At 66.8% G+C, this 55,641-nt stretch carries 54 protein-coding genes; 39 read left to right on the forward strand and 15 right to left on the reverse strand.

Features of this window, described 5'->3' with window-relative positions; translation table 11 throughout:
* Window positions 1-287: 287 nt before the first annotated feature.
* Window positions 288-608, reverse strand: a complete 321-nt coding sequence (locus AUL30_RS19680) for a hypothetical protein (protein ID WP_210173819.1) — start codon at window positions 606-608, stop codon at window positions 288-290.
* 406 nt (window positions 609-1,014) lie between these two features.
* On the opposite strand from AUL30_RS19680, the gene AUL30_RS07280 reads away from it, so the two are divergent.
* The 9 genes from AUL30_RS07280 to AUL30_RS07320 all read left to right on the forward strand — a co-directional run bounded on the left by AUL30_RS07280 (window position 1,015) and on the right by AUL30_RS07320 (window position 10,628).
* Window positions 1,015-2,082, forward strand: a complete 1,068-nt coding sequence (locus AUL30_RS07280; RefSeq protein WP_407638272.1) for an ABC transporter substrate-binding protein — start codon at window positions 1,015-1,017, stop codon at window positions 2,080-2,082.
* A 103-nt stretch (window positions 2,083-2,185) separates the two neighbouring features.
* Window positions 2,186-3,094 (forward strand): ABC transporter permease, encoded by a 909-nt coding sequence (locus AUL30_RS07285; protein WP_062227225.1) that lies wholly within the window; start codon window positions 2,186-2,188, stop codon window positions 3,092-3,094.
* Entirely contained in the window at window positions 3,091-3,933 is an 843-nt protein-coding gene (locus AUL30_RS07290) for an ABC transporter permease (RefSeq protein ID WP_062227226.1), read from the forward strand. The genes AUL30_RS07285 and AUL30_RS07290 overlap by 4 nt, the downstream gene beginning before the upstream one ends.
* Window positions 3,930-4,988 (forward strand): ABC transporter ATP-binding protein, encoded by a 1,059-nt coding sequence (locus AUL30_RS07295; protein ID WP_062227227.1) that lies wholly within the window; start codon window positions 3,930-3,932, stop codon window positions 4,986-4,988. Before AUL30_RS07290 ends, AUL30_RS07295 begins: the two co-directional genes overlap by 4 nt.
* 60 nt (window positions 4,989-5,048) lie before the next feature.
* Window positions 5,049-6,479, forward strand: coding sequence for an alkaline phosphatase D family protein (locus AUL30_RS07300; protein WP_062227228.1), 1,431 nt, complete (start codon window positions 5,049-5,051; stop codon window positions 6,477-6,479).
* Between the two features lie 180 nt (window positions 6,480-6,659).
* Window positions 6,660-7,688, forward strand: coding sequence for a sulfate ABC transporter substrate-binding protein (locus AUL30_RS07305; protein ID WP_083507746.1), 1,029 nt, complete (start codon window positions 6,660-6,662; stop codon window positions 7,686-7,688).
* 156 nt (window positions 7,689-7,844) lie between these two features.
* Window positions 7,845-8,720 carry a sulfate ABC transporter permease subunit CysT gene (cysT, locus tag AUL30_RS07310; RefSeq protein WP_062227229.1) on the forward strand — a complete coding sequence of 292 codons (876 nt, stop codon included), beginning with the start codon at window positions 7,845-7,847 and terminating at the stop codon, window positions 8,718-8,720.
* Entirely contained in the window at window positions 8,704-9,576 is an 873-nt protein-coding gene (gene cysW / locus AUL30_RS07315; protein ID WP_062227230.1) for a sulfate ABC transporter permease subunit CysW, read from the forward strand. Before cysT ends, cysW begins: the two co-directional genes overlap by 17 nt.
* Before the next feature lie 11 nt (window positions 9,577-9,587).
* Window positions 9,588-10,628 carry a sulfate/molybdate ABC transporter ATP-binding protein gene (locus AUL30_RS07320; RefSeq protein ID WP_062227231.1) on the forward strand — a complete coding sequence of 347 codons (1,041 nt, stop codon included), beginning with the start codon at window positions 9,588-9,590 and terminating at the stop codon, window positions 10,626-10,628.
* A 61-nt stretch (window positions 10,629-10,689) separates the two neighbouring features.
* Here AUL30_RS07320 and AUL30_RS07325 read toward each other — a convergent pair whose 3' ends face one another.
* Window positions 10,690-11,034: a RidA family protein gene (locus tag AUL30_RS07325; protein WP_062227232.1), complete on the reverse strand. Its 345-nt coding sequence runs from the start codon at window positions 11,032-11,034 to the stop codon at window positions 10,690-10,692.
* A gap of 223 nt (window positions 11,035-11,257) precedes the next feature.
* On the opposite strand from AUL30_RS07325, the gene glgX reads away from it, so the two are divergent.
* From glgX to AUL30_RS07355, 7 genes are all read left to right on the forward strand, one after another.
* Complete coding sequence (gene glgX / locus AUL30_RS07330) at window positions 11,258-13,513, forward strand: glycogen debranching protein GlgX (RefSeq protein ID WP_062227367.1); 2,256 nt, start codon at window positions 11,258-11,260, stop codon at window positions 13,511-13,513.
* Between the two features lie 134 nt (window positions 13,514-13,647).
* Window positions 13,648-13,809: a hypothetical protein gene (locus tag AUL30_RS19685; protein WP_157069980.1), complete on the forward strand. Its 162-nt coding sequence runs from the start codon at window positions 13,648-13,650 to the stop codon at window positions 13,807-13,809.
* A gap of 124 nt (window positions 13,810-13,933) precedes the next feature.
* Complete coding sequence (locus AUL30_RS07335) at window positions 13,934-14,233, forward strand: alkylphosphonate utilization protein (protein WP_062227233.1); 300 nt, start codon at window positions 13,934-13,936, stop codon at window positions 14,231-14,233.
* Between the two features lie 177 nt (window positions 14,234-14,410).
* A complete protein-coding gene (locus AUL30_RS07340; protein ID WP_244490736.1) occupies window positions 14,411-15,418 on the forward strand; it encodes a metal ABC transporter solute-binding protein, Zn/Mn family in 1,008 nt (335 codons plus the stop codon).
* A 29-nt stretch (window positions 15,419-15,447) separates the two neighbouring features.
* Window positions 15,448-16,197: a metal ABC transporter ATP-binding protein gene (locus AUL30_RS07345; RefSeq protein ID WP_210173820.1), complete on the forward strand. Its 750-nt coding sequence runs from the start codon at window positions 15,448-15,450 to the stop codon at window positions 16,195-16,197.
* 6 nt (window positions 16,198-16,203) lie between these two features.
* Complete coding sequence (locus tag AUL30_RS07350) at window positions 16,204-17,127, forward strand: metal ABC transporter permease (RefSeq protein ID WP_062227236.1); 924 nt, start codon at window positions 16,204-16,206, stop codon at window positions 17,125-17,127.
* Window positions 17,124-18,038: a metal ABC transporter permease gene (locus tag AUL30_RS07355; RefSeq protein ID WP_062227237.1), complete on the forward strand. Its 915-nt coding sequence runs from the start codon at window positions 17,124-17,126 to the stop codon at window positions 18,036-18,038. The genes AUL30_RS07350 and AUL30_RS07355 overlap by 4 nt, the downstream gene beginning before the upstream one ends.
* Before the next feature lie 4 nt (window positions 18,039-18,042).
* Here AUL30_RS07355 and AUL30_RS07360 read toward each other — a convergent pair whose 3' ends face one another.
* Window positions 18,043-18,591: a fused DSP-PTPase phosphatase/NAD kinase-like protein gene (locus tag AUL30_RS07360; RefSeq protein WP_062227238.1), complete on the reverse strand. Its 549-nt coding sequence runs from the start codon at window positions 18,589-18,591 to the stop codon at window positions 18,043-18,045.
* Window positions 18,592-18,647: 56 nt separating this feature from the next.
* Window positions 18,648-18,872: a DUF1289 domain-containing protein gene (locus AUL30_RS19240; RefSeq protein WP_083507747.1), complete on the reverse strand. Its 225-nt coding sequence runs from the start codon at window positions 18,870-18,872 to the stop codon at window positions 18,648-18,650.
* A 105-nt stretch (window positions 18,873-18,977) separates the two neighbouring features.
* Here AUL30_RS19240 and metH point away from each other — a divergent pair, with 105 nt between their 5' ends.
* From metH to AUL30_RS07385, 5 genes are all read left to right on the forward strand, one after another.
* Complete coding sequence (metH, locus tag AUL30_RS07365) at window positions 18,978-22,736, forward strand: methionine synthase (protein ID WP_062227239.1); 3,759 nt, start codon at window positions 18,978-18,980, stop codon at window positions 22,734-22,736.
* A gap of 61 nt (window positions 22,737-22,797) precedes the next feature.
* Window positions 22,798-23,730 (forward strand): sugar kinase, encoded by a 933-nt coding sequence (locus tag AUL30_RS07370; protein ID WP_062227240.1) that lies wholly within the window; start codon window positions 22,798-22,800, stop codon window positions 23,728-23,730.
* Window positions 23,731-23,818: 88 nt separating this feature from the next.
* Window positions 23,819-25,099 (forward strand): L-fuconate dehydratase, encoded by a 1,281-nt coding sequence (locus AUL30_RS07375; protein WP_062227241.1) that lies wholly within the window; start codon window positions 23,819-23,821, stop codon window positions 25,097-25,099.
* Between the two features lie 65 nt (window positions 25,100-25,164).
* Window positions 25,165-26,616, forward strand: coding sequence for an FAD-binding oxidoreductase (locus AUL30_RS07380; RefSeq protein ID WP_083507748.1), 1,452 nt, complete (start codon window positions 25,165-25,167; stop codon window positions 26,614-26,616).
* A 23-nt stretch (window positions 26,617-26,639) separates the two neighbouring features.
* Complete coding sequence (locus AUL30_RS07385; RefSeq protein ID WP_062227369.1) at window positions 26,640-27,665, forward strand: Ldh family oxidoreductase; 1,026 nt, start codon at window positions 26,640-26,642, stop codon at window positions 27,663-27,665.
* A 52-nt stretch (window positions 27,666-27,717) separates the two neighbouring features.
* Here AUL30_RS07385 and rpe read toward each other — a convergent pair whose 3' ends face one another.
* Both rpe and AUL30_RS07395 read right to left on the reverse strand, forming a co-directional pair.
* The gene (gene rpe, locus AUL30_RS07390; protein WP_062227242.1) at window positions 27,718-28,386 is read right to left on the reverse strand and encodes a ribulose-phosphate 3-epimerase; all 669 of its coding nucleotides are present in this window, start codon (window positions 28,384-28,386) and stop codon (window positions 27,718-27,720) included.
* A gap of 101 nt (window positions 28,387-28,487) precedes the next feature.
* The gene (locus AUL30_RS07395; RefSeq protein WP_157069982.1) at window positions 28,488-29,756 is read right to left on the reverse strand and encodes an allantoate amidohydrolase; all 1,269 of its coding nucleotides are present in this window, start codon (window positions 29,754-29,756) and stop codon (window positions 28,488-28,490) included.
* 238 nt (window positions 29,757-29,994) lie between these two features.
* On the opposite strand from AUL30_RS07395, the gene AUL30_RS07400 reads away from it, so the two are divergent.
* Complete coding sequence (locus tag AUL30_RS07400; RefSeq protein ID WP_083507749.1) at window positions 29,995-31,326, forward strand: Ppx/GppA phosphatase family protein; 1,332 nt, start codon at window positions 29,995-29,997, stop codon at window positions 31,324-31,326.
* Window positions 31,323-32,057, forward strand: coding sequence for an RlmE family RNA methyltransferase (locus AUL30_RS07405; protein ID WP_244490737.1), 735 nt, complete (start codon window positions 31,323-31,325; stop codon window positions 32,055-32,057). Before AUL30_RS07400 ends, AUL30_RS07405 begins: the two co-directional genes overlap by 4 nt.
* A 16-nt stretch (window positions 32,058-32,073) precedes the next feature.
* Here AUL30_RS07405 and AUL30_RS07410 read toward each other — a convergent pair whose 3' ends face one another.
* The gene (locus AUL30_RS07410; RefSeq protein ID WP_062227245.1) at window positions 32,074-32,499 is read right to left on the reverse strand and encodes a MerR family transcriptional regulator; all 426 of its coding nucleotides are present in this window, start codon (window positions 32,497-32,499) and stop codon (window positions 32,074-32,076) included.
* Between the two features lie 69 nt (window positions 32,500-32,568).
* On the opposite strand from AUL30_RS07410, the gene AUL30_RS07415 reads away from it, so the two are divergent.
* Complete coding sequence (locus tag AUL30_RS07415; RefSeq protein WP_202814484.1) at window positions 32,569-34,713, forward strand: heavy metal translocating P-type ATPase; 2,145 nt, start codon at window positions 32,569-32,571, stop codon at window positions 34,711-34,713.
* Window positions 34,714-34,717: 4 nt separating this feature from the next.
* Here AUL30_RS07415 and AUL30_RS07420 read toward each other — a convergent pair whose 3' ends face one another.
* Window positions 34,718-36,103, reverse strand: a complete 1,386-nt coding sequence (locus tag AUL30_RS07420; protein ID WP_062227246.1) for an MFS transporter — start codon at window positions 36,101-36,103, stop codon at window positions 34,718-34,720.
* Between the two features lie 150 nt (window positions 36,104-36,253).
* Here AUL30_RS07420 and AUL30_RS07425 point away from each other — a divergent pair, with 150 nt between their 5' ends.
* Window positions 36,254-37,324 (forward strand): MBL fold metallo-hydrolase, encoded by a 1,071-nt coding sequence (locus tag AUL30_RS07425; RefSeq protein ID WP_062227247.1) that lies wholly within the window; start codon window positions 36,254-36,256, stop codon window positions 37,322-37,324.
* Between the two features lie 141 nt (window positions 37,325-37,465).
* Window positions 37,466-38,968: an IMP dehydrogenase gene (guaB, locus tag AUL30_RS07430; protein ID WP_062227248.1), complete on the forward strand. Its 1,503-nt coding sequence runs from the start codon at window positions 37,466-37,468 to the stop codon at window positions 38,966-38,968.
* Window positions 38,969-39,194: 226 nt separating this feature from the next.
* On the opposite strand, the gene AUL30_RS07435 is transcribed toward guaB, so the two are convergent.
* Together AUL30_RS07435 and odc2 are read right to left on the reverse strand one after the other, a co-directional pair.
* A complete protein-coding gene (locus AUL30_RS07435; RefSeq protein ID WP_062227249.1) occupies window positions 39,195-39,764 on the reverse strand; it encodes a GNAT family N-acetyltransferase in 570 nt (189 codons plus the stop codon).
* 139 nt (window positions 39,765-39,903) lie between these two features.
* Complete coding sequence (gene odc2, locus AUL30_RS07440) at window positions 39,904-41,037, reverse strand: ornithine/lysine decarboxylase (protein ID WP_062227250.1); 1,134 nt, start codon at window positions 41,035-41,037, stop codon at window positions 39,904-39,906.
* A 551-nt stretch (window positions 41,038-41,588) separates the two neighbouring features.
* Here odc2 and AUL30_RS07445 point away from each other — a divergent pair.
* The 4 genes from AUL30_RS07445 (at window position 41,589) to AUL30_RS07460 (ending at window position 44,854) form a co-directional block, all read left to right on the forward strand.
* A complete protein-coding gene (locus tag AUL30_RS07445; protein WP_062227251.1) occupies window positions 41,589-42,509 on the forward strand; it encodes a LysR family transcriptional regulator in 921 nt (306 codons plus the stop codon).
* A gap of 42 nt (window positions 42,510-42,551) precedes the next feature.
* A complete protein-coding gene (locus tag AUL30_RS07450; protein WP_083507750.1) occupies window positions 42,552-43,055 on the forward strand; it encodes a L,D-transpeptidase in 504 nt (167 codons plus the stop codon).
* A 75-nt stretch (window positions 43,056-43,130) separates the two neighbouring features.
* The gene (locus tag AUL30_RS07455) at window positions 43,131-43,817 is read left to right on the forward strand and encodes a DUF1007 family protein (RefSeq protein ID WP_083507751.1); all 687 of its coding nucleotides are present in this window, start codon (window positions 43,131-43,133) and stop codon (window positions 43,815-43,817) included.
* Window positions 43,805-44,854 (forward strand): nickel/cobalt transporter, encoded by a 1,050-nt coding sequence (locus tag AUL30_RS07460; RefSeq protein ID WP_062227252.1) that lies wholly within the window; start codon window positions 43,805-43,807, stop codon window positions 44,852-44,854. The genes AUL30_RS07455 and AUL30_RS07460 overlap by 13 nt, the downstream gene beginning before the upstream one ends.
* On the opposite strand, the gene AUL30_RS07465 is transcribed toward AUL30_RS07460, so the two are convergent.
* A complete protein-coding gene (locus tag AUL30_RS07465) occupies window positions 44,828-45,607 on the reverse strand; it encodes a gamma-glutamyl-gamma-aminobutyrate hydrolase family protein (protein ID WP_062227253.1) in 780 nt (259 codons plus the stop codon). The two genes, AUL30_RS07460 and AUL30_RS07465, sit on opposite strands and share 27 nt — an antisense overlap.
* A gap of 123 nt (window positions 45,608-45,730) precedes the next feature.
* Here AUL30_RS07465 and AUL30_RS07470 point away from each other — a divergent pair, with 123 nt between their 5' ends.
* Both AUL30_RS07470 and AUL30_RS07475 read left to right on the forward strand, forming a co-directional pair.
* Window positions 45,731-46,261: a regulatory protein RecX gene (locus AUL30_RS07470; RefSeq protein ID WP_192843032.1), complete on the forward strand. Its 531-nt coding sequence runs from the start codon at window positions 45,731-45,733 to the stop codon at window positions 46,259-46,261.
* 86 nt (window positions 46,262-46,347) lie between these two features.
* The gene (locus AUL30_RS07475) at window positions 46,348-46,911 is read left to right on the forward strand and encodes a type 1 glutamine amidotransferase domain-containing protein (RefSeq protein WP_062227374.1); all 564 of its coding nucleotides are present in this window, start codon (window positions 46,348-46,350) and stop codon (window positions 46,909-46,911) included.
* 60 nt (window positions 46,912-46,971) lie between these two features.
* Here AUL30_RS07475 and fae read toward each other — a convergent pair whose 3' ends face one another.
* Entirely contained in the window at window positions 46,972-47,517 is a 546-nt protein-coding gene (gene fae / locus AUL30_RS07480; protein ID WP_062227375.1) for a formaldehyde-activating enzyme, read from the reverse strand.
* A 156-nt stretch (window positions 47,518-47,673) separates the two neighbouring features.
* Here fae and AUL30_RS07485 point away from each other — a divergent pair, with 156 nt between their 5' ends.
* From AUL30_RS07485 to AUL30_RS07515, 7 genes are all read left to right on the forward strand, one after another.
* Window positions 47,674-47,898: an aa3-type cytochrome c oxidase subunit IV gene (locus AUL30_RS07485; protein ID WP_062227255.1), complete on the forward strand. Its 225-nt coding sequence runs from the start codon at window positions 47,674-47,676 to the stop codon at window positions 47,896-47,898.
* Window positions 47,899-47,959: 61 nt separating this feature from the next.
* On the forward strand, window positions 47,960-49,105 hold the full coding sequence (locus AUL30_RS07490; RefSeq protein WP_062227256.1) for a Re/Si-specific NAD(P)(+) transhydrogenase subunit alpha: 1,146 nt from the start codon (window positions 47,960-47,962) through the stop codon (window positions 49,103-49,105).
* A complete protein-coding gene (locus AUL30_RS07495; RefSeq protein ID WP_062227376.1) occupies window positions 49,105-49,524 on the forward strand; it encodes a proton-translocating transhydrogenase family protein in 420 nt (139 codons plus the stop codon). The genes AUL30_RS07490 and AUL30_RS07495 overlap by 1 nt, the downstream gene beginning before the upstream one ends.
* 6 nt (window positions 49,525-49,530) lie before the next feature.
* Entirely contained in the window at window positions 49,531-50,931 is a 1,401-nt protein-coding gene (locus AUL30_RS07500) for an NAD(P)(+) transhydrogenase (Re/Si-specific) subunit beta (protein ID WP_062227257.1), read from the forward strand.
* An 83-nt stretch (window positions 50,932-51,014) separates the two neighbouring features.
* The gene (locus AUL30_RS07505; protein ID WP_062227258.1) at window positions 51,015-51,344 is read left to right on the forward strand and encodes a hypothetical protein; all 330 of its coding nucleotides are present in this window, start codon (window positions 51,015-51,017) and stop codon (window positions 51,342-51,344) included.
* Between the two features lie 45 nt (window positions 51,345-51,389).
* Entirely contained in the window at window positions 51,390-52,106 is a 717-nt protein-coding gene (locus AUL30_RS07510) for a helix-turn-helix transcriptional regulator (protein ID WP_062227259.1), read from the forward strand.
* Window positions 52,107-52,162: 56 nt separating this feature from the next.
* Window positions 52,163-52,537: a VOC family protein gene (locus AUL30_RS07515; RefSeq protein WP_062227260.1), complete on the forward strand. Its 375-nt coding sequence runs from the start codon at window positions 52,163-52,165 to the stop codon at window positions 52,535-52,537.
* A gap of 349 nt (window positions 52,538-52,886) precedes the next feature.
* On the opposite strand, the gene AUL30_RS07520 is transcribed toward AUL30_RS07515, so the two are convergent.
* The 3 genes from AUL30_RS07520 to rpsU form a co-directional block, all read right to left on the reverse strand.
* A complete protein-coding gene (locus AUL30_RS07520; RefSeq protein WP_062227261.1) occupies window positions 52,887-54,146 on the reverse strand; it encodes an AGE family epimerase/isomerase in 1,260 nt (419 codons plus the stop codon).
* 101 nt (window positions 54,147-54,247) lie between these two features.
* Entirely contained in the window at window positions 54,248-55,096 is an 849-nt protein-coding gene (locus tag AUL30_RS07525; protein WP_244490738.1) for a tetratricopeptide repeat protein, read from the reverse strand.
* A gap of 220 nt (window positions 55,097-55,316) precedes the next feature.
* On the reverse strand, window positions 55,317-55,550 hold the full coding sequence (gene rpsU, locus AUL30_RS07530) for a 30S ribosomal protein S21 (RefSeq protein WP_062227377.1): 234 nt from the start codon (window positions 55,548-55,550) through the stop codon (window positions 55,317-55,319).
* Between the last annotated feature and the right edge of the window lie 91 nt (window positions 55,551-55,641).

The following is a 55,641-nucleotide window of genomic DNA, read 5'->3' on the forward strand; positions in this document are numbered from 1 at the left end:
CCTGGTCGTCACCACCGTCGCCAGCCTGATCAAGAGCCGGCACAGCGCCGGCAAGGAATGACGGCGCGGCCACAGGCCGGCGTACAAACGGAAAAAGGGGGGCGCCGTCGACCGGCGCCCCCCTTTTGTTGAAGTCTGGGCTGGTTTTTCGAGTGGCGCTTCAGCCTTTGCGGCTACCATACTTACGGTCATAGCGACGGCTCGAAATCTCGGCAAACGCCAACGCTGCCGCGCCTATGCCTAAGCCGAACAACGAAATCCAAATCAGCGGGTCCATGTTGGGCATTTCAGCTCTCCGCCTTCAATAGACCTAGAATATAGAACGCGACCGCTTCCAATGCCACTACGATGCCTACTGCCATGACAATGACGTAGCGACCTGGCGGTTGCGCTGTCGGGTCAAGAAGGAGCCTTAAGGCTACCAATGCGAAGATCGCCAGCGCGATGCTGTTGCAAACTGAAGAAGCAAGCTTGATCCGTTCGTTTTGCTGGCGAGCTTTCGTCCTGCTCTGCCGGGTTATGGGCCCATCGCCCTCTGACGGTAGCTGTAATGGGGTTGCTTCTTCAGTCATCAGCGTTGGCGCTCGCGTTGGATTCGATGCGCTCATAGATCACTTGTTCTCAGGAAGCACTGCCGCAGCCGGCTTCAGAAGTCAGTTTCGGCAATCCGGCCAGTTGCAAATTTGATCCCGGCCCAAGCCGGTCCGCTCCAGAAGAACGGGTCAAGACGTCCAAACCACTGCGGGGTACGAGCATCGACGATGCGAAGACGATCGTCATTCATCCAAACCGGCCGTGCCAATCTTTTTCGCTTGCACAGAAATTGGGAACAAGCTTCTCTGACCCCTGAAGCGGCGCGGTTGAAAGGACATTCAACCGTCACGCGAGTGTCATGGGGGCAGCCTAAACACGCGGCGCGTTCAACGGTCGGCGCGGGCAGGGGCCTTGCGCAACGGGGCGAGGGGAAAACGGGTGAAGACGATTCTGAAACGTTCGATATCGATGGTCGCGCTCATGGCCATCTCGGCCGGTGCCGCGCAGGCGCAGGATGCTTCGATGGAGGCGCTCGTCGCCGCCGCCAAGCAGGAAGGGCAGCTCACCACGATCGCCCTGCCGCACGACTGGTGCAATTACGGCGAAGTGATTGCCGGCTTCAAGGACAAGTACGGCATCACCGTCAACGAGCTGAACCCGGATGCCGGTTCGGCGGACGAGATCGAGGCGGTCAAGGCCAATAAGGGCAATACCGGCCCGCAGGCGCCGGACGTCCTGGATGTGGGCCTGTCCTTCGGCCCAGCCGCGAAGAAAGAGGGCCTTCTGCAGCCGCATAAGGTCGCCACCTGGGACGAAATCCCCGCCGACACCAAGGATGCCGATGGCTACTGGTACGGCGACTATTACGGCGTCCTGTCGTTTGAGGTGAACAAGGACATCGTCGAGACCCCTCCGGCCGACTGGGAAGACCTCCTGAAGCCAGACTATGCCAATTCGGTCGCCCTGGCGGGTGATCCGCGCGTGTCGGCGCAGGCCATCCAGGCCGTCTATGCGGCCGGTCTGTCACGCAAGCCGGACGGCTCGCCGAGCGAGATCGCCGAGGCCGGGCTGCAGTTCTTCAAGGAGCTGAACGCCGCCGGCAATTTCGTGCCGGTCATCGGCAAGCCGGCCTCGCTGGCGCAGGGCACGACGCCCATCATGATCCGCTGGGACTATAACGCCCTGTCCGGGCGCGATACGCTGGCGGGCAATCCGGAAGTCGAGGTCATCGTGCCGCAGACCGGCGTCGTGGCCGGCGTCTACGTGCAGGCCATCAGCGCCTTCGCGCCGCACCCCAACGCTGCGAAGCTGTGGATGGAGTATCTCTATTCCGATGCCGGGCAGCTCGGCTGGCTGAAGGGCTATTGCCACCCGATCCGCTTCAACGCCATGGCCGAGGCCGGGAAGATTCCGCAGGAGATGCTGGACCGTCTGCCGCCGGCCGAGGCCTATTCCAAGGCGAAGTTCCCGAGCGTCGCCGAGCAGGACGAGGCCAAGGCCATCATCACGGCGCAGTGGGACCAGGTCGTGGGCGCCAACGTCCAGTAAGGCCGGATCGATCGAGGGGGCGGGCCGAGCGCCCGCCCCGTCATCCTGTCCCGCGCGGTCGTTTCGTCCTGCCTGTCGTTTGTCCTGAAGGAAAAGGGATCGGATGTCCTCGAGCCAACCAGCCGACCTTGCCCCGGCGTCCGGCATTGCTGCAGGCGCTGTGGCGCGCAGGCCTTCGCTGGCGCTCCTGGGCGTCATTCCCTTCTTTCTGTTCGCGCTTCTGTTCCTGATCGGCCCGACGCTCTACCTGGCGGTCGGCGCCTTCCAGGATCCGCAAGGCAACTTCACGCTGCAGAACATGATCGGGCTCCTGCAGCCGCAGATCATGGCGGCCTACTGGATTTCCATTCGCATCAGCCTGGCCTCCGCGGCCTTCGGCGCGCTGATCGGTTTTTTCCTGGCCTATGCCATCGTGCACGGCAATCTGCCGCGCTGGGTGCGTCCGACGGTGACGACCTTTTCCGGCGTCGCCTCGAACTTCGCCGGCATTCCACTGGCCTTCGCCTTTTTGGCGACGCTGGGGCGGATCGGCCTCGTCACCGTTTTTCTGAACGAGGCCTTCGGCGTCAACATCTACCGGTTGGGCTTCAACCTCCTGTCCTTTTGGGGCCTGACGATCACCTATCTCTACTTCCAGATCCCGTTGATGGTGCTCATCATCGCCCCGGCGCTGGACGGCTTGAAGAAAGAGTGGCGTGAGGCTGCATCGATTCTGGGTGCCTCGCGCTGGCAATATTGGCGCATGGTGGTGCTGCCGGTCCTGGCGCCGAGCCTGCTCGGCTGCTTCCTCCTGCTCTTTGCCAATGCCTTCGGGGCCATCGCCACGGCCTATGCGCTGACGGGCTCCTCGCTCAACATCGTGCCTATCCTGCTCTATGCGCAGATCCGCGGGGACGTCCTGTACAATCCCAATCTGGGCTATGCCCTAGCGGTCGGAATGATCCTCGTGACCGGCTGCTCGAACATCCTCTATATCTGGCTGCGCACGCGGGCCGAAAGGTGGCTCAAATGACGTTCCGCCGGATCGGACCCTGGATCGCCGTCCTGATCGGCGCGCTCTATTTCCTGCTGCCGCTGGTGGCGACCTTCCAGTTCTCCCTGTCCATGCTGCGCGGGCAATGGAGCTTCGAGGCCTACCGCGTCGTCTTTGCCGATCCGCGTTTCCGGGAGACATTCGGCTTCTCGGTCATCGCCGCGCTGTCCACCATCGCGCTCGGAGCACTTCTGGTCGTGCCGACCGCCTATTGGGTGCGGCTCAAGCTGCCGCGGCTGCGTCCGGTCGTGGAGTTCGTCACCCTCCTGCCGCTGGTGATCCCGCCCATCGTCATCGTATTCGGCTATCTGCGCCTCTACAACTCTTCCTCCTTTCTGCCCTTCACGGGCAGCATCTGGGGCACCAACATCCTGCTCATCTTCGGCTATGTGGTCCTGTCGCTTCCCTACATGTACCGCGCCGTCGATACGGGCATGGCCGCCATCGATATCCGAACGCTGACGGAAGCGGCCGAAAGCCTCGGCGCGCGGCGGGGGACGGTCCTGTGGCGGGTGATCCTGCCCAATGTGCGCCCGGCCGTCCTGTCCGGCGCCTTCCTGACCTTCGCCATCGTCATCGGCGAATTCGTCATCGCCAGCCTTCTGAACCGTCCGGCCTTCGGGCCCTATCTGCAACTTGTCGGCGCCAATCGTGCCTATGAGCCGGCGGCGCTCGCCATGATCGCCTTCGCCGTGACCTGGGCATCGATGGCCATGTTGAACGTCGTGGGCGGACGCCGCCAGGGCGGGATCGCGGGTGCTGCGCCCCGCGCCCCGCGCCGCCTGTTCCGCCGCCGCGAAAGGACCGAGCAACCATGAGCTTCCTGACCCTGTCGGGCGTCCGCAAGACCTATGGCGGGACGCCTGTCGTCCATGGCTTCGACCTGTCGGTCGAGCGCGGGGAGTTCATCTCCTTCCTCGGGCCTTCGGGCTGCGGCAAGACCACCACGCTGCGCATGGTGGCCGGGTTCGAAACGCCCGACAGCGGACAGATCCACATTGCCGGCGAGAATGTCGGCCCGCTGCCGCCCAATCGCCGGCAGATCGGCATGGTGTTCCAGTCCTATGCGCTGTTTCCGAACCTGACCATCGCGGAAAACGTCGCCTTCGGGCTGAAGGTGGCGGGCGAGCCGCGGGCCGAGATCGACGCGCGGGTGCGCGAGATGCTTGCCATGATCAAGCTGCCGCATGTCGCCGACCGCTACCCCTATCAGCTCTCCGGCGGGCAGCAGCAGCGCGTTGCGCTGGCACGCGCCATCGCCGTGCGCCCGCGTGTCCTTTTGTTGGACGAGCCGCTGTCGGCGCTGGATGCCAAGATCCGCGTTTCGCTGCGGGACGAGATCCGGGCCCTGCAGCAGGAGCTCGGCATCACCACGATCTATGTGACGCATGACCAGGAAGAGGCCCTGTCCATGTCTGACCGGATCGTCGTGATGAGCGAAGGGCGGATCGAGCAGGTCGGCACGCCGTTCGAAATCTACAACCGCCCATCCAGCCGCTTCGTCGCATCCTTCGTCGGCAATCTGAGCCTCCTGGACGCCGAGGCCGGGCCGGACGGCGCGCTGACGCTCGGCGCGCAGTCCATCCGCGTTCCGGACCTCGATGCGCCCGCAGGGTCCAGGGTCACGCTGGCCCTGCGGCCGGAAGCCCTGTCGCTGGCGCCGTCGCACCGCCGCACGAGCCGGCTCGACGGGAAGGTCGAGCAGGTCGCCTTCCTGGGCTCGGTCGTTCGGCTGCGCGTGGCGACGGCCGGGGGGACCGCGCTGATCGACATGTTCAACGACCCGACCGTGCCGCCGCCGGCGCAGGGAGCGCCTGTCGAAGTGTGGTTCGCGCCCGAGGATGGCCGGGTCATCCAGCAGCCGGCACCTTGAAGTTTGCGCGTGGCTACCGACATGGGCCAGACCCATGGTTGACGGTGGCAGGTGCAAGGCATGATCGTTGCAGGTCCGGTTCTCTTCGCGCGCGGCGCGGACGCGGCTGACGCCAGGGCAACTCTGCTCGTCGTGACCGCCGAAGGGGCAATGGCGCCGGAACTGGAATGCGGTGGTGTGCCGGTCACCTTCCGCCGTGCCGCCACGCTGGAAGGCCATGCGGTGCTGACGGCGGAGCTGGTCCTGCCTGTCGGGCCCGGCGCCGGCTACACACTGGACGGCACCTTCTATCCCGTGCGCACCGACATGACGGGCGATTTGCGGCTGGCCTTCGTGTCCTGCAACGGGCAGGAGCATGGCGATGGCGCGCGCGGCCATGACGGGCGCGACGTCATGTGGCGGCGCCTCAAGGCGGAGCATGAGGAGCGGCCCTTCGTCCTCATGCTGCATGGCGGCGATCAGCTCTATGCCGACGAGGCGGTGGAAAGCCATCCGGACGTGGCGCGCTGGGCCGCGCAGGAGCCCGGGCGGCGGCAGGATCTTCCCTTCACGCCGCAGATGGAGGCGGCCGTCAGCGCCTGGTTTTTCCAGCGCTACATGGACACGCTGACACAGCCGGCCGCGGCCCACCTCTTCGCGCGGGTGCCCTCGCTGATGATCTGGGACGATCACGACATCTTCGACGGCTGGGGCAGCCACCCGCAGGCGCTGCAGGAGAGTGCGATCGCGCAAGGGATCTTCCGCGTCGCGCGGCGCATGTTCGTGCTGTTCCAGCTCGGCGGCGCGGACGACGCGCTTCCGCAGACCTGCCTCGACCCGACAGGCAGGAGCCTCGCCCATGCCGCGCGGTTCCCCGGGCTGACGATCAGCCTGCCGGATCTGCGCAGCGAGCGCCAGCCGGACCGCGTCATGGGGCCGGAAGGCTGGGCCGCCTTCGAGCGTTCGCTGGCTTTGGCGCCGGAGGGCGAGGCGATGATCGTTGTCTCGAGCGTGCCGGCGCTCGGCCCGCGTCTCAGCCTCGTCGAGGCCGTGATGGACCGGATGCCCCGGGCCCAGAAATACGAGGACGACCTGCGCGACCAGTGGCAGAGCCGAGGCCACCGCGAGGAGTGGCGGCGCTTCCTGAGCGCGCTGGAGCGCGAAGCGGTGAGCGGGCACCGGCCGCTGGTCGTCATTTCGGGCGAGATCCATTTGGCAACCCGCGCCGAAATGCGCCTTGAGGACGGCACGACGCTGCATCAGCTCGTGGCCTCCGGCATCACCCATCCCAAGCCGCCAATGGCCTTTCCCTTGGCCTTGAGCTTGCTGTCGCGGCTCGGAGAATCACCCTTGCGCGGGCGGCCGATCCGCATCCTGCCGCTGCCGGGGCGGCGCATGCCCTATATTGCAGATCGTAATTACCTGGTCGTCACGCGCCGTGGTGGCGCATGGAGCGCCGAGTGGGAGCTGGAAGAGACGGGGCGAACGCCGCCTCTGCCGCTGTCGGCCTGAGCCGCGCCCCGTCCTGATTGAGGCTGGAATTCCACGTTCGGCACCTTGCGCAGGGCGGCTGTTTCGCGCTGGCCGGCCCGGCCGCAACGGCTGTTGCGTTCTATTGCCGGTCGATTGACAGTGCGCGAGGAGCAAGGATTATTCCCTACTAGATTGATAGATTTTCGAGGGGATGACCGCATGATCCGTATCGCTTCCCGCCTCCGCACCGTCGGCCTGCAGCTCGGCCTTGCCGCCGCGCTGCTGGTGCCGGCCGCCGCGCAGGGCGTGCTCCTGAACGTGTCCTACGATCCGACGCGCGAACTCTATCGCGATTACAACGCGGCCTTCCTGAAGCACTGGACGGCGGAGGGGAACGACACCGTCGCCATCCGCCAGTCGCATGGCGGCTCGGGCGCTCAGGCACGGACCGTGATCGACGGGCTCGACGCCGATGTCGTGACGCTGGCCCTGGAGGCCGATATCGACGCCATCGCCGCCGCCACCGGCAAGATCCCGGCCGACTGGCGCGGGCGCCTGCCGCACAATTCCGCGCCCTACACGTCGACGATCGTCTTCCTGGTCCGCAAGGGCAATCCGAAGGCGATCCAGGACTGGGGCGATCTCGTCAAGGACGATGTCCAGGTCATCACCCCCAATCCGAAGACCTCCGGCGGCGCCCGTTGGAATTACCTGGCCGCCTGGGCCTATGCCAACAAGACCTTCGGCAACGATGCGGCCAAGACGAAGGAGTTCGTGGGCGAACTCTACCGCCACGTGCCGGTGCTCGACACGGGCGCGCGCGGCTCCACCACGACCTTCGTCCAGCGCGGCATCGGCGACGTTCTGCTCGCCTGGGAAAACGAGGCCTTCCTGGCGCTCGAGGAACTCGGGCCGGATCAGTTCGAGATCGTCGTGCCCTCCGTCTCGATCCTGGCGGAGCCGCCGGTGACCGTGGTGGACGGCAATGTGGACGCCAAGGGCACACGCGCCGTGGCGACGGCCTATCTGGAATATCTCTACTCGCAGGAAGGCCAGACCATCGCGGCCAAGCATTTCTACCGCCCCGCCGAGCCTGAGAAGGTGACGGACAAGGCCGAACTCGAGCGCTTCCCCAAGCTGGAACTCGTGACGATCGACGACGCGCAGTTCGGCGGCTGGGCCAAGGCACAGCCCGAGCACTTCGGAGATGGCGGCACCTTCGACCAGATCTACAAGCCGGCCCAGTAAGCTGGCGCTCGAAGCCGGCCCGCCAAAGGCGGGCCGGGCACCGCGCCCCTTTTATCCGTACGCGTCTTGGGCCACACTTTGCACGATACGATTCAAACAGAACTCGGCCGGGGCATCCGCACGGATGCCGCCGGTCGAACAGTCACAAGGGCGCCCATGACGCGGCGAAAAGCCTTCAAGCAGCCGAGCGTCATTCCCGGTTTCGGCCTGGCCATGGGGTTCACGCTCGCCTATCTGGGGCTTGTCGTACTGGTGCCGCTGTCGGCGCTGGTGCTGCGCAGCGCCAGCATCGGCCCTTCCGAATTTTTCGCCCATGCGAGCGATCCGCGCGTCCTGGGCGCACTGCGCCTGTCCTTCGGGGCGTCGCTGGCCGCGGCGTGCCTGAATGCCGTGTTCGGCTTTCTCATCGCCTGGGTGCTGGTGCGCTACCGTTTCCCCGGCCGGCGGGCGGTCGATGCCGTGATCGATCTTCCCTTTGCGCTGCCCACCGCCGTGGCCGGCATCGCATTGACGGCGCTCTACGCGCCGAACGGCTGGGTCGGCCAGCTTTTCGCGCCCGGCTCGGTGCTGGGCGGGCTGTTCGGGGCGGGCGGGCTGCGCATCGCCTATACGCCGCTCGGCATCGTGGTGGCGCTGACCTTCGTCTCGCTTCCCTTCGTCGTGCGGACCGTGCAGCCGGTGCTGGAAGAGTTCGATGCCGAGCTCGAACAGGCGGCTGCCACATTGGGCGCCAACCGCCGCCAGATCGTGCGACGCGTCATCCTGCCCTCCGTCCTGCCGGCCCTCCTGACGGGCTTTGCGCTCGCGCTGGCGCGGTCGGTGGGGGAGTATGGCTCCGTCATCTTCATCGCCGGCAACATTCCCTATGTCTCGGAGATCGCGCCGCTGCTGATCGTGATCCGGCTGGAGGAGTTCGATTACAGCGGGGCCACGGTCGTCGCCGCGCTGATGCTGATGATCTCCTTCGCCATGCTGCTCGTCATCAACCTGATCCAGGCGTGGAGCCGCAGGAGGTATGGCCATGGTGCCTGAGACCGATCACCACCGTGGCGTGACGACCGAAAGCCCCGTGGTCAAATGGGTGCTGATCGGGACGGCACTCGCCTTCCTGGGCTTCTTCCTGTTCCTGCCGCTCGTGGCCGTCTTCGTGGAAGCGTTCCGCAACGGCGTTGCCATGTACTGGCAGGCCATCACCGAGCCGGATGCAGTGGCGGCCATGAAGCTGACCCTGCTCGTCGCCGCCATTTCCGTTCCGCTCAACCTCGTCTTCGGGGTGGCCGCGGCCTGGGCGATCGCCAAGTTCGAGTTTACCGGTAAGAGCCTCCTGATCACCTTCATTGATCTGCCCTTCTCGGTCTCTCCGGTGATTGCGGGCTTCGTCTTCATCCTCCTCTTCGGTGCGCAGGGCTACTTCCTGCCGCTGATCCAGCCGCTCGGGCTGCAGATCGTCTTCGCGCTGCCGGGCATCGTCCTGGCGACGGTCTTCGTGACGCTGCCCTTCGTGGCGCGCGAGCTCATCCCCTTGATGCAGGAACAGGGCATCGGTGACGAGGAAGCGGCGATCTCTCTCGGCGCAGGCGGGTGGCAGACCTTCTTCCGCGTGACACTGCCCAACATACGCTGGGCGCTGCTCTATGGCGTGCTCCTGTGCAATGCGCGCGCCATGGGTGAGTTCGGCGCCGTGTCCGTCATTTCCGGGCGCATTCGCGGCTTCACCAACACCATGCCGCTGCATGTCGAGATTCTCTACAACGAGTACGCCTTCTCGGCGGCCTTCGCCGTCGCCACGCTCCTGGCGCTCCTGGCGCTCGTGACGCTGGGCGTGAAGACGCTGCTTGAATGGCGCTATGCCGGCGACCTCGCCGCATCGGGCCGCAACGGACACTGAAGGGTCGCAGGATGGATATTCACCTCAAGCACATCCATAAGCAATTCAACGGTTTCCACGCGCTGAACGATATCAACCTCGATATCCGTTCGGGTGAGCTGATCGCGCTTCTGGGCCCGTCGGGCAGCGGCAAGACGACGCTTCTGCGCCTGATCGCCGGGCTCGAAATGCCGACGGAGGGGCGCATCCTGTTCGGCAGCGAGGATGCCTCCCACAAGAGCGTCCAGGAGCGCAATGTGGGCTTCGTCTTCCAGCATTACGCCCTGTTCAAGCACATGAGTGTGGCGGACAATATCGGCTTCGGGCTCAGCGTGCGCAAAGGGCGGGATCGGCCGGCCGGCGCAGAGATCCGCAAGCGGGCGCTGGAGCTCCTCGACCTCGTCCAGCTTTCGGGCCTGGCGGACCGGTATCCGCAGCAGCTTTCCGGCGGGCAGCGCCAGCGCGTGGCGCTGGCGCGGGCGCTCGCCATCGAGCCGCGCATGCTGCTCCTGGACGAGCCCTTCGGTGCGCTCGATGCGCGCGTGCGCAAGGATCTGCGCCGCTGGCTGCGGGAGCTGCACGACAAGACGGGCCATACGACGGTCTTCGTCACGCATGATCAGGAGGAAGCGGTGGAACTGGCCGATCGCGTCGTGGTGATGAGCCAGGGCCGCATCGAGCAGGTCGGTTCGGGCGACGATATCTACGACCGCCCGGCAAGCCCATTCGTCTTCACCTTCATCGGCCAGTCCAACATCCTGCCGGTGGATGTGCGGGACGGCAAGATCGCCTTTGCCGGCCATGTGCTCGGCGAAACGACCGAGCAGGACGGATCGTGGCACATGTACATGCGCCCGCACGATCTGGAAATCGTGGGCGACGATGGGCCCATACGCGGACCGATCGCCGTGTCGCGCCGCGCCGGGCGTTCACGCTTCGCTGAAATATCTCTTCCGGGAGACAGTCGCCGGCGCCTCGAAGTCGAGCTGCCGGCCGAGGTGACCGCCGACCCCGGTTTGGAGCTGGCGCTCCGGCCCATTCGCTGGACGCTCTATCCCGCCGCAAAAGCCTGAGGCTGACCGGTGCGGGCAGGGCGCCGGAACCGGCGGCGCCCTGCCTCAAGATGGCGTGGCTTTACAGAGCCGCAGTCACGATGATCTCGACCTTGTAGGCCGGCGCCGCCAGGCGTGCCTCGCCCGTGGCGCGGGCTGGCGGGTTCGCCGGATCGACCCAGGCGTCCCAGACCGAGTTCATGGCCGCGAAGTCGTTCATGTCGGCGAGCCAGATCTGCACGTAGAGAAGCCGCGACTTGTCGGTTCCCGCTTCCGCCAGAAGACGGTCGATCTCGGCCAGGATGGTGCGGGTCTGGCCCACAACGTCCTCGTCCGGATTGCCGACCTGGCCGGCCAGGTAGACGGTGTTGCCGTGCACGACGCCCATGCTCATGCGCTTGCCGGGCTCGATCCTGCGAATGCTCATCGAATGAAGGCTCCTCTGATAGGGGAAAACCGGCATCGGCCGGTCCGCATCCTGTCGCTTACAGGAGGCGCGCGCCGAAGGAAACCACGGGCCTCACAGGGGTGCGCGACGGTTGCTTGGTTAAGTGCCAGGTCGCGGGAACTAAAAGGGCTCGACCGGGCTTTCAGTTCGTCTCCCACGACGAGAGCCGAGAACGCCCGTGAACGTTCGTACCCCGCCTTCCATCGCCCTGCAAAAGAAACCCGCCGCACCCGCCGTCCGAAAGACGCGGATCCAGTCCGGCCGACCCTACCCCCTCGGGGCCACCTGGGACGGGATCGGCGTGAATTTCGCGCTGTTCTCCTCCACGGCCACCAAGGTCGAGCTCTGCCTCTTCGACGCCAATGGCGAAACGGAGATCGAGCGCATCGAGCTGCCGGAATATACGGACGAGATCTTCCACGGCTACCTGCCCGAAGCGCGCCCCGGAACGATCTATGGTTACCGCGTCCATGGCCCCTACGAGCCCGATGCCGGCCATCGATTCAACCCCAACAAGCTGCTGCTGGACCCCTATGCCAAGGCCCATGTGGGCGACTTGACCTGGGACCACGCGATCTTTGGTTATACGATCGGCTCCGACGACGCGGATCTGTCCTTCGACGATCGGGACAGCGCCCGCTTCGTGCCCAAGGCCCGCGTGGTCGACCCCGCCTTCACCTGGGGCGACGAGCGGCGCCCGCGCATCCCCTGGGAATCGACCATCTTCTACGAGACCCACGTCAAGGGCTTCACGCAGCAGCACCCCTCGGTCAACGACCACGACAGGGGCACCTTTGCCGGGCTGATGAATGCCGATGTGATCCGCTACATCCGAAGCCTCGGCGTCACCTCCGTCGAGCTCCTGCCGATCCACGCCTTCCTGGATGACAGCTATCTGGTCGACAAGGGGCTGCACAATTACTGGGGCTATAACACGCTCGGCTTCTTCGCCCCGGCGCCGCGCTATCTGACGAGCCCCTTCGTCAACGAGTTCAAGGAATTCGTGTCGGCCTACCACCATGCCGGGCTCGAGGTGATCCTGGACGTGGTTTACAACCACACGGCCGAAGGCAACGAGCTTGGGCCGACGATCTCCTTCAAGGGTATCGACAACTCGACCTATTACCGGCTCATGCCGGACCAGGCCCGCTACTACATCAACGATACGGGCACCGGGAACACGGTGAACACCAGCCATCCGCGCGTCATGCAGATGGTCATGGACAGCCTTCGCTACTGGGCGGGCGAAATGCGCGTGGACGGGTTCCGCTTCGACCTCGCCACCATTCTGGCGCGCGAGCCGACCGGCTTCTCGGAGGAATCCTCCTTCCTGCACGCCTGCCAGCAGGACCCGCTGCTCAGTCAGGTCAAGCTGATCGCCGAGCCATGGGATTGCGGGCCCGGCGGCTACCAGGTCGGTCGCTTCCCGCCCGGCTGGGCCGAGTGGAACGACGGCTACCGCGATACGGTGCGCGGCTACTGGCGGGGCGATGAAGGCATGGTGCCGAAGATCGCCAACAAGATCAGCGCCTCGGCCGATATCTTCGATCATCGGGGTCGCAAGCCGTGGGCGTCGGTCAACTTCATCACCGCCCATGACGGTTTCACGCTGCACGACCTCGTCTGCTACAACGACAAGCACAATGAGGCCAATGGCGAAGACAATCGCGATGGTCACTCGCACAACCTGTCCTACAATTACGGGGTAGAAGGGCCGACCGAGGATCCGGACATCAACACGCTGCGCTTCCGCCAGCTGCGCAATCTCTTTGCGACGCTGCTCTTCTCCCGCGGGACGCCGATGATCCTGGCGGGCGACGAGTTCGCCCGCACGCAGGGCGGCAACAACAACGCCTATGCGCAGGATAACGAGATCGGCTGGATCGACTGGGACGTCACGGACGAGGGCAGGGACCTTGCCAAGTTCGTTCAGAAGCTGATCCGCCTGCGGCAGGCGCTTCCCATGCTGCGGCGCGGACGCTTCCTGCATGGGGACTATGACGAGGAACTGGGCGTCAAGGACGTCGCCTGGATCACCCCGGCGGGCAGCGAGTTCGAGGAAGGCAACTGGATCGACGAGAGTGCCCGCTGCTTCGGCGTTCTCCTGGACGGACGGGCCCAATCGGAGGGCGTGCGCCGGGCCGGCACCGACGCCACCATGCTCATCATCCTGAATGCGCATGACGACGTGGTGAACTTCAAGCTGCCGGAAGCGCCGCTCGGCGTCTGCTGGCGGGCGGTCATCGACACCAACCAGCCCGACATGGACGATCTTCCGTCCTTCGACTTCGGGGCGGAATACATGGTGACCGGCCGTTCCTTCCTGGTCTTCCTTCTGGAGCCGGAAGAGGGCGGTGAGAACACGCGCGATGCGGAGCGGTCCTTCACCTATGTGTCGGAAGCGTTCCTGCGGGCCGCCGAGGAGCGGGTGCGCTTCGCCATGGCCGAGCGTCGCTGAGACGCTTCGCCTACTAAGTGCCGAAATGCGGGCAGGCATGCGCAGAGCGCATGCCTGCCCGTTCTTCTTGTGTCTACTCCCGGTCGTCGGGTCAGCCCATATTGGGCATGCAAGACAAGAGGAGAGACCAGATCATGACCGGACGCAATTTCGTCACCCGCCTTCGCAATGTCGCCGATTTCCTGGGCGGCGTGCGTGAGTGCAGCGCTGCTGCCGAGGCCGGCCGCCGTCCCAGCCGCGCCGCTCTGCGGGCCGCCGGCATCGATGCCGACGTCTACTACGCCATCAAGCGCTGACAGGGTCCTGCCCCGCGTCTGGGGCATGGCCGACGGTGTGCAGGCCGTTAAACTGCAGAGGATTGTAAAGCCCGCTGACTTTCCGTATGTCCCGGTGCGAGACGGAACGGCAGGTGGCGGGCGGATGAGCGACGAATACGTCTATGACGAAGTGACCGGCGATTGGCGTCCGGCCTCCGAGATGGCGCAGCTGCAAGCCGCTGCCGCGACCACGGTGAGCCGTGACAGCGCCGGCAACATCCTGGCCGATGGCGATCAGGTCGTGTTGATCAAGGACCTCGACGTCAAGGGTGCGGGTCAGACGATCAAGCGCGGGACGCTGATCCGATCCATTCGCCTGACCGACAATCCGGACGAGATCGACTGCAAGTTCGAGAGCATCAAGGGCCTTGTGCTGCGCACGGAGTTCGTGCGCAAGCGCTGACGCCCGCCTCCGGCAGTCTTCACACCATTTCCATTGCGATGTGCCGACGGCTCGTGCTGACACCTACAGTGTCACACGGGCCGTTTCCGCATGGCAAGATTCTGCCTGATCTGCACTTGCAAATCATTTGCAATACACTAGTTTGAGGTCTGACACAGATCTCAGACAGGTGTTTCCATGCCGATTTTTGCGGGTGCAGGCCGCTCGAAACCGTTCCGCGCGGGAATGCTCGCGCGGCTGGCGGTCTGTCTCGTCGCCCTGGTGCTTCTCGCCGCGCCGGGCCGCGGCCAGGCGGCCGAGCCTTTGCATGTTGTGGCGACGACGGGGATGGTGGCCGATGCGGTGCGCGAGGTGGGGGGCGACAGGGTCGAGGTGGTCGCCCTGATGGGGCCCGGCGTCGACCCGCATCTCTACCGCGCCACGGCTTCCGACATTGCCAAGATGGCGCGTGCCGACGCCGTGTTCTGGCACGGGCTGAACCTCGAAGCGCAGCTTCACGATTTCATGGGGCGGCTGAAGGCGCGCACGCCGGTCTACGCCCTGGCGGAAACCCTGCCGAAGGAGGCGCTCCTGTCGCCGCCGTCTTATCCCGGCCAGTACGACCCGCATGTCTGGATGGATCCGCGCCTGTGGCGCGGCGTGGTGACGGCAGCGCGTGACGCGCTCATGGAACTCGATCCAGCGGGCGGGGCGCAGTTTGCCGCCAACGCACAGCGGCAACTGGCCGAGTTCGATCGGCTGGCCGATTATGGCGACACGGTCCTCGGCACCGTGCCGGAGGGCGCCCGGGTGCTCGTCACCGCGCATGACGCCTTTGGCTATTTCGGGCGCGCACATGGCTACGAGGTGCTCGGCATCCAGGGCATCTCCACCAACAGCGAGGCGGGCTTGCGCAAGATCGAGGAACTCGTCGACACACTCGTCAGCCGCCGCATCGGCGCGATCTTCGTCGAAAGCTCCGTGTCGGACCGCAATGTCCGCGCCCTGGTGGAAGGGGCCGCGGCGCGGGGCCATACGCTGCGGGTCGGGGGCGAGCTCTATTCCGATGCCATGGGTGCGCCCGGCACCTATGAGGGAACCTATATCGGCATGATCGACCACAATGTGACGGTGATTGCCCGTGCGCTCGGCGGCGATGCCCCGGCCCGGGGCATGCAGGACCGCCTCAGCGCGGCCGGCCTGTGAGGGAGGGGACCGGGATGGATGGTGGTCACATGACGATGCCGCAAACGGTCGAATCTCCGCTCGATGTGCGGGGCCTGACCGTCGCCTATAATGGCAATGTCGTCCTGGAGGATGTCGATTACACGGCGCCGGCCGGCGGCATGGTCGGCATTATCGGGCCGAACGGAGCCGGCAAGTCCACCTTCCTGAAGGCGGCGCTCGGCCTTGTCGTGCCCGTATCCGGGCAAGCGCGGTTTTTCGGCGGTCCGTTCCGGTCCGCCCGACGGCGGATCGCCTATGTGCCGCAGCGCGCCAGCGTCGACTGGGATTTCCCGACCTCCGCGCTCGGCGTGGTGATGATGGGCTTCTACGGCCGGCTCGGCCTGTTGGGCCTGGTGCGGCGGCATGACCGGCTCCGTGCCCTGGAATGCCTGCGGCGCGTCGGGCTGGAAGATTTTGCCGGGCGTCAGATCGGCCAACTGTCCGGCGGCCAGCAGCAGCGCGTCTTTCTGGCGCGCGCGCTGGCGCAGGATGCCGAGCTCATCATCCTGGACGAGCCCTTCGCCGGGGTCGATGCGGCAACCGAGCGCGCGATCGTATCGGTCCTGCAATCGCTCAAGGCGGAAGGGCGGACGGTGATCGCCGTCCACCACGACCTTGCGACCGTGCCCGATTACTTCACCGACGTCCTGATCCTCAATCGCCGCCGTATCGCCGCCGGCCCGGTGGGTACGGCCTTCACGCCCGAGACGCTCGATGTCGCCTATGGCGGACGCCTGGCAACGGCGCGGACCGGGTAGCCAGTCATGGACATGTCCGCCTTTCTGGCCGCGCTGACCTTCACCGCCGGCTACAATACGGCTCTTGTGTGCCTTGGCGCCGCGCTGCTCGGCGCGGCGGCGGGGGGCATCGGTTCCTTCGTCATGCTGCGCAAGCGCGCCTTGATGAGCGATGCGGTCAGCCATGCGACCCTGCCGGGCCTGGTGCTCGCCTTCATCGGCATGGCGCTGACCACCGGCGATGGCCGCTTTCTGCCGGGCCTGATGGTCGGCGCGGCGCTGACGGCGTTTCTCGGCCTCTATGCGGTGGACTGGCTCACGCGCCGCACGCGGTTGCCGGAGGATTCGGCCATCGGCGCCGTCCTGTCCTCCTTCTTCGGCCTCGGCGTCGTGCTTCTGACGGTGGTCCAGTCCCTGGAAACGGGCGGGCAGGCGGGGCTCGAAGGCTTCCTTCTCGGCTCCACCGCATCCATGCTGCGCAGCGAGGCCATCACCATCGCAGTGGCGGCTGCCGCGACGGGGCTCGGCGTGATCCTCCTGCGGCGGGCCTTCACCATCGTGTCCTTCGATCCCAACTACGCCGCCAGCATCGGCATTCCCGTCCGACGGACCGATCTTGCCATGCTGCTCATTCTTCTGCTCGTCACCGTGATCGGCCTGCGCGTGGCGGGGCTCGTGCTCATTGTCGCGCTGACCATCATTCCGCCCGCGACGGCCCGGTTCTGGACCGACGACGCCGGCCGGATGGCCGTGCTCTCCGCCGCCATCGGCGCAGCTGCCGCCCATGCCGGCGCGGCCCTGTCGGCATCCGGCCCTTCGCTGCCGACAGGGGCGGTGATCGTGCTGATCAGCTTCGGCGTCTTTGCCCTGTCGCTCGTCGCATCGCCGCGGCGCGGCCTGGTGGCGGCCGCCTTGTCGCGCCGGTCGGCCCGCAGGAGCGTCGCCCGATGATGGAGGATTTCGTCTTTCTGTCGCTGGCGCCGCTCACCATCGGGCTTCTGGCCGCCGTCAGCTGCGCGCTGGTCGGCAACTTCCTGGTCCTGCGCCGCCAGGCCCTGGTGGGCGATGCGATCAGCCATGTCGTCCTGCCGGGGATCGTGATGGGCTTCCTCGTCTCGGGCGCGACGCACGCCTGGCCCATGCTGCTCGGCGCGGCCGTCGCGGCCGTCCTGTCGGTGCTCCTGATCGAGTTCATCCGCCGCACCGGCACCGTGGACGGCGCGGCCGCCATGGGCACGGTCTTCACCGCCATGTTCGCGGCCGGTGTTCTTCTGATCGAGCGGAGCGATACGAGCGGTGTTCATCTGGACGTCGAGCACGCGCTTTATGGCAGCCTGGAGAGCATGATCTGGTTCTCCGGCTATGGCTGGGGCGCACTTCTGGACCCGGCGGCGCTGGTCGACCTGCCGCCCCAGCTTTCACGCCTCTTCATCATGCTGGCCGTCGTGATCGCCTTTCTGATCGTCTTCTGGCGCAGCCTCGTCATCTCCACCTTCGACCCTGCCTATTCCGTCACCATCGGCGCGTGGCCCCGTTTGACCGGGTTTCTTCTGGTGATGATCACCGCCGCCGTCGCCGTCACCGCCTTCGAGGCCGTTGGCTCCATCATCGTCATCGCCATGTTCATCTGTCCGCCGGCGGCGGCACGGCTGATGACGGACCGGATGTCCGGCCAGATCCTGTGGAGCGTCGCCTTCGCTGCCCTGTCCGCGCTGGGCGGTTTCGTGCTGGCAGCCGAGGCGCCGCTGGCGCTCGGCTGGGGCGCCAGCGTTTCGGCGGCGGGTATGATTGCGACCCTGTCGGGCGTCATCCTGATGGTGTCGGCGCTGTTCGGCCCTCGGCGGCTCGGAGTGCGTGGCTGAGCCTTCAGTTGCGTGCGCTGAGCACGGGCGCCAGCCGGGCGAAACTGATGTCCATCGCGTAGGCCTTCGACAGAAGCGGGACCGCGATGTGACCGTGACGCAAAGAGAGGGCTTGCGCCGCTTCTTCCTTGGGTTGCCCTGCTATGGCGTGCAGGTACATCGCCACCGCAAAGCCCGTGCGATCCGCACCCGAACGGCAATGGATGAGGATCGGCCGCTCCGCCATCCGCATCAGCGCCAAAAGATCGCGCATCTGATCCTCGGTGATCTCGGTCCGGGCGGAGATGGGGTAGTCGATCAGGGCGATACCCTCCTGCGCCGCCGCCGCAGCCTCTCCCTCATAGGCAAGGCTGGAGCGGGCGCCGCGCAGGTTGATCACGGTGCGGATACCGTACCGTTCTGCATAGGTGTGGATATCCTCGCCCGTCGGCTGGCCGGATCGGTAAAGTTCACCCGGCAGCACCTCGGCGAAATTGTTGTTGAGCGTGACGTAACCGGCCCAGCCGGACGCGACGCCCACGAGGGTCAGAACTACGTACAGGAATGTGCGCATGGGCCCCGCCGGCGATAATCAGCCATCGGCAACACCATACAGAAAACATACAAATGTTAAATGATATCCATTGTGAAAATTTTGCGACTGTTTTGTTGGTGGATCGTATCGAGCGGTTTGTCGGCCTCCTGCTGCCGGGCGGGCAGGGCTGCCATGACGGCCTGTCGGTCTTGCGCCGCCATCGAGGCCCAGGAGGCGATCTCTGCCAGCGTTCGGTGGCATCCGACGCACAGGCCCGTGCGAGAATCGATGTGACAGATGTTGCGGCAGGGTGATTCCATATGACCTGGATAGCATGGCGCGCCGGCCCGCCACACATCGGCGCAGTCCGCCTTCTCATTATATAAGGATTGGTTTATATAAGCCGGACAGCAGGGAGACTCCGCATGGCCGCATCCACCGACAGTCTGTTCGCAGAGGCGATCCGCCCGCAGGGAGCGGCCGGCCGGCGCGATGCGCTGATGGCGGCGGCGCGTGAGCGTATCCTGATCCTCGACGGGGCCATGGGCACGCAGATCCAGGGCCTCGGCCTGTCGGAGGAGCATTTCCGCGGCCATCGTTTCGAAGGGTGCGAATGCCACCTGGCCGGCAACAACGACCTCCTGATCCTGACCCAGCCCAAGGCGATCGAGGATATCCATTTCGCCTATGCGATGGCCGGCGCCGACATCGTGGAAACCAACACATTTTCGGCGACGACCATCGCCCAGGCCGATTACGGCATGGAGAAGGTCGCTTATGAGCTGAACCGCGAAGGCGCCGCCATCGCGCGGCGGGCCTGCGCGCGAGCAGAGGCGGCGGATGGGCGCATGCGCTTCGTGGCGGGCGCCATCGGGCCGACCAACCGGACAGCCTCCATCTCTCCCGATGTGAACAATCCGGGCTTCAGGGCGGTGAGCTTCGACACGCTGCGCATCGCCTATGCCGAGCAGATCGAAGGTCTGATGGATGGCGGCGCGGACCTTCTCCTGGTCGAGACCATCTTCGACACGCTGAACGCCAAGGCGGCCATCTTCGCGGCGGAGGAGATTTTCGCCCGCCGGGGCGAGCGCCTGCCGCTGATGATCTCCGGCACGATCACCGACCTGTCGGGGCGGACCTTGTCGGGCCAGACGCCGACGGCCTTCTGGTATTCCGTCCGCCATGCCCGCCCCTTCACGATCGGGCTCAACTGCGCGCTGGGCGCCGATGCCATGCGTCCGCACCTGGCGGAACTGGCCAAGGTGGCCGACACCTTCGTCTGCGCCTATCCCAATGCCGGCCTTCCGAACGAGTTCGGCCAGTATGACGAAACGCCGGACATGATGGCCGCCCAGGTGCGCGGTTTTGCGCAGGACGGGCTCGTCAACATCGTGGGCGGCTGCTGCGGCTCCACGCCCGAGCACATCCGCGCCATCGCCGATGCGGTGGCGGGCATGGCGCCGCGCAGCTTCGGGCCGGCCGAGCCGCGCCTGTGCCTGTCCGGCCTGGAGCCCTTCACGCTCACGCCCGACATTCCCTTCGTCAACGTGGGCGAGCGCACGAATGTCACGGGGTCGGCACGCTTCCGCAAGCTGATCACCGCAGGGGATTTTTCCGCCGCGCTCGATGTCGCGCGGGACCAGGTCGCCAACGGCGCCCAGGTGATCGATATCAACATGGACGAAGGGCTCATCGATTCCGAGCGCGCCATGGTGGAGTATCTGAACCTCATCGCCTCCGAGCCGGACATCGCCCGCGTCCCGGTGATGATCGACAGCTCCAAGTTTTCCATCATCGAAGCCGGCCTGAAATGCGTCCAGGGCAAGCCCCTGGTGAACTCCATCTCCATGAAGGAGGGGGAGGACGCCTTTCTGGAACAGGCCCGCAAGGTGCGCGCCTATGGCGCGGCCGTGGTCGTCATGGCCTTCGACGAGGATGGCCAGGCCGATACGCTGGAGCGCAAGGTGGCGATCTGCACCCGCGCCTACCGGCTGCTGACGGAGAAGGCGGACTTCCCGCCCGAGGATATCGTCTTCGATCCGAACGTCTTTGCCGTGGCCACCGGCATCGAGGAACATGACGGCTACGGCGTCGCCTTCATCGAGGCGGCCCGGCAGATCCGTCAGACGCTGCCCCACACCCATATTTCGGGCGGTGTCTCCAACCTCTCTTTCTCCTTCCGCGGCAACGAGCCGGTGCGTGAGGCGATGCACGCCGTGTTCCTGTACCATGCCATCGCTGCCGGCATGGACATGGGCATCGTCAATGCCGGCCAGCTCGCCGTCTATGAAAGCATCGACCCGGAGCTGCGCGACGCCTGCGAGGACGTCGTTCTGGCCAGGCGGGCGGACGCCACGGAACGGCTCCTGGACATCGCCGCCCGCTTCAAGGGCGGGCCGGGGCGCGAGGCGAGGGCGCGGGACCTGTCCTGGCGCGAAAAGCCGGTGCAGGAGCGCCTGTCGCACGCGCTGGTGAACGGCATCACCGAATTCATCGATGCCGATACGGAAGAGGCGCGGCTGGAGGCCAGGCGCCCGCTGGACGTGATCGAGGGCCCTTTGATGGCGGGCATGAACATCGTGGGCGACCTGTTCGGCGCCGGCAAGATGTTCCTGCCGCAGGTCGTCAAGTCGGCCCGCGTCATGAAGCAGGCCGTCGCCTATCTCCTGCCTTATATGGAGGAGGAGAAGGCCGCCGGCGGCGGACGCCGCTCGGCGGGCCGCATCCTGATGGCGACGGTGAAGGGCGATGTGCACGATATCGGCAAGAACATCGTCGGCGTCGTCCTGGCCTGCAACAATTACGAGGTGATCGACCTGGGCGTCATGGTGCCGAGCACGAAGATCCTGGAGACGGCGCGCAAGGAGAAGGTGGACATTATCGGCCTGTCCGGCCTGATCACCCCTTCGCTCGACGAGATGGTCAGCGTTGCGGCGGAGATGGAGCGCGAGGGCTTCGACATCCCGCTCCTGATCGGTGGGGCGACGACGAGCCGCGTGCACACCGCCGTCAAGATAGACCCGCGTTACCGGCGCGGCCAAACAGTCTATGTGACGGATGCGAGCCGGGCCGTCGGTGTCGTCTCCAATCTCCTGTCGCCGCAATCGCGCACGAGCTACATGGACACGGTGCGCGCCGAGTATCGCAAGGTCGCGGAAGCGCATGCCCGGGCCGAGGCCGACAAGCGGCGGCTGCCGCTCGCCGCGGCCCGCGCCAACGCCCATAAGGTGGATTGGTCGAGCTGGCAGCCCGTGCGGCCGAGCTTCACCGGCACGCGCACCTTCCGCGATTGGGACCTTGCCGATCTGGTGCCCTATATCGACTGGACGCCCTTCTTCCAGACCTGGGAGCTGAAGGGGCGCTTCCCGAAGATCCTGGACGATCCGGCGCAGGGGGAGGTGGCCCGCAACCTCTATGCCGATGCGCAGGCCATGCTGGAGCGGATCGTGGCGGAGGGCTGGTTCCGGCCGCAGGCCGTGGTCGGCTTCTGGCCGGCCAATGCCGAGGGCGACGACATCCGCCTCTATGCGTCGTCGGACCGCCAGCAGGACCTTGCCACCTTCTATACGCTGCGCCAGCAGCTCTCCAAGCGTGATGGGCGGCCGAACGTCGCGCTGTCGGATTTCGTCGCCCCGGCATCGACCGGCCTTGCGGATTATGTGGGCGGTTTCGTCGTGACGGCCGGTGCCGAGGAAGAAGAGATCGCAAAGCGCTTCGCCGCGTCCCACGACGACTACCAGTCGATCATGGTCAAGGCGCTGGCGGATCGCTTCGCGGAGGCCTTTGCCGAGCGCATGCACCTGGAGGTGCGCCGTAACCTTTGGGCCTATGCGCCCGACGAGGCGCTGGGCAACGACCAGCTGATCGACGAGGCCTATGCCGGCATCCGGCCGGCGCCGGGCTATCCGGCACAGCCGGACCACACCGAAAAGGCGACGCTCTTCAAGCTCCTGGATGCGGAGGCAGAGATCGGCGTGCGCCTGACGGAAAGCTATGCCATGTGGCCCGGCTCCTCCGTGTCGGGCCTCTATATCGCCCATCCGGAAAGCTATTATTTCGGCGTGGCGAAGGTGGAACGCGACCAGGTCGAGGATTACGCCGCCCGCAAGAACATGCCGCTTAAGGACGTGGAGCGCTGGCTGGCGCCGATCCTCAACTATGTGCCGCAGGAGGCCGCGGCCTGACACGTCTGGTCAGGCCAAACGCCTTCAGCTAGAAGCCACGGGTCAGGTTTCGGGAGGTCATATGGCAAGCGGCACGAAGACGGTCCTGTCGATCGGCGAATGCATGATCGAGCTGTCGCCGACGGGGGAGGGAACGTTCCGCCAGGGTTTTGCCGGCGATACGTTCAACACGGCCTGGTACCTGCGGAGGCTGCTTCCGGCCGACCGGGACGTGGCCTATTTCACCAATGTGGGCGATGACCCGCTGTCCCAGCGCATGGTCGAGTTCATCGCGGCTGCCGGCGTGTCGACGGAGCATGTTCGAGCGCTGCCCGGCCGCAATGCCGGCCTGTACCTCATCACGCTGGACGGGCATGAGCGCAGCTTCTCCTACTGGCGGGAAACCGCGGCAGCACGCGCCCTGGCCGACGATGAAGCACGGCTTTCCGCCGCGTTGGACGCGGCCGACCTTATCTATTTTTCCGGCATCACCTTGGCGATCCTGCCGGAGGAGCGTCGCGCCGCCTTTCTGAAGCAGGTTGCGGCGGCCCGCGCGGCCGGCAAGACCGTGGCCTTCGACCCCAATATCCGCGACCGGCTCTGGCCCGGCCGCGCCGCCTGCGCGCAGGCCATCGAGACCGGCGCGGAAACCGCCACCATCTGCCTGCCGAGCTTCGACGACGAAAAGCGCATCTTCGCAGATGCCGACGCTGCGGCCACGGCCGCGCGCTACGCCGCGCTCGGCTGCGCGGAAATCGTCGTCAAGGATGGCGGCGGCGACGCCCTGCTTCTGACCGAGGGCATGGCGGAGCCTGTCATCCTGCCTGCGCTGAAGGTCGAGCGGCCGGTGGATACGACGGGCGCCGGCGATTCCTTTGGCGCCGGGTACCTTGCCGCGCGCCTGGCCGGGCGGGACCCGCAGGCCGCCGTCGCGGTTGCACATCGGACGGCTTCCCGGGTTATCCAGGGTTATGGCGGGCTCGTCGAGATCGACACTCTTGCGAAATTGGCCTGACCAATATACGAGCGTTCGACAAAGGGTGTGCGAGGCCGGTGCGGGATGCGCCGCCTCCGGCCCGGCGCGTTCCAGGGAGGTCAGGCCAATGTCGCCCATCATCACAGGTTTCCGTACCCATGATATCCGGTTCCCGACCTCGCAGGGGCTCGACGGCTCGGATGCGATGAATCCGGATCCGGATTACTCCGCCGCCTATGTCGTCCTGGAGACGGACCGGCCGGACCTTGCCGGCCACGGGCTGACCTTCACGATCGGCCGCGGCAACGATATCGTGGCACGGGCCATCGAGGCCGTTGCCGCGCGGCTTGTCGGCCGCAGCCTGTCGGAGATGACGGCGGATATGGGCGCCTTCTGGCGCTTCGTCACCGGTGACAGCCAGCTGCGCTGGCTGGGGCCCGACAAGGGCGTGATGCACCTGGCCACCGGGGCCGTCGTCAACGCCGTCTGGGACCTGTGGGCAAAGGTCGAGGGCAAGCCCGTCTGGCAGCTCGTGGCGGATATGAGCGTGGACGAGGTGCTCTCCCTCATCGACTTCCGTTACCTGACCAACGCCCTGACGCGCGACGAGGCCCGCGCCATACTGGAAGCCGCGCTTGCGGGTGCGGCCGAGCGGCGGGACGTTCTGGCAGCCAGGGGCTACCCCACCTACACGACCTCCGCCGGCTGGCTCGGCTATAGCGACGACAAGATGCGCCGCCTGTGCCGGGAAGGGATGGCGGTCGGCTGGACGCACTTTAAGCTGAAGGTGGGGCGCGACCTTCAGGACGATATCCGCCGCTGCCGCATCGTGCGCGAGGAGATCGGCCCCGACCGCGTCCTGATGATCGATGCCAACCAGGTCTGGGAGGTGGGCGAAGCGATCGAATGGGTGAATGCGCTGGCCGAGTTCCGGCCCTGGTTCATCGAGGAGCCGACATCCCCGGACGATATTCTCGGCCATGGGCAGATCAAGGCGGGTGTGCACCCCGTCAAGGTCGCCACCGGGGAGATGTGCCAGAACCGCATCCTCTTCAAGCAGTTCCTGCAGGCGGACGCGATCGACGTGGTGCAGATCGACGCGGCACGTGTTGGCGGCCTGAACGAGAATATCGCGATCATGCTGATGGCGGCCAAATACGGCAAGCCGGTCTGCCCGCATGCCGGGGGCGTCGGCCTGTGCGAATATGTCCAGCATCTTTCGATGATCGACTATCTGGTCATTTCCGGAACGATGGACGGCCGCGTGGCCGAGTATGTCGACCATCTGCATGAGCATTTCGTCTACCCCTGCGACGTGCGCGACGGGCGCTACATGCCACCCCGGGCGGCGGGCTTCTCCATCGAGATGAAGCCGGCTTCCATCGACGCGCATCTTCATCGCGGCTGACGCAAGGGTTTTCGATCTTCCGTTTGCCGGTTTGCTGGCATAGACCACTGTCCCGGGCCTGGCCGATGACGGCCGGCCCGGCGGGGGCAGGGCGGATGGACGCGACGGCGCAGAAGCTTGAAAGACTGGTGGACCGCCTGGGCGCCGGTGCGGTGCTGACGGAACATGGCGACATGATCCGCTACCTTCGCGACTGGCCGGGCGACGTGGAAGGCCGCGCTTTGGCAGTCCTGCGCCCGGATACGACGCAGGCTGTCGCGCAGGCGGTGCGTCTCTGTGCGGAACTGGGGCTCGGCATCGTCCCGCAGGGTGGCAATACGGGCCTGACAGAGGCCGGTACGCCGCAAGGGCGGGATCAGGTCGTGATCAGCCTGGAGCGCCTGAACCGGATCCGCAGCATGTCGCCCGACGATTTTGCCGCCGTCGTGGAGGCAGGCTGCGTGCTCGAGACGCTGAAGGCGGCCGTCGATGCCGCAGACCGCTATTTTCCGCTGGCGCTCGGCGCTCAAGGCTCCTGCCAGATCGGCGGCAATGTCAGCACCAATGCCGGTGGCATCAACGTGCTGCGCTACGGCATGACGCGCGATCTGATCCTGGGGCTCGAGGTCGTCCTGGCCGACGGCACCATCTGGGACGGGCTGTCCGTCCTGCGCAAGGACAATCGCGGCATCGACCTGAAGCAGCTCTTCATCGGCGCCGAAGGCACGCTCGGCATCGTGACGGCCGTCGCCATCAAGCTCCTGCCGCGGCCCGAACATGTCGAGACGGCGCTGGTGGCCCTGCCGAGCGTGGGCGATGTGATGGCCCTCTACCGCCGCGCCAGGCCCGCCTGTTGCGACCTGATCAGCGCCTTCGAGTTGATGCGCCCGGAGGCCCTGGCCTTCGCGCGGGATGCCTATCCCGACCTTGCCTATCCGATTCCGCCCGATTACCCGGCCTATGCCTTGATGGAACTGACGGCCAGCGGGCCGATCGATCTGCGCGCTATCCTGGACGCCTTCCTGGAGGCAGAAATGGAGGCCGGCACGGTGCTGGACGGCGTGGTCGCCGCATCGCGCCAGCAGGCGCTGAACCTCTGGAAGATCCGCGAGGGCATGAACGAGGGCCAGGCCCTGCGCGGCATGCATCTGCGCACCGACATATCGGTTCCGCTGTCGCGCGTGGCCGACTACATCGCCGAGGCGTCAGAGGCCATCGCCGCGGCATTGCCGCAGTGCGACTGCGCGGCCTATGGCCATGTGGGCGATGGCAATATCCACTTCAACGTCCTGCCGCCGCGCGGCACGGAGCGCGCCGCGGCGCTGGCGATAATGGCTGAGGCCAAGTCCATCCTCTACGCCATCCTCGACCGCTTCGACGGCAGCATCAGCGCCGAACACGGCATCGGACGCGCCAAGAAGGCCGATTTCACCAAGCGTCTCGAACCGGCACAGGCGGGAATGCTGATCGCCATCAAACAGGCGCTCGACCCGCAATGGCGGATGAATCCCGGCAGTCAGCTCGACCGGCCCCAATGAACAGCAAGGAAAAGGTGGGAATGATGGCAGAGGTAGTGTTGACGCCGGCGGATGTGCTCGAGCAACGCGTCCACGCCGCGCTTCTGGACGCAGGCGCCGATGCACCGTCGGCGGATGCCGCCACGCGGGCGATGATGCATGCCTCGCGCCTGGGCGTGGACAGCCACGGCGTCCGGCTGACGCCGCATTACGCGCGCGTCCTGCGGGGCGGGCGCGTCAACGGGCGGCCGGACATGACCGTGCGGGAGACATCACCCGTCTCCTTTGCGCTGGATGCCGATAACGGGCTCGGCCATCTGGCCGCCTACAAGGCGGTGGATGTCGCCACCGATGCGGCCTGTCGCATGGGAATCGCGGCGGTGGGCGTGCACCGTTCCTCGCATTTCGGACCGGCAGGCGCCTATGCCATGGCCGGCCAGGAAAAGGGTTGCATCACCATTTGCGTCGCCAACAGCGATAGCATCGTGGCGCTCTTCAACGGTGCGGAACGCTTTCACGGCACCAATCCCCTGGCCATCGGCATTCCCGTGCCGGGCGAAAAGCCCTGGCTCCTCGACATGGCGACATCCTCGGTGCCGATGAACCGGGTGCTCCTGTACCGGGTGCTCGGCATCCAACTGCCCGAAGGCGTGGCGGCCGATCTGTCCGGAACGCCGACCCTCCATGCGCCGGAGGCGGAGATGCTCATGCCGCTGGGCGGCGCGGATTTCGGCTTCAAGGGCGCGGCGCTGGCCGGTTTCATCGCCATCATGTCGAGCGTCGTCAGCGGCGCTGTCGCCGACCCCTTCCTGCCGGAAATGGCTGGGGACGAAGTCTCGACGCCGCGCAATATCGGCCACTTCCTGATCGCCATCCATCCGTCCTTCTTCGGCGGGGCGGCCAGCTACGAAGCGTCGATCAAAGCCTACCTCGCCGCCCTGCGCGGGGCCCGCGCGCGTGACGGCGGCGTCATGGCGCCGGGCGACCGCGAATGGCTGGTGGAAATCGAGCGCGCGCGCGACGGCATCCCGGTCGATCCGGAAACGGCGGCCTTCCTCGGCCTCGCCTGAGCGCGGCGGCAACGCAAGCCTTGCCCGCGCCACCGGCGCGGGCTCGGGCCGCTCAGGCGGGTTGCGTCACCGAGGCGCGGATCGCGTCCATATTGGCGCGGTAGTTCGCCTCGGTGCCGCCCTTGAAGATGGACGAGCCGGCCACCAGGACATTGGCGCCAGCCGCAGTGACAAGCGGGGCCGTCTGCGGGGTGATGCCGCCATCGACCTCGATCTGGATGGGGCGGTCCCCGATCATCGCCTTCACGCGCCGGATCTTGTCCAGGACCGAGGGGATGAAGGCCTGCCCGCCGAAACCGGGATTGACCGTCATCAGGAGCACCAGATCCAGCCGGTCCATCACGTAGCGGATCGTCTCTTCCGACGTGGAGGGGTTGAGGGCGACGCCGGCCTTCTTGCCGAGCGCCCGGATGGCCTGGAGCGAGCGGTCGAGATGCCGGGTGGCCTCGGCATGGACGGTGATGTAATCGGCCCCGGCCTCTGCGAAGGCTTCGAGATAGGGGTCGCACGGCTCGATCATCAGATGGCAGTCGAAGATCTTGCCCGTGGTGTGGCGCACGGCCTTCACGATGGGCGGGCCGAAGGTGATGTTGGGCACGAAATGCCCGTCCATCACGTCGAGATGGATCCAGTCGGCCCCCGCAGTATCGACGGCCACGATCTCATCGCCCAGCCGCGAAAAATCGGCGGACAGGATCGACGGTGCGATGATGAGCGTCATGGCGTGTTCCCTTCATGGTCCGGCTTTGCCGCCGGCATGCTGGCCGCGGCGATCTCGCCGGCTTCGATCCGCGATAGGGCAGCCCGTGTCAACGGGCGGCCTCAAGCTTTTGCCGGTCCCGCCGGCGAAGACCCCGCATAAGCTTCCAGAAACTGGATCAGGACGCGCGTCGCCATATCGGCATCGGCCGGGGTGATCGCTTCGGCGGGGTGGTGGCTGATGCCGCCACGGCAGCGCACGAAAAGCATGGCGATGGGGCAGAGCGCGATCATGGCGAGCCCGTCATGCCCCGCGCCGCTGGGCAGTTCGATGGGCTCGACGCCCTCTGCGGCTACAGCCGCCGCCAGCGCCTGGCGCAATTGCGGCGCGCAGGTCGCCGCCGGCTGCCGGTAGCCGACATCGATGGCGAGCGACAGGCCACGGCGCGTGGCGATGGCCTCGAAGCGGTGTTGCAGCGCCTCCATGGCCGCGTTTCTCACGGCATCGTCAGTGCTGCGGACATCGATGGTGAAGCGCGCGGTGCCGGCAATCACGTTGACGGCGCCCGGGCGCACCTCGATCTGCCCGACGGTCGCCACGAGGTCGTCGGTCTCCTGCGCGAGCTCTTCCACCGCCAGGACCATCTCGGCGGCGCCGGCCAGAGCATCGCGCCGCAGGGCCATGGGCACGGTGCCGGCATGGCCCGCCATGCCCGTGACCACGATCGTCGCCCGGGTGGCGCCGGCAATGCCGCTGACGATGCCGACGGGGCGGTCCGTCGCCTCCAGCACCGGCCCCTGCTCGATATGCACTTCGACGTAAGCGCCAACCTCCGCCGGATCGCGCGCCAGCCCCGCCAGGCCGGCCGGATCGCATCCGAAGGCGGTGAGCGCATCGCCAAGGCTGATGCCCTCCGCGTCGCGGGCGGCCAGCCAGTCCGGCCCGAGCGTGCCGGCCAGGGCGCGCGAGCCGGTCAGGGTCACGGGAAAGCGGACACCCTCTTCGTCGCCGAAGGCCAGGACATCGACAGGAAAGGGCAGGGCCACGCCGCGCCTTTGCAACTCGGCAAGGGCCTCGATGGCGACGATGACGCCCAGCGGCCCGTCATAGCGGCCGCCATTCACCACCGTGTCGATATGCGATCCGAGGATCAGCCGGGGGCCCTCGCCACCCGGCAGGCGCCCGACCACACTGCCGGCCGCATCCAGTGTGGTGTCGAGGCCGGCCTCCTGCATCCAGCCCATGACGGCTTGCGCCGCGTCCCGGTGCGCCGGCGTCAGATACAGGCGGGTGAGGGCGCCGTCTTCGGCGCTGTAACGGGCCAGGGCATCGAGCCGCGCCATCACGCGGTCCCCAAGCGTCATTTCCCGTTCGCGAAGGTCCATGCTCATCGACATATCCTCAAACTGTCCCCATGCCGGTTACGGGTCGGCCGGCCGTGGGCTTGCCGGCTATCGGCATCATCCGATGGGCATAGCCTGCGCGGCTTGTGAAAGCACAGGGGGCTGTTACACTTAAGCCAACGAAAGATTCTGTTTAGTCCAGGAGCGCCCCCTGCGGGCCTGCTCCGGAGTTGGTTTTGTGGTTCAGGATTCCGAGCGGGAGCGGCGTGCCGCGCCCCATCATCATATGAGCGAGCCGGGCTCGCAAGGCACGAAGCCCGGCCGCCTGTCCAAGCGCCAGCGGCGGCGTCGGCGCAAGCCGGACCCGTCGGGCGAGGCGCGCGGCGTCGGCGATTTGCCGCCGCATCTGGGCGAAACGCTGGCGCGCGCCGAGTCGGCCCTGGCCAAGGCCCTGCCGCCGCAGGAGCCGCGCAAGAAAAAGAACCGGCGCCGCCGCCGCCGTGGTTCCGCCACTGCCGAGGCGGAGGGCGGCTCCGCGCGTCCCGCACCCGCGCCGCGGCCCGCCGACAAGCCGGCGCGCCCCCCATCGGGCGAGCGCGGGCGCCCGCCCGTCTATGCGGCCCTGGATCTGGGCACCAACAATTGCCGCCTGCTGATCGCCATTCCGGCGCGCCCCGGCCAGTTCCGCGTGATCGATGCCTTCTCGCGGATCGTGCGCCTGGGCGAAGGGCTCAGCCGGACGGGCAGCCTGGCCGGCACGGCCATGGACCGCGCGCTGGCCGCGCTGGAAATCTGCAGCCAGAAGCTGGCCGCGCGCGATATCAAAGGTCTGCGGCTGATCGCGACGGAGGCCTGCCGCGCCGCTGCCAACGGGCCGGAATTTTTGGAACGCGTCCGCCGTGAAACCCGGCTCGACCTCGAAGTCGTCAGCCGCGAAACGGAGGCGCGGCTGGCCGTGTCCGGCTGCGGCTCGCTGGTCGATCGCTCGGCCCGCGGGGCGGTCTTGTTCGATATTGGCGGCGGCAGTTCGGAAGTCGCACTTCTGGATCTGGCCCGGGGGCCGAGCCGCCGCCTGTCCAGCCATATCGTCGCCTGGACGTCGCTGCCGGTGGGTGTCGTCACCCTGGCCGAGCGCTATGGCGGGCGCGACGTGACGCCGGACCTGTTCCAGCGCATGGTCGACGAAGTGGCGGGCCACATCGCCGCCTTCCGGGGGCGCAACAAGCTCGACGCCTATGTGGGCAAGCCCGGCTTCCACCTGCTCGGCACCTCGGGTACGGTCACCACGCTGGCCGGCATTCATCTGGGCCTCGAGCGTTACGACCGCCGGCAGGTGGACGGGCTGTGGCTCAAGGATGAGGATGTGAGCGAACTCGTCGGGCGGATCGCCGGATGGAGCTTCGAGGAGCGGATGGCCAATCCCTGTATCGGCAGCGAGCGGGCGGACCTTGTCCTGGCGGGCTGCGCCATTCTGGAGGCGATCCGGCGCGTCTGGCCGGCGCCCTCGCTGCGGGTCGCCGATCGTGGGCTGCGCGAAGGGCTGTTGATCGACATGATGGTGGCCGACGGCGTATGGCGCAGGGAGCCCCAGGCAAACCGAACGAGGCAGAACGCGTGAACGACGGCAAAAGCGGAGACCGCGGGCTTTCCGTCCGCGTCAAGAAGAAGCGGGGCATCAAGGCTTCGTCGCGGCGCTGGCTCGAACGCCAGTTGAATGACCCCTATGTGCGCCGCTCCAAGGCCGAAGGCTACCGCTCCCGCGCGGCCTACAAGCTGATCGAGATCGACGATCGCTACAAGCTCCTGAAGCGTGGCTTGCGGGTGGTGGATCTGGGCTGTGCGCCAGGCGGATGGTGCCAGGTCGCAGTCCAGCGCACGGCCAATACGCCGGAAGAGGCTCATGTGGTCGGCATCGACTATCTGCCGGTCGATCCCATTCCCGGCGCCACGATCCTGGAGATGGACTTCCTGGACGATGCCGCACCGGGCCTGCTCCTGGAGGCGCTGGGCGCTGCGCCCGATATCGTCCTGTCCGACATGGCGGCTCCGACGACCGGCCACCGGCGCACCGATCACCTGCGCACCATGCATCTGGTGGAGGTTGCCGCCGATTTTGCGCTGCGCACCCTGCGCCCCGGCGGCCACTTCCTGACGAAGACCTTTCAGGGCGGGACGGAGGGTGAACTCCTGACCCTCCTGAAGAAGAACTTCACCAGCGTTCACCACGTCAAGCCGCCAGCCTCCCGCGATGGGTCGGTGGAACTCTTCCTCCTGGCCAAGGGCTTTCGGGGCGGCCGCGCTCCGCAGGACGGTGACGGCGGCGGCGACGGGGCAGACGAAGCGGCGTGACCCGCTCCCCGGCGCGTCAATGCGCGTCGGCCATGCACTTGTCGTGATCGGCCAGGACCTCGATGACGCGGCACTGCCCGATCGAATCATGGGTGCAGTCGGTCATGCGGCCGATCTCGGCCCGCAGGGCCGTCAGCCGGGCGATGCGGTCGTCGATCGCGTCAAGGTGGCTGCGGGCGATGCGATCGGCATCGGCGCAGGGCTGGTCGGGACGGTCGGCCAGAGCCAGAAGCTCGCGGATCGGCCCGATGTCGAAGCCGAGCTCGCGAGCATGGCGGATGAAGCGCAAGCGCCGCACATGCCCATCGTCATACAGGCGTCGGTTGCCATCGCTGCGCGGCGGCGCGGTCATGAGGCCGATCTCTTCATAATAGCGAATGGTCGGAACCTTCACTCCGCTCTCACGCGCGGCCTGTCCGATTTCCCGTGCCGTTGCTCGCATTTTCCGCTTGCTCCTCCAGTCACTAGAGCATGTACGCAGACTGTCGGCCTATCACAAGGAGCGGCGGACATGCATTCGGAAGCACAACCATTCGTCGACGATGAAACCTGCCCGGAGTTGAAATTCAGGGTGACCGGCATGGATTGCGGCTCCTGCGCCGCGAAGGTCGAGAATGCGATGGCCCGGCTGCCCGGCTTTGTGGAGGCGGCGGTATCGGTGCCCCTGCAGACCATGACGTTGCGGCACGATGGGCGCATTGAGCCTGCTGCCGTCATGCGGCAGGTGCGCGCCCTGGGCTTTTGCGCCGAACTGGCCGATAGGCAGGACGCCGAACGGCCACCGGCAAAGGCGGCGCAAGCCTGGAGCCTGCGGGCCGGCCCGGCGCTCGCCTGCGGGCTCGCGCTGGCGGTGGCCTATGGGATCGGCAGGATGTTCCCGCAGGCGCAGGAGATCGCCCTGATCCTGTCGCTGCTGGTCGGCCTCGTGCCCGTGGCGGGCCGCGCCTTTGCCGCAGCGCGGACGGGCTCGCCATTTTCGATCGAGCTCCTGATGACCATCGCCGCCGTGGGCGCGGTCCTGATCGGCGCAACGGAAGAAGCCGCCGCGGTCGTGTTTCTGTTCCTGATCGGCGAGATGCTGGAAGGCGTTGCCGCTGGGCGCGCGCGCCAGAGCATCGGCGCGTTGACCGGCCTGGTGCCGGATGTCGCCCTGATGGAGGAGAAGGGCGTGGCACAACCCATCCCCGCCGCCAGGGTCGTGCCCGGCATGATTCTCTTGGTGCGGCCGGGCGACCGGATCGCCGCCGATGGCGACATCGTCGATGGCGTAGGCGCCATCGATGAGGCTCCCGTCACGGGCGAAAGCGTTCCGCGCCGCAAAGGGCCTGGCGACGCCGTCTTTGCCGGCACGATCAACACGGATGGCGTGCTGCGTATGCGGGCAACCAGCCGGGCCGCCGACAACACCATCGCGCGGATCGTTCGGCTTGTCGAAGAGGCGCAGGAGTCCAAGGCACCGACGGCGCGCTTCATCGACCGGTTCGCGCGGATCTACACGCCGTTCATCGTCGGCATCGCCGCGCTCGTCGCCGTACTGCCGCCGCTCGTCTTCGGCGGCGCATGGGATGTCTGGGTGTATCGCGGCCTGGCGCTCCTGTTGATCGGCTGCCCCTGCGCGCTGGTCATCTCCACCCCCGCCGCCATTGCCGCCGGGCTGGCGACGGGCGCGCGGCGCGGTCTTCTGGTGAAGGGCGGGGCGGTTCTGGAAGCTCTCTGCAAGCTCGATTACGTCGCCTTCGACAAGACCGGCACTCTGACGCGTGGCCGGCCCGTCATCACCGATATCGTACCGCTGGCAGGCCACAAGCCGGCTGCCATCCTGTCGCGTGCGGCCGCCCTGGAAGCGGGCTCCAGCCATCCCTTCGCGCGGGCGGTCCTCGATGCGGCGGCAGCGGAGGGCGTGCCGGTGCCGCCCGCCGTGGATGCACGGGCGCTTGCCGGCGAGGGGGTCGAGGCGCGGCTTGGCGGGGAACGGCTTTTCCTCGGCTCCCTGCGGGCCGGCGCGGCCCGGGCTGCTCTGAGCCAAAGCGCGCTGGGCGAAGCCTCCCGCCTGAACGATGCCGGAAAGACCGTCTCGGTCCTGATGGCGGGCGAGCGCGCAATCGGCCTTCTGGCCCTGCGCGACGAGCCGCGTCCGGATGCACGGGAGGGCCTTGCAAACCTGAAAGCGCTCGGCGTCGAGACGATCATGCTGACGGGCGATCATGCCCGGACGGCGCAGGCGATCGGCGGCGGGCTCGGCATCGCGGTAAAAGCCGAGCTCATGCCGCAGGACAAGCTGGAAGCCGTGCGCGCGGCGCAGCGCAATGGCCGCCATGTCGGTGTGGTGGGCGACGGCATCAACGATGCGCCGGCGCTGGCGGCGGCCGATATCGGCATCGCCATGGGGGGCGGCACCGATGTGGCGCTCGAAACGGCCGATGCGGCCGTGCTGCATGGCCGCGTCGGCGATGTGGCGCAGCTCATCGCCCTGTCGCGGGCCGTGATGCGCAACATCCACGTCAATATCGGCGTGGCGCTGGGGCTGAAGGCGGTCTTCCTGGTCACCACCATCGCCGGCGTCACCGGCCTGTGGCCGGCCATCCTGGCCGATACGGGCGCCACCGTCCTCGTGACGGCCAATGCCATGCGGCTCTTACGCTGGCGGGGCGGGTGAGGCCTCAGGCCCGCTTGTGACGTCCGGAGATTTCCGATCCGGCAGAGGAGGGCAGCCGCAGGAAGGAGACGAGCGCCGTCATGGTGACGGCGCCTGCCGCCAGAAAGGCGACGGTGAAATCGTCCGGCACGGGAGAGATGCCGCCGCGCATGACGATCCCCGCTTCCAATATGCCGCCCGCAAGCGCGACCCCCGTCGCGATGGACACCTGCTGGAAGGCCGCCAGCATGGCCGTGGCATCGCCCGCGCGGGCAGCCGGCACGTCGGCAAAGGCCAGCGCGTTGGTGCTGGTGAAGAAGAGCGAACGGAAGAAGCCGCCGACCAGGAGAAGGGCGAGCAGGATGCCGATTGTCATGTCCGGGCGGTAGAAACCGATCACGGCCACCGAAGCGCCACCCAGGAGCGCCGTGGCGATGAGGCTCGTGCGGAAGCCGTAACGCCGCAGGATGGGGCGGGCGAGAACCTTCATGGCCATGGCGCCGCCCACCGTCGCGGCGCTGACGAGGCCCGATTCGAACGGCGTGTAGCCGAAGCCGAGCTGCAGCATCAATGGCAGAAGGAAGGGCAGGGCACCGGTGCCGATGCGGAACAGGCCGCCGCCGGTGATGGAAGCGCGCAATGTCGGCACGCGCAGGAGCGACAGGTGCAAGAGCGGCTCCGGCGTGTTGCGGGCATGGCGCACATAGAGAATGGCGAAGGCGATGCCGCCGGCCGCCAGCACGAGCCCGAAGACCGGCGGCAAGGCCGGCAGCGAAATGATCGACATGCCGAAGACGAGCCCGGAACAGGCCAGGCCCGACAGGACGAAGCCCCGCCAGTCGAAGCGGATCTCCTGCATGGGCTCCACATAAGGCAGGACGCGCTGCGACAGGAGAATGCCGATGATGCCGATCGGCATGTTGATCAGGAATATCCAGCGCCAGTCCGCATAGGTGGAGATGGCCCCGCCGATCGGCGGGCCGACCAGCGGGCCCACCATGGCGGGGATGGAGAACCAGGCCATGGCGGTGACGAGATCGGACTTGTCGGTGGCGCGCACCAGAAGCAGCCTGCCGACGGGCGTCATCATGGCGCCGCCCATGCCCTGCAGAAAGCGTGCCGCCACGAAGCCTTCGATGGAGTTGGACATGGCGCAGGCGAGCGAGCCCATCATGAAGACGGCGATGGCGCACTGGAACACCAGCCGCGCGCCGAAGCGGTCCGCCATCCGGCCGGAAATCGGGATGAACGTCGCCAGCGCCACGTAGTAGCTGGTCAAAGCCAGCTTCAACGCGATCGGGTTGGTGCCGATATCCTCGGCAATGGTGGCAAGCGACGTCGCAATGACCGTCGAATCCATGTTTTCCATGAACAGGGCCACCGCAAGCACGACGGGAACGATACGCTTCACGGCTGAGACACTTTTCGGATTTTGTCAGGCAAACTTATCGATTTGCATCTGGCGCGACAAATTTGTCGTGAAAAAGAGTGCGACCCGCAAACTTGTCCAGATTCCTTCCTATGTCCCCGGTAACGACAGACCGGACCAGCCAGGAGCAGGATGATGATGCGACAGAAGAACGGGCTCAGCCGCCGCAACGCGTTGAAGTTCGCCCTGGGGACCGCTGCAGCCGGAGCCCTGGTCACGGCTGCGCGGGCACAGGACGGGCAGGCCGCCCCGGCGGGTCAGGCCGCGCCTGCCCCGGCGCCTGCCGCGCCGGCCGCCACGGCGCCGGCCAACGCACCCGTCACGCCGGGCTGGCGGCGCTTCCGCCTGGGCGAGGCGGAGGTGACGGTGCTGCTCGACGGCGTGCGTCCGGGCGATGGCCCCTTCCCGACCTTCGGCGAGGACCAGAGCGCGGAAGCCGTCGGGGCGCTGATGGAGGCCAATCTCCTGCCCACCTCCAGCTTCGTCAATTTCTTCCAGCCGGTCGTCATCCGCACCGGCAACGAGACGGTGCTCGTCGATACCGGCTTTGGAGCCGGCGGGCGCGAAGGCGGGCTCGGCATGCTGCGCCAGCGCCTGGAGGATGCCGGGATCGCGGCCGACCGGGTGACGATGGTGGTGCTGACCCACCTGCATGGCGATCATATCGGCGGGCTGATGGAAGGCGACGCGCCCGCTTTCCCCAACGCCCATATGATCGTCGGCCGGCAGGAATACGAATTCTGGACGTCCGACGCCGCGCGCAGCGGCCCGAGCGCCGGCAATGCCGAAGCGGTGAGCGCCAAGGTCACGCCGATGGAAGGCCGCATGACGCTGGCCGAGGATGGCGACGAAGTGGCGCCCGGCCTCTTCGCGCGGGAAGCGTTTGGCCATACGCCCGGGCACTTCGCCTACGAACTGCGGTCGGGCGGCCGGCGTCTCTATCTGATGGGCGATGTCTTCAGCCAGTTCGTCGTATCCTTCCAGGAGCCCGACTGGCATGTCCGCTTCGATATGGACAAGGAAAAGGCCGCCGCGACGCGGCGCCGATACGCCAAGCTGCTGGCGGAGGAAAAGGTGCCCTTCCTCGGCTATCACCTGCCATTCCCGGCCCTCGGCTATGTCCAGGCGGATGGCGAGGCGTTCCGCTTCGTGCCGGAAACCTACGCCCTTCTGATCGACCCGCCGGCCACCGGCGGCCAGTAAGGCGCGGCACGCGCAAAGCCCTTGCGCAAAGCCTGCGCGAGGGCTTCCCTAAACCAGCCGCCCATGCTAGCAGCCCTTGTCATTCCTCATTCGGGCGCGGCCCTTGGCGGGGCCCCCGTATCCGCTACCGGAAGGACTGGCATGGCCCAAATCATCGAAACCGCGACGGGCGCCCTCGCGCTCACATTTGACGACGTGCTGTTGCAGCCTGCGCATTCGCAGGTCATGCCCGGACAGGTGGATATCCGCACGCGGATCACCCGCACGCTCAAGCTCAACATCCCGATCCTGTCCGCCGCCATGGATACGGTGACGGAGTCGCGGCTTGCCATCGCCATGGCGCAGGCCGGCGGCATCGGCGTCATCCATCGCAATCTGACCCCATCGGAACAGGCCGAGGAAGTCCGCCAGGTCAAGAAGTTCGAAAGCGGCATGGTCGTCAATCCGGTGACGATCGGGCCGGACGCCACGCTGGGCGATGCCCGCGCACTGATGTCCTCCCATAGGATATCGGGCATCCCCGTGGTGGAGAATGGTGGCCGCGGCGGGCAGACCAAGGGCCGGCTCGTCGGCATCCTGACCAATCGCGACGTGCGCTTCGCCTCCGACGACCGGCAGAAGATCTTCGAGCTGATGACGCGCGAGAGCCTCGTCACGGTGCGCGAGAATGTCGACCAGCAGGAGGCCAAGCGCCTCCTTCACAAGCACCGGATCGAGAAGCTCCTCGTCGTCGATGCCGAAGGCCATTGCATCGGGCTCATCACGGTCAAGGATATTGAGAAGTCGCAGCTCAACCCCAATGCCGCCAAGGACGAGCAGGGGCGGCTTCTGGCCGCTGCCGCGACGAGCGTCGGCGAAGACGGGTTCGAGCGCGCCGAACGGCTGATCGATGCCGGCGTCGACCTGATCGTCGTGGACACGGCCCACGGCCATTCGCAGCGTGTGCTCGACGCGGTCACCCGCATCAAGCGCATGTCGAACGGCGTGCAGGTGATTGCGGGCAACGTGGCCACCCCGGCCGGAACGCAGGCCCTGATCGATGCGGGCGCCGATGGGGTGAAGGTCGGGATCGGGCCCGGCTCCATCTGCACCACGCGCATCGTGGCCGGCGTCGGCGTGCCGCAGCTTTCGGCCATCATGGATGCGGTGGCGGTGGCCGACAAGGCCGATGTGCCGATCATCGCCGATGGCGGAATCAAGTTCTCCGGCGATCTTGCCAAGGCGCTGGCCGCCGGCGCCTCGGCGGCCATGGTCGGCTCCCTGCTCGCCGGGACGGAGGAAAGCCCGGGCGAGATCTATCTGCACCAGGGCCGCAGCTTCAAGGCCTATCGCGGCATGGGTTCGGTCGGCGCCATGGCGCGCGGATCGGCCGACCGCTACTTCCAGGCCGAAGTGCGCGACACGCTCAAGCTCGTGCCGGAAGGCATCGAAGGGCAGGTCGCCTATAAGGGCCCCGTCGGCGCGGTGCTGCACCAGCTTGCCGGGGGCCTGCGGGCGGCCATGGGCTATACAGGCGCCGCGACGCTGGATGACTTCCGCAGCAACGCCACCTTCGTGCGGATTTCTCCCGCCGGCCTGCGCGAAAGCCACGCCCATGACGTGACCATCACACGGGAAAGCCCGAACTATCCGGGCGGCATGTAGAGGCTACGGCGGGCCGGCCACACCGGCCCGCTTCAACGGGCGGTGAACGAGGGTCGCGCGCGGCCGGCGCACATGCGCGGATGGCTTAGAACGCGCCGTGCAGCGGCCGCGCCGTTCGTCGGGGGCAATGTCCAGGTCGCTCTGGGCGTTCGACGGTGCCCCCGATCATATCGCAATAATCAGCGATTGACGCCGAAAGCGGTTGCGCCGGCCAGCTTCGAGCCCGTCAGGCGGCGCGGGTCTGCGGGGCGGCGCGTCGGCGGCCCGTGCCGCGGATCGTGCCTTGAGCCCCATCGAGCGCGCCGGGCTTGAGTTCCAGCGCCAGAAGGCGGTGCTTTTCGAAGGGGCCGGGCATGGCAAGGGCGCCGGTGCGGCCCGCATGGAACCCGAAGCGCTCGTAATAGGGCGCATCCCCGACCAGCAGGATCGCGCCGTGATGGCGCTGTGCGGAAAGGGCGATCGCCTGGCGCATCAGCGCGGAGCCGAGACCGAGGCCCGCATGCGTGGGCAATACCGCCAGGGGGCCGAGCAGCAGCGCCTCGCGCCCGCCGGCATCGACGTGCCAGAGCCGGACCGTGCCCACCAGGTGTCCGTCCTGATCCACGGCCACGAGCGACAGGCCCTCCGCCGGGTTGCGGCCGCGGCGGATGGCTTCCGATGCCTTGCGCGTGCGGCCCGGGCCCATGGCAAGATCCAGGAGCGCCTCACGCGCGGCAACATCCTCGAGCTGTTCGGCGCGCAGGTCGAAGGCGGCGGGCTCGAGATCGGACAGTTCGGAACGAACGGCAATGGACATGGCAGGACCTTTCCGACGCATCGCGTCCGCCTGTGTAAGGCGCGCGAAGCCGAAGACGCGCACCAACTGCCGGAGCTATGCGCGCCGGCAACGTGCTGCGGTGAAAGATGAAAGTGGGGCGGGCGCGGGCCCGCCGCCGTCAGATGATGTAGGCGCGCAGCGGCTCGAAGCCGTTGAAGGCGACCGAGGCGTAGGTCGTCGTGTAGGCGCCCGTTCCCTCGATCAGGACCTCGTCACCGACCGTCAGCGTGATCGGCAGCGGGTAGGGGACCTTCTCGTACATGACGTCGGCGCTGTCGCAGGTCGGCCCGGCCAGCACGCAGGGCTCCTTGCGGTCGCCGTCACGCGCGGTCACGATGGGATAGCGGATGGCCTCGTCCATCGTCTCGGCGAGGCCGCCGAACTTGCCGATGTCCAGGAAGACCCAGCGGTTTTCGTCCGTGGCGGACTTGCGCGATACCAGGACCACCTCGGCCTTGATGACGCCCGCATCGCCGACCATGCCGCGGCCCGGCTCGATGATCGTTTCGGGCAGGCGGTTGCCGAAATGCCGGCGCAGCGCCGCAAAGATGGCCTGGCCATAGGCCTTGGCCGTCGGCACGTCCTTCAGGTAGCGGGTCGGGAAGCCGCCGCCCATGTTGACGAGCGTCAGCACGATGCCACGCTCGGCCAGCGTGCGGAACACATGGGCCGCATCGGCGAGGGCGCCGTCCCAGGCATTGGTATCGGTCTGCTGCGAGCCGACATGGAAGGATACGCCGGTGGCGACCAGTCCGAGCCGATGGGCCGCCTCCAGAACGTCGATCGCCATGGCGGGAACGCAGCCGAACTTGCGCGACAGCGGCCATTCGGCGCCGGCGCCATCCGTCAGGACACGGCAGAACACCCGGGCGCCTGGTGCGGCGCGCGCGATCTTTTCCACCTCTTCCACGCAATCCACGGCAAAGAGCGACACGCCGAGCGTATGGGCGGCGGCGATGTCACGCTCCTTCTTGATGGTGTTGCCATAGGAGACGCGGTCGGCCGAGGCGCCGGCATTCAGCGCCATCTCGATTTCGGCCACGGAGGCGCAATCGAAATTGGAGCCGAGCGAGGCCAGGAGACGCAGGATTTCCGGCGCCGGATTGGCCTTGACCGCGTAGAAAATGGCCGAATCCGGCAGGGCCTTGCGGAAGCCGTCGAAATTGTCGCGTACGACGTCCAGGTCCACGATCAGGCAGGGACCGTTGGGACGTCGGGTGGCGAGGAAGTCGGTGATACGCTGCGTTGCCATAGGAAGCTCTCCCAAGAACCGAAAGGTTGAATAGGAGCGCACGCGAGCAAAACGGATGAACAGCCTGTGGAGACCCTGTTCGACCGGTTCGCCGCGAAACGCGACATGTGCTTCGACGCGATTTCGTACGCCATGCGAGCATGGTTGAGGACGATCGACGCCGAGTTGTCTGCCATGGCTTGGAGGGAGCGAACCCGCCGCACTTCAGGCAATGATGGTGTGCCTCTTCAGTAATCCCGGTGGTGGAGACCGGGAGAGACCAGAAAGGCCCGAACCGTCGTTGCTTCAAGGCGTCCACGATTTCACCAGCAGCGAAACCGACTGGAGATCATCTCTCCAGGTACCGTCCCGGCTACCCTCGCATTTGAGGACCGGGGGACGCCCACAGGCACGTGCGACATAGGGCAAGGCGGATATATGAAAGCACGCCGTCATACACAACAGGAAAAATCCGCCCGCACCGATTTTATCTTGCGCGAGCCTTGCCTGCATGGTTGGAGCACCGGGTCAGAAGGCTTTCGCAACGGTTCCGGCCGTGCAGGGGGGAACGTTTGGATACGCTGACACGGATGCGCGCCTTCATCGCCGTGGTCGAGAATGGCGGCTTTTCGGCAGCCTCGCGCAAGACGGGCCGCTCCAAGGCGCTCCTGTCGAAATACGTGCGCGAGCTGGAAGACGAGCTCGGCGTTCTCCTGATCAACCGCACCACGCGGCAGATTGCGCTGACCGCCGCCGGAGAGATGTATCTGGCCCGCGCCTCGACGCTCCTGGCCGATCTCGACGCGCTTAGCGAGGAAGCCCGCGCCACCACGGGGCAGGCGCGCGGAACGCTGCGCATCAGCGCCGCGCGGACCTTCGGCGATGCCGAGTTTGGCCTGTCGCTGGTCGCCTTTGCCAAGGAACACCCGGAGATCCGGCTGGACGTCCATCTGGACGACAATTTCGTCAACCTGGTCGAGGAAGGCTTCGATGTCGCCATCCGCATGACGCGGCTCGACGATTCGGCCCTGATCGCCCGCCGGCTGACGGAGCTCGAATTCGTCGTCTGCGCCACGCCCGAACTGGTGGCACGCTATGGCATGCCGAAACATCCGCAGGACCTGACCGGCTGGCCGGCCGTGATCGATACGAACGGGCGCACGCTCTACAACTGGATCTTCCGCGATCCGGTGTCCGGCCAGGCTCTGCCAGTGAACGTGTCCGGGCAGTTCACTGCCAATTCGCCCGTCACGGTGCGCGCCGCCATGCTGGCGGGGCTCGGGGCGGCGCTCGGCCCCGAATTCATCGTGCGGGAGGATATCCGCGCCGGCCGGCTGGTCCGCATGCTGGACGACTACATGCCCGACGGGGCCGGGATCTACGCGGTCTTTCCGCACCGCCGGCATCTGCCGGCCCGCACACGCCTTTTCGTTGACTTTCTGGCAACCTGGTTCCGTCAGAATTGCGCCCTGAAACGGGGCGAGCAGGCGTGAAGCTTTCCGACCCCATGGCAACATGCGGGGCGGGATCGGCCGATGCGGCGTCTTCTTCTGGCGATACTCAGTCTGGCGCTGTTTCCCGTGGGGCTGGCCACCGCAGCCCCCGATCATCGGGCGATCCGCTTCGACGATCCGTATGAGCCCGGCACGATCGTGGTGAAGACGGCGCAGCGCAAACTCTATCTCGTCACCGGCCAGGACGAGGCGCTCGTCTACGACATCGCCGTCGGCAAGCCGAGCGAGCAGTGGTTCGGGCGCAGCTATGTTTCGCGCAAGCGCATGAACCCGACCTGGACGCCCACCCCCGACATGCGCGCCCGCAACCCCGCGCTCCCCGCATCCGTCGGGCCCGGGCCCAAGAACCCGCTCGGCACGCGGGCGCTCAATCTCGGCTGGGGCTATTACCGCATCCATGGCACGAACGCCCCCAACTCCATCGGTGGCGCGGCGTCGGCCGGCTGCTTCCGCATGCGCAACGAGGATGTGGCGGATCTGTTCGAGCGGGTGCATGTCGGCGCCGAGGTCGTCGTTCTGAAGTAACCACACGCGCGCGTTTCGCCTGAACGCACGGGGTCATTTCCGCAAATTCGCCATTCTCGTGTCTCAGGCCGTGCCATGGCGACCAAGCGAGGGCTTCCCATGCGCAGAGGCCTGACGGCAGGCATAGTCATACTGGCATCTGTCCTGGCGCAGCGCGCAGAGGCGCATCCCCATGTCTTCGTCGATGCGAAGATGGAGATCGTCGGCGGCGGCGCGGGGACGCAGCTGAAGGCCATCCGCAACATCTGGCGGATGGACGAGCTCTTTTCCTCCAGCGTCCTGTTCGATTTCGACAAGAACGCCAATGGCGTGCTGGATCCAGAGGAACTGGCGAAAGTCGGCGAAACGGTCCGCCAGTCCATTGGCGAATGGGATTACTATACGCTCATCACCATATCGGGCCGCCCCGTCCGCATGACCCCGCCCGACAGGATCCGCGCCCTGTACCAGAAGGACCAGCTCCTCCTGTTTTTCGAGATGAAGCCGGCCGAACCGGTCGATCTGGCGAAGGAGGCCGTGACCTTCTCCACCTTCGACGACAGTTTCTTCGTGGCCTTCGACTATGCCGACGAAACGGACTTCGCCCTTCTGGACCTGCCGCAAAGCTGCAGCCGTGCCTTCACCGTGCCGGACCCGGACGAGGCCGCCACCAACTGGATGGCGCAGATTTCCATGTTACGGCCGGACCAGAAGGTGCCTGATGACGGCATTGACTATTCCAAGGCCCTGGCGACCCATGTGGATGTGACATGCCGTCCTTGAGCCCTATGGCGCGGTCTGCCGCTTGTGTCGCCTTCATTTTGGCTCTGGCGGGCGCGGCACAGGCGCAGTCCTCGCTCGGCATCGGAACCGCAGAGGTGACGATGCAGCCAGGCAGTGGCCCGCTCGCGGGTCTGTTCCTGTGGATTGCAGGCGTGCAGCGGGAGTTCTTCACCGCCCTGCGCCACGCGCTCATCGACATGCGCAGCGGCGGTGGCGGGTTCGGTTTCCTGGTCGGCCTGTCCTTTGTCTACGGGGTGTTTCACGCCGCCGGCCCAGGCCATGGCAAGGCGGTCGTGTCCTCCTACATCCTGGCCAACAAGGTCCAGTTGCGGCGTGGCATCGCCCTGTCGTTTCTTGCGGCGGGGTTCCAGGCAGCCAGCGCGTTGCTGCTGGTCGGCGCCGGATGGTACCTCCTGCGTGGCACCGCAATCAGCATGACGCGCGTCGGCTCGATCATGGAGCTGGCATCCTATGCGCTGATTGCCGCCTTCGGGGCCTGGCTCCTGGTGCGCAAGCTCGTTGCCCTGGGCCGCACGCTGCGCCTGCCGGAACGCTCCGGGCAACTTGCCTTCGCCCCCGCCGGGCGCTTTTCGAGCAGCCCCGCTGCCACTGGCGCATCCGGCTTCCGCGCCGAGGGGCTGCCCGACGGTGCCTGTACCGAAGACGAAGCGGCCTGCGACTGCGGCCGCGCGCATATGCCCGACCCGGCCCGGTTGAGCGCCCCGCAACTGGGCATCGGAGCGGCGGTCGCCACCGCGCTGGCGATCGGGCTGCGGCCCTGCGCCGGGGCCATCGTCGTCCTGACCTTCTCTTTCGTGAACGGGCTGTGGCTGGCGGGCGGCTTGTCCGTCCTCGCCATGGCCTTCGGCACGGCGATCACCATATCGGTTCTGGCGGCGCTGTCGGTCTATGCCAAGGGCTTCGCCATGCGCTTTTCCGGCCGCTCGGCTTTCGTCGGGCAGCTTCTGGAGGTTGCCGGTGCGCTCCTGTTCCTCCTGTTCGGGCTTCTCTTACTCGGCGGCGCACTCCAGGCGTGAGGCGCTGTCCATCCGGGCGCGGCAGGCATCTCCGAAGGCCGTGAAGATGCTGCGGGACGGCGCGTCGCTTGTCGCCCAATATTCCGGGTGCCACTGGAAACCGAAGGCGAACTGCCGGGCGGCCCGCACGCGGACCGCCTCTATGGTGCCGTCCGGCGCACGCGCTTCGACCGCAAGCCCGTCGGCCAGCCTATCGATCGCCTGCCGGTGGAGCGAATTGACGCGGATGGCGTCGGTACCGACGATGCCGCGCAACTGCCCGTCCGGGACAAGCTCCACCATGTGCCGGAGCGCGAAGCGCGCGGCCTGATCGGGATCGGTCGGCGCGCGGTGGTCCATCCGGCCGGGCTCGTCCTGCACCTCGGTCGCCAGGCTGCCGCCCAGCGCGACGTTCAACTCCTGATGGCCGCGGCATATGGCAAGGAGCGGCAGGTCCCGCGCGAGCGCGCCGCAGATCAGGGCGGTGGACAGGCCGTCCCGCGCCGGGTCGAAGGGCTCGTGCCGCGCGCTGGCCGCCACGCCGTAGCGGGCAGGGTGCACGTTGGTGGCCGACCCCGTCGTCATGACCCCATCGACACGGTCGAGCACGTCGGACGGGTCGAGCAGCGCGTCCAGCGCCGGCACGATCAGCGGAACCACGCCGGCGACGGCACTGGCCGCTTTGAGGTAGGTGTCGGGCGTCGCATGCCAGTGGTAGTTCTCGAAAACCCTGATATCGGCGGGAACGGCGATGAGCGGGCGGCGGGATGGCATGGTGGGCTTTTCCGGTCAGGCTGTGAGGATGCGAGGCAGGATAGACGAAACATGATCCTGGCGGGAAGGGTCAGCGGCATGGCGGCTTTGCCGCGCCCCACCTTCCGCGCTATGGGAGCGGCGATGAGCATGGATGTTGACGCGCAAGGCGATATCGAGCCGCAGACGGTCCAGTGGCTGCAACGGGCCGCCCTGTCCTATATCGACCGCTATCCGACCAGCCGGGCCAATCTCGTCCGGGTGCTGCGCCGCAAGCTGCACCGCCGTGGGCTGGACGATGCCGCGCATCGGATGCTGGCGGAAAGCCTTGCAGACCGATTGTGCGCGGCCCGCCTGGTCGACGATGCGCAATTTGCCGAGCTGCGCGTGTCCGCCCTGAAGCGGCGTGGCGCCTCTGCGCTGGCGATCCGCGGCAAGCTGATGGAAAAAGGCGTGGACGACGAGACGGCCGCTGCCGCCATGGAACGCGAAGGGCATGACGAGGCGGCTGCCGCCCTGCGCTATGCGCGGCGCCGGGGGCTCGGCCCATTCCGCCGGAAGGACCGGCAGGCCCGCCACGATCGTGACATCGCCGCCATGATGCGCGCGGGCTTTCCCGGCGGGGTTGCGCGCCGCGTCGTGGAAGGGGATGGGGAGCCGGCCGAAGACGCCTGACTTCGCCCCTGCGTCAATCGGTCCGGAACGGTTGGGCGGCCGGCGTCATTCCCCTTCCAAATCCACAACAGGTTTGGAGCATGACCATGCCGAACATTCGTCAGGCACGTATCGCAATTCTTGCAACCGATGGTTTCGAGCAGTCGGAACTGATGGAGCCCTTGACCAAGCTGCGCGAAGCCGGCGCCACCGTCGATGTCGTGTCGCTGGAAGCCGGAGAGATCAAGGGCTGGGACGAGACGGACTGGGGAGAGAGCGTTCCGGTGGACAAGACCCTCTCGCAGGTGAGCGTCGACCAGTATGACGCGCTGGTGCTTCCGGGCGGCCAGATCAACCCGGATGTCTTGCGCACCAAGCCCGAGGCCGTGCGCTTCGTGCATGATTTCTACAACACCAAGAAGACGCTGGCGGCCATCTGCCATGCGCCCTGGCTCCTGATCGAGGCGGGCGTGATTTCCGGACGGGACGTCACCTCCTACGAATCGATCAAGACCGACGTCGTCAATGCCGGCGGCAAATGGCACGACGAATCGGTGGTGACGGACCAGGCGCTGATCACCTCCCGCAACCCGGGCGATCTGCCGAACTTCATCGCCAAGATCATCGAGGAGGTCGAGGAAGGCCGCCACGAGAAGCGCGAAGCGGCCTGATCGGGCTGCAGGACCGACATCGAGCGGGAGCGTCCACCGGACGCTCCCGCTTTTTTCTCGTCAAGCCTCCGGCTCGAAGACGTCTTCCAGTGCGTAGTGGCGGACAGTGTGACGATTGGCGATGAGCGTCTCGATGGTCGGCTCATCGGACAAGGCCCGCGCAATGGCGAGCTTCGTCGCCTCGTAATTGGTGCGGTAGAGGTCTTTCCGGTCGAGTTCCGCATGCGTGGCGCAGCGCGGATCGAGCCAGACCATGACGATCATGCAGAGTGCGTCCAACCCCTCGCGCGGGAGGGTCCCGTCGATGACGCAGTCGAGGATCGCATCGCCGATGGCGGCCTGCACGACGCCACCCAAAAGCTCCACATAGGCGCTGTTCTTGATGGTCGCCTTGGTGGTCATCATGGTGGGCGGGCGCACGAGTTGGTTGCAGTCACGCACCACGAACATGCGCGTATGCCCCTGGACCTGCCCCATCATGGCGGCGAAGGCCTGCCCGGCCGGCCCGTCGACGGTGCCGATCAGCACCTCCGGCATGGCGTCCGTATACTGCCCTTCCGCCGCAAAGACGGTGGCTTCGCCCACCTTGAAGAAGGGTTTCGACATCAGATCATCCTTCATGAATGTGCCCGCGCCAGCAAGAGCATGGCCGATTGCACACGGCAAGCGCGACCGCCTTCCAAAAGCCATCTTCGACGTTGCCGAGCGGCCGGGCATGCGTGTAAGTGTGCCACTGACGTTTTCGTATCGAAGGGGAGCCCGATGGCGAACAACCATTCCAATGAGGCCATCACATCCGCGCCCATGGATTATGCCGAGCACGAGAAGACCTATGACGGCTTCGTCTGGCTGGTGAAGTACGGCACCATCGCTGTCGTCGCCATCCTCGTCGGCATGCTGGCAAGCCTCATCGGCAATTGGGGCGTCTTCGGCGGGCTCTTCGCCTTCGTCGCGTCGGGCGCCGTTCTGACCTACATCCTGCGCTGATCGCACTGCCCAACAAGGCCGCCCGTTCGCGCTGCGCCGGGTGAGGGGGACCCATACGCACATGAAACTCTTCGTCGCCAGGGAAATCGCGGCGGACGAGCCGCGGGTCGCGGCCTCGCCCGACAGTGTCAAGAAACTCGCCTCGCTCGGCTTCGACGTGGTGGTGGAGGCCGGCGCCGGCGACGGCTCGCGCATCCCCGACGCCGCTTTCGAAGCGGCCGGCGCCACGATCGGCGCAGCCGGCGATGCCGCCGCGGCGGACGTGATCCTGAAGGTCCGCCGGCCGGAAGCGTCCGAGATCGCGACCTATCGCAGGGGCGCCGTCGTCGTGGCGGTGATGGATCCCTACGGTCAGGATGCCGCGCTCGCCGCCATGGCGCAGGCCGGGCTGACGAGCTTTTCCATGGAACTCATGCCGCGCATCACGCGCGCGCAAGTCATGGATGTCCTGTCCAGCCAGGCCAACCTTGCCGGATACCAGGCAGTGATCGACGCCGCTGCCGTCTATGACCGTGCTTTCCCGATGATGATGACCGCCGCCGGAACGGTGCCCGCTGCGCGTGTCTTCGTGATGGGCGCGGGCGTGGCCGGGCTGCAGGCCATCGCCACGGCCCGCCGGCTTGGCGCGGTGGTGAGCGCCACCGACGTGCGCCCGGCGGCCAAGGAACAGGTGGAATCGCTCGGCGCCAAGTTCATCGCCGTCGAGGACGAGGAATTCCGCGCCGCCGAGACGGCCGGCGGCTACGCCAAGCAGATGTCGGCGGAGTACCAGGCCAAGCAGGCAGACCTGACGGCCAGCCATATTGCCAAGCAGGACATCGTCATCACCACGGCGCTCATCCCCGGCCGTCCCGCGCCGCGGCTCGTCACGCGCCAGATGATCGAGACCATGAAGCCGGGCTCCGTCCTGGTGGATCTGGCCGTCGAGCGCGGCGGCAATGTCGAGGGCGCGGTGCCCGGCAGCGTCGCCGATGTCGGCCCTGCACGGGTGGTCGGCTATTTGAACGTGGCCGGCCGCATCGCGGCGACCGCCTCGCTCCTCTACGCCAAGAACCTGTCGGCCTTCGTGGAAACGCTGGTCGACAAGGACGCCAAGGCACTGCGGATCAACCTCGAGGACGAGCTGCAGAAGGCGACGGCGCTGACGCATGACGGCGCCGTGGTGCATCCGCAGTTCAAACCGACCGGGCAAGGGGAGGCCGCATGATGGCCAGCCAGGACGTTGTAACGACACATCAGGCGCTCGACGCCGCGCAGGGGGCAATCGAAGCCGCCCGCGCGGGGCTCGACCGCATCGCCGCCGGCGACGGCGTGGCGCGGGCCATGGAGACGGCGGTGGGCGTGGACCCCTTCGTCTTCCACCTCGCCATCTTCGTGCTGGCGATCTTCGTGGGCTACTATGTGGTCTGGTCGGTCACGCCGGCCCTTCACACCCCGCTCATGAGCGTGACCAACGCCATCTCCTCGGTCATCATCGTGGGTGCGCTCCTGACCGTCGGCATCTCCGCCTCCGGCATCGCCACGACGTTCGGCTTCGTCGGCCTTGTCCTGGCGTCGGTCAACATCTTCGGCGGCTTCCTCGTCACCCAGCGGATGCTGGCCATGTACAAGAAAAAAGAGAAGTAAGCCGCCATGTCCGAAAATTTCGCGGCTTTCCTCTACCTCGTCTCCGGCGTCCTCTTCGTGCTGGCGCTGCGGGGCCTGTCGCATCCGACGACGAGCCGGCAGGGCAACTTCCTCGGCATGGCCGGCATGGGCCTTGCGGTGCTGACGACCCTCCTTCTGGCGCGCCCGAGCTTCGGCGCGCTCCTGATTATCGTGATCGGCATCGCCATTGGCGGCGGCATCGGCGCCTATACGGCGCGGCGCATCGCCATGACGGCCATGCCGCAGCTCGTCGCCGCCTTCCACAGCCTGGTCGGCCTGGCGGCCGTGGCCGTGGCGGCCGCCGCGCTCTATGCGCCGGAGGCCATCGGCATCGGCACGATCGGCCATATCCACACGCAGGCGCTGGTGGAAATGTCGATCGGCGTGGCGATCGGCGCCATCACCTTCACCGGCTCGGTGATCGCCTTCCTGAAACTCGACGGGCGCATGAGCGGCAAGCCGATCATGCTGCCGTCCCGGCACCTGATCAATCTGGTGCTCGGCGCCGTCCTGGTTCTGCTCGTCATTTCCTTCGCGCTGACGCAGAGCCATCTCCTCTTCTGGCTGATCGTCCTCGTCGCGCTGGCGCTGGGTGTGCTCCTGATCGTCCCAATCGGCGGGGCGGACATGCCGGTGGTCGTGTCCATGCTCAATTCCTATTCGGGTTGGGCGGCGGCCGGCATCGGCTTCACCCTGCAGAACCTCGCGCTCATCATCACCGGTGCGCTGGTCGGCTCATCCGGCGCGATCCTGTCCTACATCATGTGCAAGGGCATGAACCGGTCCTTCATCTCGGTGATCCTGGGCGGGTTCGGCGGCGATGCCGCCGCCGCGTCGGCCGATGCCGGGCCGGAGCGCACGGTCAAGCAGGGCTCGGCCGAGGATGCGGCCTACCTGATGACCAATGCGGCCCGCGTCATCATCGTGCCGGGCTACGGTATGGCCGTCGCCCAGGCGCAGCACGCCCTGCGTGAGATGGCCGATGTCCTCAAGAAGGAGGGGGTGGAGGTAAAATACGCCATCCATCCCGTGGCCGGGCGCATGCCGGGCCATATGAACGTGCTCCTGGCCGAGGCGAACGTGCCCTATGATGAGGTCTTCGAGCTGGAGGACATCAATTCCGAGTTCGCCCAGACCGACGTCGCCTTCGTCATCGGCGCCAACGACGTGACCAACCCCGCCGCGCGGGACGACCCGTCCTCGCCCATCTACGGCATGCCCATCCTGAACGTGGACCAGGCGCGAACCTGCCTCTTCATCAAGCGCTCGCTCGGCTCGGGCTATGCGGGCATCGACAATACGTTGTTCTACAAGGACAACACGATGATGCTGTTCGGCGATGCCAAGAAGATGGTCGAAAACATCGTGAAGGCCATGGCGCACTGAGGTGTTCCGCTGGGCATCAACCCGCGGCCTTGACTGACAGCGCGGCGCCAGAGGCGCCGGCACAGACCGGAGGCGACAGGCCGATGCCACGGCAGGATGCGCTCACCACGCCGGACGGGCGCTATATCGTCGTGCGCGGGCGGCTGTGGCGCCGGGCCGATCCATCGCTCCCGCCGGAGCGGCGGGAAGCCTTGGTCAGGGACCTGATGGCCGCCCGCCGCGCCGTGCGCACCGCGCGGCAGGCGCAGGATGAAACGGCGGAAGGCGCGGCCCATCGTGCCGTGGATGCGGCCAAGCAGGCGCTCGGGGAGCGCGGCCCCGTCTGGTGGACCGACGGGGCGCCCGATCTGAACCGCCATATGGCCCGCACGACACCCTATGCCGAATGGTTCGCGCGGCACAGTGCGGATTGACCGTCAGCACTCTTGCCCGCCCGTCCTTCGCCCCCTTCCTGACACATGTCGCGTTCCGAACGTCTTCTCGATCTCCTGCAAGTCCTGGCGCGCCATCGGCGCCCCGTGACGGGCCGGGTGCTCGCCGCCGAGCTCGGCGTCAGCCTGCGCACCCTTTACCGCGACATCGGCAGCCTCCAGGCCCTCGGCGCATCGATCGAGGGCGAGGCCGGCCTCGGCTATGTCCTGCGGCCGGGCTTCCTGTTGCCGCCGCTCATGTTCACGCCGGAAGAGCTCGAGGCGCTGGTGCTCGGCTCGCGCTGGGTGGCGGCCCGCGCCGACGAGCCAATGCGCGTTGCCGCGCGCAACGCGCTGGCGCGCATGAGCGCGACCCTGCCGCCGCAGCTTCAGCGCGATATCGATGCCATGCCGTTGCTTGTCGGCCCGGGCGCAGCCATGGCGCCGGACAGGGTGCCCCCGCTCATGCTGCGCAAGGCGATCCGCCTGGAACGCAAGCTGATCCTCACCTATCACGATGCGGCTGGCGCGCCCTCGGAGCGCACCGTCTGGCCCTTCGCCTTCGGCTATTTCGATGCAGCACGCATCCTGGTGGCGTGGTGTGAGCTGCGGGAAGGGTTCCGCCATTTCCGCACCGACCGGATCGAGCGCGCCGACATGTCCGACATGCGCTATCCGACGCGGCGGCAGGCGCTTCTGGCCCAGTGGAAGGCGGGAGAAGTGGATCGCGGTTTCAAAAGGCCGGCTGCTGCTGACGGAAACTGACACACGCCGCGCCTAAATGTCCGCGCCGTTCCATCCCGGAACGGAGACCATTCCCGATGACACTGCACAATACGCTGCTTCTGCATGTGGCCGATGTGGCCACCAGCCTTCGCTTCTACACGGTCGTCCTCGACCGTCAGCCCGTGGACGCGGGCGAACGCTTCGCCATCTTCGCGCTGCCGTCCGGCCTCGGGCTCGGGCTCTGGCAGGTGAACGACGTTCAACCGGCATCCGTTGCGGCGGGCGGCGCGGCCGAGCTTGGCTTCAAGCTGGAGGATGATGCGGCGGTCGACCGCTGCCATGCGGACTGGGTTGCCCGTGGGGCCGACATCATCCTGCCGCCGACCACGCTGGACTTCGGCCGCAGCTTCGTCGCGCGGGACCCCGACGGCCACCGGCTCCGCGTCTACGCCATGGGCAGTGCGGGCTGACGCGGCACAGGGCTGGAAGGCCGGCCTGATTCCGTCCCGGGCGCCGACGCGCTCATTTGCGGAAGAGGGCCGGGACAGGCGGTCGATGGTCTGCCCGAAGGGCGTGGTCAAGGTCCGGCCCCATCCCGCCTGCAACGCAGTGCTTCATCTGGCGGGAGAGGGCGGGGGCAAGCGCGAACGCGAATAACCTGGACGGGCGGGTCGATGCCCCGCGCGCCGGGGAACCGCCCCTCCTGCGTTCGGCCTGTCACGCCGGGTTCGGCTGACCGGCCGTAACGCGTTGGGCTTTGCACGCCCATCGGCGCCGGGCGCTGCGACAGGCGCACTGCCGGTTGACAGCGCTTGAGCGTCAGGCCCAGCCCGCTTGCCGTTGCGCTGCCAGCGCGTCCATCTGGCGGGAGAGGGTCGGGACCAGCGGGAAGAGATCGGCCTGGAGGGCGTGGTAAATGTCCGGCTTGCCGAGGAACTGCCCCTCATGCGGCTGGCCGGCTGCGTCGAGTTCGGCGAACCAGCCGCCATGCGCATGGTCGATGAAGCGCGCGTCCGCAAAGGCCCAAAGGCGGGCGTACCAGTCCTCGAGTTGGGGTGTGCGATCAACGTGCAGAAGCGCAGCCAGGGCGCCGATGCCCTCTGTCACCGGCCACCAGTAGCGTGCCTTTATGGCCGGAGCGCCCGTATCGTCCACCGTATAGGCAAGGCCGCCATCCGGCAGCCAGGCATCGGCCAGCGCGCGTTCCACAAGGGCGCGCGCCGCCTGAGGCCAGCGCGGATCCGTCCGTCCGGACAGGTCCCAATATTGCAGGATGAGCCGCCCGAATTCGAGCGAATGGCCGGGCGTGGTGCCGGGTGGCCGGAACATGGGATCGCCCGAATAGGCCGGATCCACCGTCCAGTCCTCGTGGTAATGCTCGGGAATGCGCCAGTTGTTGCCGGCCGCCATGTCCAGGACGAAGAAACCGAAGATGCTGCCGGCCATGTCCAGGTAGCGCTGCCGACCCGTGGCCTCGAAAGCGCTCATCAGCGCCTCGGCCAGATGCATGTTGGCGTTCATGCCGCGATAGGTCGAGAAGGGCTGGAAGTCGCGGGTGAGTTCGTCGCATGCGCGGCCGCGTGAGGGCTCCCAGAAATGACGGTCGATGACCGCCGTGACATCCTCCACCAGCTCCAGACCGCCCGGATGGCCGGCGTGATGGGCGCTGGCCCCTGCCAGGAGGACGAAGGCATGGCCGTAGGCGAACTTGCGGTCATCCACCGGCCCGTCATCGTCCACGCTGCCGAAATAGCCGCCATGCCGTGGGTCGTGGTGGCGTTCCTTCAGATACGCCATTCCGTGGTCGATCATCTCCCGCGCGCCGGCAAAGCCGATGGCCTCCCCGAGCGCAGAGGCGTGGATCATGCGGGTGGTCCAATGCAGGGCCTGCACGGGGTCCGGCCGGGGCGTGCCGTCCAGGGCAAGATTGTAAAAGCCGCCGGCGGGCCGCAAGGCGCCGCGGAAGAAGCGCAGTTGACGCTCGGCATCCGCCAGGAGCGCCTGGCGGTGATGTGGCTGGGCCAGGAGGCTAGTGCCGTCGCGGTCCGTCGATGCGTCGGTCTTATCCTGCTGCGGCATGGTCGATCCTCCCCCCGGCGCGTGGCTCTGCGGCACGCTTGGATCAAGCATGTGCCGCAGAAGCTGTGCTCAAGGCAAGGCGGGATCGTTCCGCCGGAGCGTCAGGAAGAGGCTGCCGGGGCTCCGGCGCCGCTTTGGGTGCGGCCCATGCCGTCACGCGCCGGGGCGTATTTGGGATCGAGCTGCGCGCCACGGGCAAAGGCGCGGTAGGCCTTGGAGGTTTCTCCGGCGGCTTCCAGGATCAGGCCCTGGTTGACCCAGTATTCGGCCTTGGCATTGTCGAGCTGCAGGGCGCGGTTGATATCGTCACGTGCGTCGTCGACGTTCTTCAAGGCCAGGTAGGAGATGGAGCGCGCGGAATAGGGCTCCGGCGAATTGGCTTCCATCGAGATGGCAGTCGAGAAATCCTCGATCGCCTGCCGGTGCTGGCCGTCGATCTGATAGAGCAGCCCGCGATTGTGGTAGGCGCGCGGATCGGTGGTGTTCAGATCGATCGCACGCTGGAAATCGGCCAGCGCTTCCCGGTTGCGACCGGCCACGCGGTAGATGTTGCCGCGGCCGATATAGGCCGTATCGTAGTTCGGGTTGATCTGCAGCGCCCGGCTGTAATCGGCCGCCGCTTCCGAAAGCTTGCCTTCCTGGCGCAGCACAAGGGCGCGGTTCGCATAGGCCTGGTAGTAGTTGGGATCGATCTGGACCGCGCGGGTGAAATCGTCCACTGCCCGGCCATACTGCCCGGCCTGGCCGTAGGCCGTGCCTCGCACATTGTACACTTCCGGGTTCTGGGGGCTCGCATTCACGGCCGCCGTCAGCGACTCGATGTTGCCGGCCGCGCCCTGTGCCTGGTTCAGGCTGATGGCCTGGAAGTCCGGCCCGGCGCTCTGGCAGGCCACGAGCAGCAGCGGCGCGGCAACCGCGACGCTCAGGCGAAGTGCATGGCGTATCGTCATGACCATCGAGAATTCCCCCATCAACGTCCGGTTCACCGGCACTGTCGGCCGGCAGTGGCGCCCAGCCCGAGCTTCCGGCCGGCGAAAGGCCAGTGGAACCAGGACAGTTCCGCTGCACCCTCTTTTACGGACGAAAATACGGCAAGATCATACGAAAAGGGCGGCGAAGTTCTGAAACCGCGCCACCCGTATCATTTTTGTCGTGAGGCCGAAGCGTCGGTCAGCGGGCCGGAGCGGCGCGACCACCGGCAACCAGGCCTTCGCGCTGGGCGCGCTTGCGGGCCAGCTTGCGGGCGCGGCGGACGGCTTCGGCCTTCTCGCGGGCGCGCTTTTCCGACGGCTTCTCGTAGAAGTTGCGCATCTTCATTTCGCGGAAGATGCCCTCACGCTGCATCTTCTTCTTCAGAGCGCGGAGAGCCTGGTCGACATTGTTATCGCGGACGAGTACCTGCACGAGTGTTCCGTTCATCGTTCGTTGAGCACGAAAAAGCGCTTCGCCAAGGCGAAAGCCGTTGCGGAAAGGAACCCTTCCCGCAGAATTTGGC

This window comes from Aureimonas frigidaquae (genome assembly GCF_001463905.1).
Taxonomy (GTDB): domain Bacteria; phylum Pseudomonadota; class Alphaproteobacteria; order Rhizobiales; family Rhizobiaceae; genus Aureimonas; species Aureimonas frigidaquae.

What these genes read in the sequence shown, in the direction of transcription:
- AUL30_RS19685 (WP_157069980.1), top strand. Translation starts at nt 13,648, where the DNA reads ATGACCGGACGCAATTTCGTCACCCGCCTTCGCAATGTCGCCGATTTC.
- AUL30_RS07360 (WP_062227238.1), bottom strand. Translation starts at nt 18,591, where the DNA reads ATGCGCACATTCCTGTACGTAGTTCTGACCCTCGTGGGCGTCGCGTCC.
- AUL30_RS07300 (WP_062227228.1), top strand. Translation starts at nt 5,049, where the DNA reads ATGATCGTTGCAGGTCCGGTTCTCTTCGCGCGCGGCGCGGACGCGGCT.
- AUL30_RS19680 (WP_210173819.1), bottom strand. Translation starts at nt 608, where the DNA reads ATGAGCGCATCGAATCCAACGCGAGCGCCAACGCTGATGACTGAAGAA.
- AUL30_RS07380 (WP_083507748.1), top strand. Translation starts at nt 25,165, where the DNA reads ATGACGGCCGGCCCGGCGGGGGCAGGGCGGATGGACGCGACGGCGCAG.
- AUL30_RS07485 (WP_062227255.1), top strand. Translation starts at nt 47,674, where the DNA reads ATGGCGAACAACCATTCCAATGAGGCCATCACATCCGCGCCCATGGAT.
- AUL30_RS07305 (WP_083507746.1), top strand. Translation starts at nt 6,660, where the DNA reads ATGATCCGTATCGCTTCCCGCCTCCGCACCGTCGGCCTGCAGCTCGGC.
- fae (WP_062227375.1), bottom strand. Translation starts at nt 47,517, where the DNA reads ATGTCGAAACCCTTCTTCAAGGTGGGCGAAGCCACCGTCTTTGCGGCG.
- AUL30_RS07325 (WP_062227232.1), bottom strand. Translation starts at nt 11,034, where the DNA reads ATGAGCATTCGCAGGATCGAGCCCGGCAAGCGCATGAGCATGGGCGTC.
- AUL30_RS07410 (WP_062227245.1), bottom strand. Translation starts at nt 32,499, where the DNA reads ATGCGAGCAACGGCACGGGAAATCGGACAGGCCGCGCGTGAGAGCGGA.
- AUL30_RS07350 (WP_062227236.1), top strand. Translation starts at nt 16,204, where the DNA reads ATGGACATGTCCGCCTTTCTGGCCGCGCTGACCTTCACCGCCGGCTAC.
- AUL30_RS07290 (WP_062227226.1), top strand. Translation starts at nt 3,091, where the DNA reads ATGACGTTCCGCCGGATCGGACCCTGGATCGCCGTCCTGATCGGCGCG.
- AUL30_RS07450 (WP_083507750.1), top strand. Translation starts at nt 42,552, where the DNA reads ATGCGGCGTCTTCTTCTGGCGATACTCAGTCTGGCGCTGTTTCCCGTG.
- AUL30_RS07285 (WP_062227225.1), top strand. Translation starts at nt 2,186, where the DNA reads ATGTCCTCGAGCCAACCAGCCGACCTTGCCCCGGCGTCCGGCATTGCT.
- AUL30_RS07335 (WP_062227233.1), top strand. Translation starts at nt 13,934, where the DNA reads ATGAGCGACGAATACGTCTATGACGAAGTGACCGGCGATTGGCGTCCG.
- AUL30_RS07460 (WP_062227252.1), top strand. Translation starts at nt 43,805, where the DNA reads ATGCCGTCCTTGAGCCCTATGGCGCGGTCTGCCGCTTGTGTCGCCTTC.
- odc2 (WP_062227250.1), bottom strand. Translation starts at nt 41,037, where the DNA reads ATGGCAACGCAGCGTATCACCGACTTCCTCGCCACCCGACGTCCCAAC.
- guaB (WP_062227248.1), top strand. Translation starts at nt 37,466, where the DNA reads ATGGCCCAAATCATCGAAACCGCGACGGGCGCCCTCGCGCTCACATTT.
- AUL30_RS07475 (WP_062227374.1), top strand. Translation starts at nt 46,348, where the DNA reads ATGCCGAACATTCGTCAGGCACGTATCGCAATTCTTGCAACCGATGGT.
- AUL30_RS07435 (WP_062227249.1), bottom strand. Translation starts at nt 39,764, where the DNA reads ATGTCCATTGCCGTTCGTTCCGAACTGTCCGATCTCGAGCCCGCCGCC.
- AUL30_RS07465 (WP_062227253.1), bottom strand. Translation starts at nt 45,607, where the DNA reads ATGCCATCCCGCCGCCCGCTCATCGCCGTTCCCGCCGATATCAGGGTT.
- AUL30_RS07525 (WP_244490738.1), bottom strand. Translation starts at nt 55,096, where the DNA reads ATGACGATACGCCATGCACTTCGCCTGAGCGTCGCGGTTGCCGCGCCG.
- AUL30_RS07500 (WP_062227257.1), top strand. Translation starts at nt 49,531, where the DNA reads ATGTCCGAAAATTTCGCGGCTTTCCTCTACCTCGTCTCCGGCGTCCTC.
- AUL30_RS07470 (WP_192843032.1), top strand. Translation starts at nt 45,731, where the DNA reads ATGAGCATGGATGTTGACGCGCAAGGCGATATCGAGCCGCAGACGGTC.
- AUL30_RS07385 (WP_062227369.1), top strand. Translation starts at nt 26,640, where the DNA reads ATGGCAGAGGTAGTGTTGACGCCGGCGGATGTGCTCGAGCAACGCGTC.
- cysW (WP_062227230.1), top strand. Translation starts at nt 8,704, where the DNA reads ATGGCCATGGTGCCTGAGACCGATCACCACCGTGGCGTGACGACCGAA.
- cysT (WP_062227229.1), top strand. Translation starts at nt 7,845, where the DNA reads ATGACGCGGCGAAAAGCCTTCAAGCAGCCGAGCGTCATTCCCGGTTTC.
- AUL30_RS07400 (WP_083507749.1), top strand. Translation starts at nt 29,995, where the DNA reads ATGAGCGAGCCGGGCTCGCAAGGCACGAAGCCCGGCCGCCTGTCCAAG.
- AUL30_RS07375 (WP_062227241.1), top strand. Translation starts at nt 23,819, where the DNA reads ATGTCGCCCATCATCACAGGTTTCCGTACCCATGATATCCGGTTCCCG.
- AUL30_RS07395 (WP_157069982.1), bottom strand. Translation starts at nt 29,756, where the DNA reads ATGAGCATGGACCTTCGCGAACGGGAAATGACGCTTGGGGACCGCGTG.
- AUL30_RS07495 (WP_062227376.1), top strand. Translation starts at nt 49,105, where the DNA reads ATGGCCAGCCAGGACGTTGTAACGACACATCAGGCGCTCGACGCCGCG.
- AUL30_RS07355 (WP_062227237.1), top strand. Translation starts at nt 17,124, where the DNA reads ATGATGGAGGATTTCGTCTTTCTGTCGCTGGCGCCGCTCACCATCGGG.
- rpe (WP_062227242.1), bottom strand. Translation starts at nt 28,386, where the DNA reads ATGACGCTCATCATCGCACCGTCGATCCTGTCCGCCGATTTTTCGCGG.
- AUL30_RS07280 (WP_407638272.1), top strand. Translation starts at nt 1,015, where the DNA reads ATGGCCATCTCGGCCGGTGCCGCGCAGGCGCAGGATGCTTCGATGGAG.
- AUL30_RS07510 (WP_062227259.1), top strand. Translation starts at nt 51,390, where the DNA reads ATGTCGCGTTCCGAACGTCTTCTCGATCTCCTGCAAGTCCTGGCGCGC.
- AUL30_RS07505 (WP_062227258.1), top strand. Translation starts at nt 51,015, where the DNA reads ATGCCACGGCAGGATGCGCTCACCACGCCGGACGGGCGCTATATCGTC.
- AUL30_RS07415 (WP_202814484.1), top strand. Translation starts at nt 32,569, where the DNA reads ATGCATTCGGAAGCACAACCATTCGTCGACGATGAAACCTGCCCGGAG.
- AUL30_RS07370 (WP_062227240.1), top strand. Translation starts at nt 22,798, where the DNA reads ATGGCAAGCGGCACGAAGACGGTCCTGTCGATCGGCGAATGCATGATC.
- AUL30_RS19240 (WP_083507747.1), bottom strand. Translation starts at nt 18,872, where the DNA reads ATGGAATCACCCTGCCGCAACATCTGTCACATCGATTCTCGCACGGGC.
- AUL30_RS07345 (WP_210173820.1), top strand. Translation starts at nt 15,448, where the DNA reads ATGACGATGCCGCAAACGGTCGAATCTCCGCTCGATGTGCGGGGCCTG.
- AUL30_RS07295 (WP_062227227.1), top strand. Translation starts at nt 3,930, where the DNA reads ATGAGCTTCCTGACCCTGTCGGGCGTCCGCAAGACCTATGGCGGGACG.
- AUL30_RS07455 (WP_083507751.1), top strand. Translation starts at nt 43,131, where the DNA reads ATGGCGACCAAGCGAGGGCTTCCCATGCGCAGAGGCCTGACGGCAGGC.
- AUL30_RS07515 (WP_062227260.1), top strand. Translation starts at nt 52,163, where the DNA reads ATGACACTGCACAATACGCTGCTTCTGCATGTGGCCGATGTGGCCACC.
- AUL30_RS07320 (WP_062227231.1), top strand. Translation starts at nt 9,588, where the DNA reads ATGGATATTCACCTCAAGCACATCCATAAGCAATTCAACGGTTTCCAC.
- AUL30_RS07340 (WP_244490736.1), top strand. Translation starts at nt 14,411, where the DNA reads ATGCCGATTTTTGCGGGTGCAGGCCGCTCGAAACCGTTCCGCGCGGGA.
- AUL30_RS07425 (WP_062227247.1), top strand. Translation starts at nt 36,254, where the DNA reads ATGATGATGCGACAGAAGAACGGGCTCAGCCGCCGCAACGCGTTGAAG.
- metH (WP_062227239.1), top strand. Translation starts at nt 18,978, where the DNA reads ATGGCCGCATCCACCGACAGTCTGTTCGCAGAGGCGATCCGCCCGCAG.
- AUL30_RS07520 (WP_062227261.1), bottom strand. Translation starts at nt 54,146, where the DNA reads ATGCCGCAGCAGGATAAGACCGACGCATCGACGGACCGCGACGGCACT.
- AUL30_RS07490 (WP_062227256.1), top strand. Translation starts at nt 47,960, where the DNA reads ATGAAACTCTTCGTCGCCAGGGAAATCGCGGCGGACGAGCCGCGGGTC.